This window comes from Agrobacterium sp. SUL3 (assembly GCF_001263295.1).
Lineage (GTDB): Bacteria > Pseudomonadota > Alphaproteobacteria > Rhizobiales > Rhizobiaceae > Agrobacterium > Agrobacterium tomkonis.
Window position 1 is genome coordinate 1 of record NZ_KQ414502.1, and the last position, 55501, is coordinate 55501.

Below are 55501 nucleotides of genomic sequence, written 5' to 3' on the forward strand. Positions count from 1 at the left end.
AGCCCCATCACAGATGGGGGTCCCGTTTGGATGCCGATCACCCCATTTGCGGGGTCCTTATTCCATGCTTAATCACAGCTCGATGTAGTTGCACAGGCCGACCGCCACCGAGCGGAAGGCTTCGCGCTTGTTGCCGAGTTCCTCGGATCAGCGAAGCTGTCTGCCGCGAATGGCTGGTTCCGGAAGGCCGCGTTCGACCTGCATCAAGCCACCGAACGACTCTACAATATCGCCTTGTTGGTGCTCCTAGGGCGCACCCCACACACCCATAACATCGTCGACCTGCGGAAGCTTGCCGAGTCTGCGAGTGAGCAGCTTCGCGTCGTGTGGCCGACTGAGACCAAAGAAGATCGCAGGTGCTTTGAGCTGCTTCGTGCTGCCTATAACAAGTCCAGATATAACCGGCACTATCGGGTCGCTGCCAGCGAAGCTGCTTGGATGATCGAGCAGGTCGAGTATTTGTCCGACCTCGTCAACGACGCGTGTGACAGGTGGATCGACGGATTAAACAGTTCCCGGGACCAACTCGTGAAGATCCCTACGACAGACGGGGCAGATGATCGGCGTTAGGGAACCAGCGAGGCTGTCGACCGAGACAATTTCAGGGGTGAGCAGACCGCGGTCGATAGCGAACGCCCGCAAATTCACAACGCGGGAGATGTGAACATGCGGAGACGAAACTTTCGGACACCCTTTACGAGACAGCGATTGTCGCAGGCAGAAGTGGAATTCCAGGCACCGCAGGAGGCGATCAATTGCGACCAGCGCAAACTCCTTACCGCCGTCACCGCTCTGCCCGAGCCTATGAGGGACGTTTTCTTACTCAACAGGATTTCAGGGCTTTCATACGCTGAGATCGCACATCACCTCGACCTTGATATCATTATGGTGGAGAGCAGGCTTAGCGAAGCGCTCATTGCACTAGACCAAGCTGTCTTCTCCGAAGCCTCTGGCTAGGTGCATCACGGACTAGGATGGTGCGGCTGCAATCTGTCGATGGCGAGCCGCGCTTCAATCGCTAGCGGTCGCCTCTGCGCCAGCAGCGGTCATTACCGACTTGGTTGAAAGGCGATATTCCGCTCTTCACACAGACCCCGGTTTTCAGTCGAACACCGTAGGCCTTGTCGGCGTGATCGCGGATCGCTGCTGGCCTCTCGGCGATACTGACCGCGGCAGGCGCAGACCGACATGAACGTGATGCCCGGCGAGGGCGAGAACGGCGAAGACCTCGTAGGCATAGGGCGCTGTGGTCGGGCAGAGGCCGCCTGCCCTATCTCGGTGGGAGCGGTGTCGCCTTGGCAAGGTTAGCAACCAGCTCGGGACGCGTTTGATGGTCGTGCGCGTGCCATGCGGGCTGACCCGGACCGCTACGCCAGGACTCGCTAAGCGGGCTGTTGTCCGCCGTGTCGAAGCCGAACTGGTCGTACAGTCGCGTGACCAGCGCCACCGCTTCGGGATAGTCGCTCGACACCGACAGCGCGTGCCGCCCCGGCGTGCCAGCGGGCCGCGCCGACAGCAACAGGCGCGGCGCCTGGATATGCGTGAACGCCTTCGCGACCTTGGACGTTGGCAGCTGGTCCTGCCGCAGTTCGTGCTCGGTCTTCGCGCCGGTATCGACGAGGGCATAGCGCCCGTCGCGCCACGGCATATAGTTGTTGGTGTCGAGCACGATCTTGTTCGCCAGTTGCGCCACGGGCATGTCGTTGACCAGCTTGAGCGGGACCGCGATCACGACGAACTCTCCCGCCTCCGCCGCACCGGCAGCGGTCGCGGCGCGGGCAGACGGCCCGAGCTCCGCGACCAGCCCGGCCAGGGTTTCGGGCCCGCGCGAGTTGGCGATGACCACCCGATAGCCGTTGGCGATGGCGGCGCGGGCAATCTGGCTGCCGACCTCGCCTGCGCCGATGATGCCGATGGTGGTCATCGGCGTTCGCGCCGCCGGATCAGGCACCGAACGCGCCGTCGATGGTGTGCATGGCGCCCGTAACGAACCCCGCCTCCTGGCCGGCGAGCCACGCCACCATGCCCGCGACTTCCTCCGGCCGGCCGTGGCGCTTGATCGCCATGAAGCCGTGCAGCAGCTCCTTCATGGGTCCGTCCGCCGGATTGGCGTCGGTGTCGATCGGGCCGGGCTGCACCACGTTAATCGTGATCCCGCGGGACCCGAAGTCGCGTGCCAGCCCGCGCTCCATCCCTTGCAGCGCAGACTTGCTGAGCGCGTAGGAGGACATGCCGGGAACGGGCATCCGGTCGCCGTTCACCGATCCGATGACGATGATCCGGCCGCCCTGGGGCATCTGGCGCGCGGCCTCGACCGAGGCATGATAGGGCGCGTGGATATTGATCCGGAACAGCCGGTCGATTGCGTCCGGATCCTGCTCCAGCGCATCGCCGAAAACACCGATTCCGGCATTGACGACCAGCACGTCGAGCGCGCCACTGTCCTTCACGCGCGCGATCACCGCGTCGCGATCCGCGCTGTCCGTCTCGACAGCAGTGCTGCCCGTTTCGGCCGCCAGCGCGTGGGCCGCGTCACGCGAGCCGGAATAGGTAAAGGTCACATTCGCGCCATCGGCCACAAAACGCCGAACGATCGCCGCGCCGATCCCCCGACTGCCACCCAGCACGAGAACGGATTTCGCCTCAAACGCACCCATCGGACTCTCCTTGATCAATAACTTACGACCCGCTACATAAACGGTTCGAAACATTCGTCAAGGTATTTGTAGTGGCTCAAACAAAAATACGCCGTGCACGAGGCAGACCGCGCCTGTTCGACCCGGACGAAGCGGTCGCGACCGCCCAGCGGCTGTTCCATTCGCGTGGCTACGATTCCGTCAGCATCGCGCACCTGACCCAGGCGATCGGGATAAACCCGCCGAGCTTTTATGCCGCCTTCGGCAGCAAGGCCGAGCTCTACAGCCGCATTCTCGATCGCTATGCCGGCACCGGCGCGATCCCGCTGTTCGATCTGCTGAAAGCCGATCTCCCGGTCGCGGAATGCCTCGTCGCGGTGCTGGAAGCGGCGGCGCGGCGCTATGCCGCCGATCCGGACGCGGCGGGATGCCTCGTTATCGAGGGGGTGCGCTGCACCGACCGCGAGGCACGCGAGGCGGCCGGAACGTTCCTTGCGGCGGCGGAGGGGGCGATCCATCGCTTCGTCGCCGCGCGCCATCCCGATCAGGCCGAGCGCGTGACCGACTATATGAGCACCGTCATGGCCGGCCTGTCCGCCAGCGCTCGCAACGGGCACGATCTCGATCGCCTGCTCGCCGCCGCCCGGCTCGCCGGGGCTGGTCTTGAGCAGGTGGTTCGCGGTTAATCTGCAAACTCGGCAAATGATCAGGACGTTATCGACCGGAAAGGTTGGTCGCGAACACCGCGTCGCGCTGCCGCTTCAGCGTTTGCGTGCCATCCGACTTGGACACCTGGATATGGCCGATGGGCAATGCGCACTCCTCCAGAAAAGACTGAAAGCTCCCGGGCACTGCGGCTTATCGTGCGGACGCGAAGCTGACATGCTGAAGGTCCGAAACGAGTCAAAAGCGGCCAATGGCCGGGATCGAACATTCCGTGGTGCGGGTGGCCGGGGTCGAACCGGCACTCCTCTCGGAACTGGATTTTGAGTAACGCCTGCCCGATTGCCCATGAGCCCATAGAGACAACTCCGAATATCGACAGGAGCTGCCCGCGCGTGGATGGCAATGCGTGGGCGTTGAGCCAACTCTCCGTTGCGAGGATCATGCCCGCGTAGGCGAAGCCGGTAATCAGGCGAAGCGGCATCCAGGCGATCGGCTCCACGAACGCCACATGGAGAAGGGCGGTCATCGAGGCAATCGCCGCGAAGCCGGCGAAGGTTCTGACATGTCCCACGGAGACGATGATCGGTGGCAACACGAGCGCGCCGATCGTGAAACCCGCGAAGTAGAAGGACATCATCGCGCTGATCGCGCCGGTCGAGAACCCCTCATGGCCGGCTCTCACGATCAGGAGCGTGCTCAGCAGGCCATTGCCCAGCAGCAGAGCGGCGACGCTCAGCAGCAGCGCCGCCACCGGCGCGAGAACGAGGCCGCGCTTGCCCGCCGACCTCATGGTATCCATCGCCGGGCTCATTCTCGGGCCTGACGTGAGGGTTGATACTCTGCCGCACTGATGAACTGGTCGAATGCTTCGCACCAGATGACGACCGTGTTGTAGTCGCGGACATCGATGCCGGCAGGCACCTCGACGATGAAGCCGTTGAACGTCTTCACGTCGCCCACGCGGACTGATCTGTCCTTGATCAGGAGAAAGGCCTCCTTCGTGTCGACGAAACGTGGTGCGAGGTAGAGCTTGTAGTCGGGACCAGGGGCGAGGCGCCCGATATGGGCGATACGGTCGCGCGAGACCCGGATCTCGCCTTCCCCCCAGTGAAGCAGGTCGCTGCCTTTGAGATCGCGGGCCAGACGCCCTGCGTAGAGCGTCTCGGCTGAGATGGTCCGCAAGGCCGCCGCGTCCGGGGCCTGGGGAGCGGTCAGGATCGGCAGCGTGTAGACACCGCCCGCGAAGCCCATGGCGAGCATCGCGAGATGGGTGGCAATCAGGATGACCCAGCGCCGCATCGGGGGAACCTTGTAACCAACGGCTTTCATCAGTGTCTCCAGCTTTCTGTATCCTGAAGTCTTGATCGATCAGACCGAAAATTATTTCGAACTATACTCAGGATTTAAAGATTTCGCGTGGTCAGACTATGACGGTATGGGCGCAACATATCCAATAGCGGCACGACATAGTTTCCATACCTCTGAGCCGGATTCAGAAGATTATCGATAGTAGCGGTTTATTGCGGCTCGGCGGGTGAGATCCGGATTGAGGCGATAAGCGCCCAAGCGGTTGAGGATTCGACCTCTCAGCGGTAGCATTGGCAGGGGCGATCTCGCCCCCGAGCTCACACTACCGCTGGCAAGCCACGGCGTCCGGTCGAAATCCGCCAACGGAGATGCGCCTGTAGTGCCGCTGTAAGGCTATCAAAATTATAGCCACAGGGTATTGGGAAATCATGCCGGCCTGACGCTATAGTCTACACGCAATAACCACGACTCAAAATGATCCAACACTTTTCTATGCTAATAGAGCATCCGGTATCTGAGTTTGAGTGAATTGGCTCGTTCGGCGGTTGTGCGTGCAAAGGTCTTTTTTACAGAGTTCCGAGCTGAATCCGGTTCTGGTCTGTCGTGACAAGCAAGGAGGTTTCGCTATGGTCACCAGAGGTTTCACCGGCCGCGGTTCAGGCGGCGACCAGTCCGATCGGATTCCGCCAGGTCAGCATCTCGTGGAGAATTTCCCTGTTCTGACGGCCGGGCCAACGCCGAGCGTGGAGCCCTCCGATTGGAAATTCACCGTCAAGATCGGTCCGAAGCCCGTCAAAGTGTGGAACTGGAGCGAGTTCAACGCCCTACCCAAGACCAAGATGACCCGAGACATTCACTGCGTCACGTCCTGGTCCAAGCTGGATACCGCGTGGGAGGGCGTACTCGTAGAAGACATCCTTGTAGATGCAGGGCTCGATCGGCCCACCGATTTCGTTTTGGCGCACTGCTACGATAATTACTCGACAAACGTCCCGCTGGCGGATCTTCTCTCCGGGAAAGCGATGGTCGCCCTCAACTATGCGGGCAAACCGCTTCCCCGCGATCATGGAGGGCCGGCGCGTCTTCTGGTTCCGCACCTTTACTTCTGGAAGTCCGCCAAATGGGTGAACGCGCTGCAATTCACAACGCGTGACGAGGCCGGATTTTGGGAGCTGCGCGGCTATCACATCTACGGCGATCCGTGGCGCGAGCAACGATACACCAATGACTGAAAACGGCGCGCAAATCGCGTGGCAGCCATGCGTAATCGATGAAATCGTTCATCAAACCCCGAGTATCAAGAGCTTCTTCCTGCGGTTGAGCAAACCGTTCGCGCACATCGCAGGGCAGCACGTCGATGTCCGGCTGACCGCGCCCGATGGCTACAGTGCGATGCGCAGTTACTCGATCGCGTCTTCGGCAATCTCGTCTCCGACCGTCGAACTCGCTATCGAGCGCCTGCCGGATGGCGAAGTTTCGCCGTTCTTTCACGATGTCGCAGCGATCGGCGACGAAATCGAGCTTCGTGGTCCGCTCGGCGGCCATTTCCTATGGCCTGAACCTGCCATAGACCCAGTGCTGCTGATCGGGGCAGGCTCGGGCCTCGTGCCGTTGATGGCAATGATCCGGCAGCGCCGCGCGCTGGCCCAGGTCGTGCCGACAGCGCTGCTCCTGTCCGCACGAACCGCTGAGGACGTTCTCTTCTCAAAAGAGCTTCATTCCATCGAAGTCAGCGATCCGGCATTCGTCCTGGCGCTGGCAATTACGCGAGAGAAACCGATCCGCCCATCGGACTTTGCGCGACGGATCGACGGCGCGATGGTCCAGGAAATCCTGGCTCGGCTTCCCCGAAAGCCCACACAAGTCTTTGTTTGCGGGTCCAACGGATTCGTCAACATCGCGACCGAGGGCGCGCTGCTGGCCGGCCTAGACCCCTCCATTGTCAAAACCGAGCGCTACGGCGGCTAGCGGCGCAAGCTACTTCGCGTCCCGCCGATCGTGGACGTGCAGCCCACGGATTAATTTTGGAGATCATCATGAGCCGCTTTGCCGAACCCGTCTTCGTTGCCGCCGGCCTTCGGACGCCTTTCGGCCGCGGTGGAGGCGCGTTGGCTGCCTACGATGCCATCTCTCTGTCCGTGCCTGTCGTGCAGGCGATGGCGGCGCAGGCGGAGCCTGATCTCCTCGTCTGGGGAACCGTGATCCCAAACCTGGGCTGGAGCAACATTGCTCGCGAAACCTGGCTTGACGCCAAGCTAACTCCGAGTGTTCCGGCATTTTCCGTCGTCCTAGCATGCTCTACCAGCATGACGGCGACCTTCGCCGCGGCAGGGATGCTGGGCGGAGGAACGGACCTCACGATGGTCGGCGGGTCCGAAGTCATGAGCCGCCCGTCAATCGCCCTGACGGCCGAGGCATCGAAGCGGCTCACCGACCTCTTTGCGCAGGATGCGATGGCCGCGCTTGCCGCCCTCCAGTCTCTTACCCCACGCGACTACGTGCTTCCCACGAAGGGCTGGGCCAATCGGATCACCGGCAGGACGATGGGTGATCATATGGAAGAGACCGCTAAGGCTTGGCGAGTCTCGCGCGAGGCGCAGGATGATTGGGCGCTCAAGAGCCACCAGCGGGCAGTCGCTGGTTGGGAACGTGGCTTCTTCGACGATCTCGTGATTTCGCTGCCAGAGCTGGCGCGCGATGCGAACCCGCGCGCCGATACGTCGCCCGAACGGCTGGCCGCACTCAAGCCCGCCTTCGATCGCGACAGCGGGAGGGGAACCCTGACCGCTGGCAACAGCTCACCGATTACGGATGGAGCCGCCGGGTGTTGGATTGCCACCGAAGCCGGTGTGGCGAGACTCCCGGAGGGCACCCCCTACGCCCGGCTCGTCGACTACGAGATCTCTGCCGTCGATCTCCACACCGAGGGCCTGCTGATGGCGCCCTCCTATGGCATTCCGCGCCTGCTCGCGCGGCATCAACTCAGCTTCTCCGACATCGCACTCTGGGAAATCCACGAAGCCTTCGCAGCCCAGGTCCTGGCGAACGTCGCGGCCATCACCGATCGGGAGTGGGTGCGCGCGACAGCCGGTGTCCAGGCGGCTATGGGCGATTTCGACTGGGACCGCGTCAATCCCAATGGAGGCTCGGTCGCCCTGGGCCATCCGTTCGGCGCTACAGGCGCGCGCGACCTCAGCCAGGCGGTGAAGGAACTTTGGGCCATGCCGCCCGGATCGCGCGCAATCGTCAGCATCTGCGCCGACGGCGGTCAAGGCACAGTCGCCCTCCTCGAACGCGGCTGACGGTAGATCAACGCCATGACAGCGATCCGCTTCCAACTGTCGGAGACGCGATATGACAACTGATGTGCTGCTGTACAGCACGAATTGGTGCCCGTTCTGCCGCCGGGCGAAGACGCTCCTCAAGGAGAAGGGCGTGCAATGGAAGGAACTCGATATCGAGGCGGATCCGGTTCACCGGCAGGCCATGACGGAAGCGTCGGGTCGAAACACCGTGCCGCAGATCTTCATCAACGGCACGCATGTCGGTGGCTCCGACGAGCTTTTCGAGCTCGATGTCAGAGGCGAACTCGACAAACTCCTCGGGCGCACGCCGCGCGCCAACTGAGGGGGCGCGGCCCGGGCAGACACCCCATGACCCCGCGCCGGTTTTTGAACGGGAAAGGAGAGTCCGTTGGTCTCAGCTATCTGGAATGACGCCACCATCGCCACAAGCAACGAGACGGTCGTCGTCGAGGGAAACCACTACTTCCCACCGTCGGCGGTCGATTTTGGCCTGCTTGAGATGAGCCCGCACACGTCCGTCTGTCCGATCAAGGGCACCGCGCGCTACTTCCATGTTCGTGTGGGCGATGCGCTCAACGCGAACGCGGCCTGGACCTATCCCGATCCGACGCCGGAAGCCGAGGGCATTCGGGATCACGTCGCTTTCTGGAAGGGCGTGGACGTTGCATAGCAGACCGGTCAGGCGGCGGCTTCGCTGATGGCCCTGTGCAAGCGCCGGCATCTAAAATCTTCCGCCCATCCCGAAACGGCTCGGCTGAAGGACACTGCCCCGGGCCGTTCGGCGCCAACAGCGTCGAATCCTTGCGTCTCTGCCGGATCAAGACGGGTGGATTGAGATGGAGCATGCCGGGTTCGATGCCGCTTTCGCCAAGCTTGCGGAGGGATACAGCGAAGGCGCCTACGAAGGCCGGCGTTTCGGCCTGACTGTCCGGCGATCCGGGGATGGGCGCCGCAACAGCCTGTTCGCCAGGGAGTTGGCCGGGACCGACATTGTCAGCTTCAACCTCTACCGCGTTACGTCAGACAAAACCTTGCTGAAGCCGTGCGAGATGTCCGCCGAAAAGGTCGTGGCGTTCGTGCTGGATTTCAGACCGGCCCCCTGACGGGCAGGTGGCGGTCCCGGCCGACCGGTCCGCGTGCGACGCCCGCTCCCTACGACTGCGCAGGTCGCTCAAAGGTATCGAAACTATAGCCGCTGGTCATTGGACTTCGTCTGGCGATGAATTCATCTTCTATGCATCGCCATCCGTGGGGAAATCGGTGCTGGCTCCCGTGTAAGCCAGATTGAGAAAGTCTAAGCGATGACGAATAACAATTCCGCCACCCTTCCGACACCTTCTGATCTTGACGAATGCGCAGCGATGACTGTCGCCGACGCTCTGAAGATTATTCTCGCGAACAGCTTCGCGATCTACCTGTAGACAAAAAATTTCCACTGGCACGTCTCCGGACCCTACTTCAGGGACTATCATCTGCTTCTTGATGAGCAGGCCGCAGAGATCCTCGCCGCCACCGATGCGATCGCCGAGCGCGCGCGAAAGACGGGTAACACCACTATTCGATCGATCGGCGATATCGCGCGCCACCAGACCATCAAGGACAATGATGCTGAGTTCGTGACGCCGCAGGACATGCTGGGCGAGCTCCGCGCCGACAATCTCCACATGGTCGAGTCATTTCGCCGCGCAAAGGACGTCGCGGACAAGGCGAAGGATAATGCGACGTCCGGCCTTATCGATGCCTGGACGGACGAGGCTGAGCGCCGTGCGTGGTTCCTCTTCGAAATCAGCCGCTAGCACTGCGCAGGGCAAACCTACGTCAGGAATGACGTCTGGGCGTGGGAGGTGATGATGGCGAAGGCCGGCTTTGGAGGGGGATGCCATTGGTGCACAGAAGGAGTGTTCCAGGCGTTGCGCGGCGTCGCCCAGGTCGACCAGGGCTTTGTCCAGTCGGACGCGCCGGCAGATACCTGGTCAGAAGGGGTGATCGTCACCTTCGATCCATCGGTTGTTCCGTTGGCGACGCTGTCCGAGGTGCATCTCAGAACGCATTCCGCTGCCAGGGCCCGCTCACCTCGCAGCAAGTACCGCAGCGCGATCTACATCTTTGAAGAGAGCCAGCGGCCGGAGGCCGAACTGGCGATCGACCGCTTCACCGACGCGTCGGGCAAGCCGGTGCACACCCTGGTCCTCCCGTTTAAAGGTTTCAGGGCGTCGGACGAGCGTTACCAGAACTACTATCGAACCGACCCGAGCAGGCCCTTCTGCCGCCGCTACATCGATCCCAAGCTGGATCATATCCGACGGCACTTTTCGGAACTGGCGCTCCCTGAAGCGAAGCCGACTGTCGGGGAGATCGACATGAAGTCGGAGCCGGGGCCTGTCAGGGCTTCACGAACCGATAGGCGAAGCGATCGGTTTTGCCCTTGATCGAGGGATCGAACACCTTGATCGAGTGCGGATCGTCCTCGTTCGCGAGTATGGTGCTTACCGCGTCCAGCACGAAGCCGGCCGCCTCGACCTCCTCGCGGACGGACGCGGGATCGATCCGATGCAGCGACTGGGCGTCGCTCGTGCCCGACCCAGCGGCGGCGGCGTGGTCGACGATGACGTAGGACCCACCCGGCTTAAGCCGCTCGTAGACGGCTCGATTGAAGTTGGCCGCCGTCGCGCCCTTGTCCTGGATCAGCGCGGTGTGGAGATCGTGGTAAAACAGGTGCAGCCACAGGACATCCGCGGGCTGCGTGGCCTTCGGCATCGCCACGAGGTCCGCCGAGACGGCCTCGACGTTCTCTCGGCCCGGCTCCTTCGCAAGCGTCCGCATGCTGCCGACCGGATCGTTCTTGAAGTGGGCGACTTCGGCCGGCACGAAGCTGTAGACCCGTCCTTCGGGTCCCACGACGTCGGAGAAGAGGCGGGTCCAGTCGCCGTCGCCTGGGTAAACGTCGATGACGGTGCAGCCCGCATCGACGCGTGCGAACCGGATTAATTCGGATAGCTTGGATTGGTCGTACATCGGGCTCTCCTTTACGTTTGAGCAGTCGACGAGGGCGCGCGGGGTGCGAGAGGCGATGCAAGGCTGATCCACCGTATGTTCCGATGCGATGGCCGCAGATGGTCAGCGCTATGCCGGCCCGGACGCGTCCACCTGCGCGGCCCGAGCCAGTGCCTGCGTATCGACATATTCCCGGATGCTGGTCAGCCTGCCGTTTCGGACCGTGATGGCGAAGATCCAGTCATCCTCGAACGTTCTGTTCGTGGCCTTGATCTTCCCCCTGGCGAAACCGACGACCAGGACTCGATCTCCCTGCGCCACGAACTCTCGCGGTTCTGTGGACGTTTCTATCGACTTGGATGAGGTCTCAAGCAAATCCGCCAGCCCCGCATGTCCGCGGTGTATGCCGGCCAGCGGCCAGTCTTCGCCCGGGATGATCCACTCGATGTCTTCGGCGACTAGTGCCAGCAGTGCCTTCCTGTCGCCGCGGCCGATCGCGGCGAAGAAGTCCTTCACGGTCTGAACGTTCTTCTCAATGCTCATGGGAATTTCTCCATTTCGCACGGACCGCATCGCGCTCGATCCGATCCGTGCATCGTGCCCCTGCCGGTGGGTACGTCCTGTTCGTCAGCCGAACTTGACCAGGTCCTTGAAGATCAGATGACCCCAGCTATTTCCGTGCGCCTGGACGAGCAGCCCGCCTTCCGAAAGCCCGCCAAGCTTGATCGGTGCGAAGCCGAGATTTTCCGCGAGCGTACCGATTTGCGATGCAGCATTGTCGTCGTCGCTCGCCAGGAATACGACTCTTCTGCCACCATGTACGGCCGGGGACTGGTCGAGGACGGCCGCAACCAGATGGTTGAAGCCCTTGACCACTTTTGCTCCAGTGAAGGCCCGCGCGACGACCCTTGCGGACGGCTGTCCGCCCAGTTCCTCATCAGGCACGCCGTAGGCATTGGTCACGTCGACGATGATCTTCCCCTGCCAGGAGGGGAGCGCTTTCGCGACATCCGGGTGCGACTGGAAACGAACGGCCAAAAAGATACGTCCGCCTTGACCGCCTCCGCGAGCGTCGTGGGGGTGATCCCGGGTCCGATCGCCGTCGCTGCCGACGCGAAGCTTTGCGGGTCGCGCGTGGTGGCCACGGATACGGCGATGCCCTTGCGAGCAAACGCCTTGGCGAGGGTTTGGCCGATCTCGCCGAAGCCGATGATTGCGTAGTTCATATCATTCTCCTTTGATTTTCGGTGCTGTCAGAGCCTGTAGCCGCCGCTCGCCTCGATCGTCTGGCCGGTTACCCAATGGCCGTCATCGGACGCCAGGAACGCCACGACGGCGGCGATTTCCGAAGGCTCGCCGAAGCGTCCCAGCGCGATTTGGGCCTCGATTGCCTTTACGAGTTCGGGATTTTCTCGGAAGGCAGCATTCGCGTCTGTCCGCGTGAATCCCGGCGCGACGGCGTTCGCGGTTATTCCGCGCGGTCCCAGCTCGGACGCGAGCGCATGGGTCAGATTGTTGATGGCCGCTTTGGCCATCGAGTAGATCGGCGCGGCTGTCACCGGCTTCGTGGCGGCGGCGGAAGAGATGTTGATGATGCGTCCGCCATCGGCGAGACGACTCAGGGCGGCCTGAACGATGAAGAAGGGCGCCCGGGCGTAGACCGCAATCAGAGTGTCCCAACTGTCCGGCGTCGCGTCGTTGAAGCCGACCCAGCCGGCATTGCCAGCGTTGTTGACCAGAATGTCGAGGGCCTTGCTTCCGTTCCGCTTGGTGAACTCGTCGTCGAGTCTCTCGAACAAGGCCGGGACGGTCGCCGGGTCAACGAGGTCCGCCTGGATCGCGAACGCAGTCCCTCCAGCTTTCTGGATGGCCACGACCGCCTCGTCTGCGCCGGATTTGCTGGCGTTGTAGTTCAGCGCGACCGTCGCACCGTCCTTTGCAAGACGTTCGGCGATGGCGCGGCCAATGCCCCGTGATGCCCCGGTAACGAGAGCTGTTTTGCCCTTTAGTGATTGTGTCATTTTATTTTCCTCCTCAGAGTTGGGCCAGGCCGCCGTCGACGGCGACCTCGCTGGCGGTCATGAAGCTGCTGTCCGACGATGCGAGGAAGGCTGCCGCCGCCCCTAGTTCTGCCGGAGCGCCCATGCGCTGAAACGCAGTCATTGAGCCGTAGGCCTTCAGGCCGTCCTTACCGAGCGCCTCGGTCGCGAGTTCGGTCGCAATGGCCCCGGGCGACAGGACGTTTACCCGGATGCCGGTGCCCTTGAGATCCTCTGCCCAGGTCCGGGCTAGGTTGCGCACGGCCGCCTTGCTTGCGCTGTAGGCGGTGAACGCCGGGGCGCCCGTGGTGCCGGCGCTCGATCCGGTCAGGATGATCGAGCCGCCTTCGCCCATCAGCGGCAACGCCTTCTGGACCGTGAAGATCGTACCCTTCACATTGACGTCGAAGGTTTCGTCAATGTGCTTGGCGGTAATCGCGCCGAGCTTAAGCTGGCTGCCCACCCCGGCATTGGCGAAGACGATGTCGAGGATTCCGCGCTCGGCCTTGACCGCCGCGTAGAGCCGGTCGAGGTCGGCCTCATCGGAGACCGAGCCCGCCACCGCGCGGGCATTGGGCCCAAGCTCGGCTACAGCGGCGTCGAGCGCTTCCTGCCGGCGGCCGAATAGGAAGACGAAGGCGCCTTCCTCGATGAAGCGCTTCGCTGCGGCGCGGCCGATGCCAGTAGCGCCGCCGGTGATCACGGCGGTCTTTCCATTCAGTCTGTTCATGTCATGCATCCTTCGTTTCGCCGTGTCGGGTCTATGGCTGTGCGGGGAGGTTCCCCCAGACCCACAACATGGGTTCGCCGGAGGTAGGCGGTGAGTGCGGAATCGCGCACATCGGTGGTGCGAAAACGATCCGGCTAGCCCATAAAGCGCCACGACGATCGCGCGCCCTCTAGCTTACTGTGTTAGAATGAACTTCGGAAGCCGCGCCACGCGGCGCGGAAATGCACCATGATCGACTGGGATGACGTTCGCTACTTTCTTGCCGCCGCGCGCGGAGGCTCAGTGCGCGCCGCCGCCAAGCACCTGGGGGTGAACCACGCGACGGTGTTGCGACGCATCGCCCAGCTTGAGGGACGCCTGGGGGCGCAGATGTTCGAAAAGCTGCCTTCGGGCTACCGGTTGACGGAAGCGGGCGAGGAGGTCCTCGAACTCGCGGAGCAGATGGAAGCGTCGTCGAACCGGCTGGAGACGCGCGTCTTCGGTCGTGACCAGAGCGCGCGCGGGCTTTTGCGGGTGACGCTTCCACCGTTCGTCGCCACACACCTGCTCATGCCGGATCTCGCCGACTTCGCGCGTATGCATCCTGACATCGAGATGGAGATCTCGTCGTCCGGCGAGCTTGCAAACCTGACCAACCGAGAGGCCGACGTCGCGATCCGGATTGTCGCCGACCGCAAGACCCTGCCGCTCAATCTTCACGGCCTGAAGGGACCAGAGCTGTTCAGCGGCGTCTACATGTCTCGCGATCGACTAGCCGCGTGGCGTGCGGGCGCGCCGGATCCCATGCGGTGGATCGTCATAGACAATCATGGACTCCCGGTCTGGGCGCGCGAGGGAGAGGTTCACACCACGGGAGTTCCGTTCAGGACGCCGGACGCCGAGACGCAGATCGTAGCCGCGCAGCAAGGGATCGGGATGACGAAACTGCCGTGCTTCGTCGGCGATGCCGACGCTCTATTGGTGAGAGTGCCGGGCACCGACCTGCCCATGCACGGGACGCTCTGGCTTCTCACACAGGGGGAGACGCGCAAGACGAAGCGCGTGCGGCTCTTCACTGAGTTCGTATCCCGCAGGCTCGCCGCCTACGCGCCGCTTCTCGCGGGGCTCATATCGCACGATTGATACCCGGCAGGTCTCCGTCGAACGCGAACGACCCACCGCCGCCGGTCCGCCGCGATAGCCTGCTGAGTTTGACCTGATTTAAGAATGGTGCGGGTGGTCGGAATCGAACCGACACTCCTTTCGGAACCGGATTTTGAATCCGGCGCGTCTACCAGTTCCACCACACCCGCACATTTGCCGCCGATTCTAGCCGACGCTCTCTGCACCTATACTGCACCTAGAGCGAAAACCGAATATCGCCAGCCACTTTTCCTTCCTTCTCAAACCCCTGAAAACACGACGTTTTCAATTCATCGTGTTTTTCTGTGGATTGGTAGACAAACCACTTTTTGAGTGCGGCGCGTCTACCAATTCCGCCATTGGGGCAACGGTGGTAATGCCACGGCGTCTATCACGGCCGGGGCCATGCGTGCAACCCCAAAGCTGATTTATCCTTCTTATTTGCGCGTGTTTATGGCGGCTATTGCCTGGCTGTTCTGGCCCGGTAGTGAAGGGATGGTGAGGGTTCGTGGGTCCCGTATCGACACACCTGCAGTTGCAGGATTAACGTAATATTAGATACCTCTAACAAATTAGAATATACGCAATTACTAATTGAATTATGATGCCAGTGTGGAATTTCCACGCGGGGCGGGAATAGCCAGAACTCATAGGGAGGAAATTATGAGGGCGCTTTCTCGCAATTTATTACTGTCTGCCTGTCTCATCTTACCCATCAACGCGCATGCGCTGGATATCGGGATCGGCGGCGAAAACGGGGTGAATGCCAGTGTCGGCGGCAATGGCAGCGGTGGGCTCGGTGTCGATGCTTCCGTTGGCGGCAGCAATGGTGTCAATGCCAGTGCCGACGTTGGCGGTAGAAGCAGCGGCGGTTTGGGCGCGGATGTCAATGCGTCTGTCGGCGGCAGCAACGGGGTCAATGCGGATGTCAACGCATCCGTCGGCGGTTCCAGCGGCGTCAGCGCCGGTGTGGACGCTTCGGTTGGCGGCTCCAACGGCATCAATGCCAATGTCGGGGCCAATGTCGGCGGATCGAGCGGTCTTGGCCTTGGGGTCGGCGTCGGTATCGGCGGTTCGGGTTCCACCGGCACGCCGGGAAATCCAGGGAATCCTGGAATCCCGGGAAATCCGTCCAATCCCGGTAACCCGGGCACGATGTCACCCGGCGCGATGCGCAACGCCATCCAGGCCTATAACGATATGTCGCGAACCGAGCGGATCAGGCTCGCCCGCCGTTGTGCCGATATTCTGGGCGGCGGATATGATGCGGCGTTGACGCAATTGTGCAAGATGATCAGAACGGCGTCACGCTGACGCAAGTCTTGCCACGACGGTAATCCGAAGGACGTCCCGGCGTCCTTCGCGATTAATTACCCTTGCGTCCGAAGGAGAGGATTTTCTGGCGCAGGCTGCGGGCGAGGTTGCGGGTGTTGCGGTACATATCCACCTGCGTGGAAACCTGCCGCACGTCCCGGTCGCTGTTGTGTGTCAACCCGACAACCAATGTGCCCATTTCCTGCCGTTCCTGCCAGAAGCGGCTCATGATCGGATGATCGGGCACCGCACAGCTGTCGCTTCGCAGAATATTGGCATCGTCCAGATGCCAGTCAGTCAGTTTCTGCACCAGCAACTTGCCGGGCGAAAACTGCGCATAGTTCTCGTCAAAGGCTGTCTTCCACGTATAGGCCTCGCCAGCCGTCATGAAAACGATCATGGATGCGATCGCCGCGCCGTCGAGATCGATGGTGTGGATGCGCACGGCATCGGCTTCGGCCAGATTGGTGATCGCTTCGCGGGCGAAGGCGGCGCGGTAACGGTCGTTCACCAGCGCGGTGCGTTTGCGCCCTTTCCAGCCGCTTGCCTCCAGCGCCAGGAATTCCTCCATACGATATCGTACGTCCTTCGGCTGGCGGGTCACAGTGTAGGAGATGGCCCCAAGTTTTTCGAGCTGTCGCCATTGCCGGCGCATTTCCCGCAAATGGTGCGGCGCGAGCGAGCTGCGCAGATAGGCTTCGCCATCCAGAAGGCTTTCCAGCATCGGCCGCTGATAATTGCCAGTCGTCGTCACCGGCAGGTTGCGGCTGAGGGCGATCGCCCTGAACATGCGGGCGAAAGGTCCTTCAAGCCGCACATCCGGCAGCACGAGAACATTCGGCAGCCGCATTTCCCGGTCGGAAAGCGCGTCGAAAAGATTGTCGAGCGTTTCCGCAGCCCCCTCGGTATCGACCAACGGCGTGCCGAGCGGGCCGAAGGGATTGGCCCAGACGCGCAGAATGGAAGGCCCGATGGAGAAACCGGGCTTTTCAACGGTAAAGGGCATCAGAAAGCGCATGCGGCTTCGGGCGCCGTTTTCGTCGCGAATGAGGGCGAAGCGCACGGACTTGTCGTCGATACGCGGCATGGCCGGTGCCAGAAGCCGGCCGGTGAAGAAGACATTCGCTTCCATGACACGGTTGGACAGGAAGTCGAGTTCTTCCTGCATGTCGTAACCGAGCTGGCCCGGATAGATGCAGAATTCGCGGCCGTCGCGCCCAACGCGCCGGCTGCTGTCTGCCACGGGACGGTCACGCTCCGCCGACGCCATGAGCGCCGCGATGCGCGGGTCCTGAAAATCCGGATTCTTTGGGTCGCTGGACATGCTTATCGTTACACCGCCTTCCCAGTGTCTTGACCCGCCCGGGGATCGTTGAAGGCAAAAAGGACGATCCCGAGTGTGTGGCGAATGGCAATATGCAATAGCACAGCTTCTATGCACATGGCTATTGCGACCGCTGCCGCAGCCCCTGCCAGACCATAGACCGGAATGAGCGCCATGTTGAGTGCAATGTTGCAACCAAAGATAATAATATAAAGCGCGACGCACAATTTTTGTTTGCCGGCCATATTCAGCAAGGTTTCGCCCGGGCCGATCAGCGCTTTTGCCAGGAAGCCCGCAAAGAGGAAGAACATCAGCTGATAACCCTGAACGAAGCCGGGGCCGAACAATGACAGCAGGAATGGGCCGGCCAGAAGCACAACGCTGCCGACGGCAAGCGACGGCCAGAAGGCCCAGCGTGCCGCCTGGCTGGCAAAACCCGCAAGCCCCTGCCGGTCATTGGCGGAAATCAGGGCAGCCAGGCGTGGGGCTGCAGCCGCCTGCACGGAGAAAAACACGAATTGCATCAACACGATGGTTTTTGCCGCTGCGAAATAAATGCCGACCTGATCCGGCGGCAGATAGAGGCCGACGATCACCACGTCGGAATTGGTCATCAGGAAGCCGATACCGTCAATCAGGAACACGGGAAAGGCAAACCGCATCCAGTGGCTGAAATGGATCCGCCGGGCGGCGCTGCGGAAATTCCGGTTGAGCCGTCGGTTGAGGAAAGCGAAATGGAACAGCGTGGTGACATAGGTGGCGAGAAGCGCGGTGAGCATGGCCGTTGTCGCAGTTTTTTCTGCACCAAGCCCGATCGCCACCAGCATGAACAGCAATATCAGCACCGGGCGAACGATATAGGTGGGGCTGAGGGCCGAGATCGCCCAGCCATTGGCGCGCGCAGTGCCGTTCAGCACATCACCAAGCGCCACCATCGGCAGGGTGAAAAGCGCCAGTGCAACGGGAATGAGGTAATAGGCGGCGATACGCTCACCAAAGAAATACAGGAAAACAAAGCCGCAAAGCGCCAGCGTGCTGGCCGAAAGCATGGCGAAAATGCGTGCCGTTGAGGTCAGCCCCATGATCTTGTCATGGGCGTCCTCAAGACGATAGCCAGGTAAAAAGCGGATAACGGTGGTGTGGAAACCGAGGCAGGAGAGATTGCCGAACAGGATCACCAGAACCCACACAAAGGCGAAGAGGCCGTATTCGAACTCACCCATCAGGCGCGCCAGGATGATCTGGGAGATGAAGGCGATGCCGGCGCTGACGATGCGCACCGCAAAGGCAACCAGCGCCATGCGCTGAGCGCGGGAAACATCATCGCGTGCGGAAACGAGGACGGCGATTTTCGCTCCCAGCGGCGAGAGCTTCGCGCGCAGGCCTGCGGGTAAGGCTTTTTCGGCCGTGTTGAGGATAGCCATGATCCACACGCCATCATTTCCAGTTAAATAGGCAGCCGGATTGTAACCGCCTTATCCTTAACGAAGGGTTTGGGAGGTGGCGGCGCCTGTCCCGATGTCGTTTGCCGCCCGCGGCTTGCGGGTGCCGTTGAGAAGAAAAAGCGCAAGCGGACTGCGGCGTATCACCTGATGCAGCAGATAGGCCGTAGCGGTCGTCGCCGCGACGATGATTGTAAATTCGAGGAGGGGCGGCAGCGAGATCAGGATGAAAAGCGTGCCGAAAGCGTAAATCAGCGGGTGATGAAACAGGTAGATGGTGAAAGAGGCATCCGTCATCCGTCCGGCAATCCGGCTTGGCCTGTCGAAATAACGGCAGGCGAGGTCAATCAGCAGGCGGCTTGCCGCCACCGCCGCAATCGCCGAAACCAGCACGAGCATGGTCGAACTGGAAAAGGGATTTTGCAGCCGCAGCGTCACGGCTGTTGCGATGGCGCCGAAGGCGATAATACCGGTGAGGGCCCCCGTTTGGCGAAAGCGGTGAAAGAGAACCCGGTCGCGGTTCAACAGCGCCCCGATGAGAAAGAACGGTAGATAGCGCGCGTAGGGATCGGAGGCCCGTTCGTAGAGGCTAAACAGGCTATTTCCGGTTTTCCCCGCAAGCAGGCCTGAGCCATAGACCATCAGCTCCCACAGAACAGGCAAGGCGCAGAGCGCGACAAAAAACAGGGTCGGATAACCTGCCCGCGCCCTGCCGAACCAGTCTCTGGCATATGCCAGTGGCGGGCGTTCCGCGAGGAACAACAGGCCGGCAAGCAGGGCGGAATAGGCAACGAGGGCGGGCAGAAACCACAGATGCATGATCCATTGTTCGCTTGGGCGCAACAGACCCGGCAGGCTCTGCATCAGCCGATCGGCGGGGATATCACCCTTGGCGATGCCAGCCAGCTGCAGCAGGAAAAGTTGCAGCGGTCCCAGTATCAGCACGGCCACGATGAACGGCAGCCCAAGGCGCAGGAAACGCTGCCTGAGCCACGGCGCTTTGCCCTTCTTGCCGATGACCATGGCGGAAAAATAACCGGCCACCAGAAAAAACGCCGGCATGCGGAAGGTGACGAGCGCCGCGCCAAGTGCCGTCAGGACCGGGCTGGTCTCAAAATCCTTGATATCCCAGGGCAGGGCGTGGCTGTAGAGCAGGGAGGCGTGATAGGGAATGCCGAGCAGCATGAGGAGAGCCCGCAAGGGATCCCAATAATGCTCATAATCTGACTTGCCCGGTTGCATTTTCCCCTCGCGTCGCAAACGCGATCACGCGTGATCAGCGGTAGCCGCCACGACTATTAGTGGAAAACGCTAATAAACTCTTCATGCACCGGATGGCGTGGGCGGCGCTTTTTTCTTGGGCAAAAGGTCGAGCACGAGCGCGCAGCCCAAAATGATGATGCCCGCGCCCAAAAGCTGGGGAAGCGACAATGGCTCGTCCAGTACCAGAGCGCCGATAAGAACTGCCACGACGGTTACGGCAAATTCAACGCTGATGGTCTTCGTCGCGCCGATTCTGGAGACCAGCCGGAAATAGGTGATGTAGGTCAGGCCGCTCATGACCACCGCCTGTATCAAAAGGTAGCCGTAATCGATGAGAACCGGCGTTCCGGGCAATGGCACGGCCAGAAGAAGCGGCAGGGTCATCAGGCCGCCCGCCAGAAAGGAGCCGATGGTGATTTCCCAGGAGCCAACGCCTTTCAGGTAGCGGCTGGCATAATTGCTGCCATAGGCGGCGCAGATGCAGGCGGCGACAGCGGCGGCGCAGCCGATGATGAAACCGGTTGTGACGGGAACAGCGGGAAAACCAACGAGCAGGATGATGCCGGCAAAGCCGATGACAAGGCCGGCGACACCCTGTCGCGTCAGCCGCTCAAGCCCCCATATTTGCGAGATGAGCATGGAAAAAAGCGGGATTGTCGCCACCAGAATGGCAGCCATGGCGGTGCCGACCAGCGGTGTCGCATAAGAAAGGCCGATCAGCTGCCCGGCAACCGTTGTCGCTCCAACAACGGTGAAGGCACGCCAGCTGGCGGAAAATGCGAGTTTGCGGCGCGCGGCTCGCGCGATGAGAAAGAGGGTGGCGGCGGTGACAAGCGAGCGAAGCGTGACGGCACCGATCCAGCCGAAGGCCGCAACGACATGCAGAAGCAGCAGGAAAGACATTCCCCATGCGAGCGCGAGAAAAATATAGGCGGCGAGATCGCGAGGGGCCATGGAGCATTTCCGTCAAAAGTGCTTAGCGGTTTTACGTCCGGAAAATGCGCAAAAAACAAATATCGTGAGCCCGTCCGACGCTTCCACCTGGACCGGATACGCTGATGAAAGCGTTTTCTGGAAGATGGTCAGGCTCCCATATTGGAAATCGCTGATATCCGTCAACAGCAATGAACGGGCGTAAAGAAAATCGTCCGTAACACGGGGTTACGGACGATCGCTATCAAAAACGGGGCTGCGGTTTACGCCTGTTCGTAAACACCGTGGCAATGTTTGTATTTCTTGCCCGATCCACAGGGGCACATTTCATTGCGCCCGATACGGCCCCAGCTGGCGGGGTTGTTGGGATCACGCTCCTCGGCAGGTACCAAAGCGACGGGTGCGCTATACGACATCTCGTCTTCGCCGGTGACGGGGTCGAGATGATGGGCGGTCATTTCCGGCAGTTCCGGCTGCTGAGGTTCCTGCTGCACCAGTTCCACGCGCATCAGCTGGGCGGTAACGCCTTCGCGCAGATTGGCAAGCAGTGCCTGGAACAGCTCGAAAGCTTCCGCCTTGTATTCCTGCAACGGATCGCGCTGGGCGTAACCACGGAAACCGACGACGGAGCGAAGGTGGTCGAGGTTGACGATATGTTCGCGCCACAGATGGTCGATCGTCTGGAGAATGACCGAGCGTTCGACATAGGTCATGATTTCAGGGCCGAAACGTTCCGCGCGTTCGGCGGCATATTTGTCGGCCGCCTCGGTGACGCGCTGGAGAATGTCGTCCTCGGCGATGCCTTCTTCCTTGGCCCATTCCTCCACCGGCAGGTCGAGGTTCAGGAACTGGGCGATACCGGCCTTCAGGCCAGCGATGTCCCACTGTTCGGCATAGGCATTTTCCGGAACATGCTTGGCGACGAGCGTCTCGATGACCTCGTTGCGCATGTCGGCTGCGGTTTCGCCGATATTGTCGGCTTCCATCAGTTCGAGGCGCTGCTCGAAGATCACCTTGCGCTGGTCGTTCAGCACATCGTCATATTTCAGAAGGTTCTTGCGGGTCTCGAAGTTGCGGGCTTCGACCTTCTTCTGGGCGCGTTCAAGCGCCTTGTTGATCCACGGATGGACGATTGCCTCGCCTTCCTTGAGGCCGAGCTTCTGCAGCATCGAGTCCATGCGCTCGGAGCCGAAGATGCGCATCAGGTCATCCTGGAGCGACAGATAGAATTTCGAGCGGCCCGGGTCACCCTGACGGCCGGAACGACCGCGCAGCTGGTTGTCGATACGGCGGCTTTCGTGGCGCTCGGTGGCGATGACGTAAAGACCGCCGGCAGCGAGGGCCTTTTCCTTCAGCACCCTGATTTCGGCGCGGATCGCTTCTTCCTTCGCGTCAAGCTCAGGGCCCGGCTCCATGCCTTCCAGTTCGCGCTCAAGGCGCATGTCGACGTTGCCGCCGAGCTGGATGTCGGTACCGCGGCCAGCCATGTTGGTGGCGATGGTGACGGCGCCGGGAACGCCGGCCTGCGAAACGATATAGGCTTCCTGCTCGTGGTAACGGGCGTTCAGAACCTGGAAATCGGTAAAGCCGGACTGGCGCAGCATATGGGCCAGAAGCTCGGATTTTTCGATCGATGTCGTGCCGACCAGAACCGGCTGGCCACGCTCATGCGCCGCCTTGATCTCGGTGATGATCGCGAGGAATTTCTCCTCGCCGGTGCGGTAAACCTCGTCGTCCTCGTCGATACGCTGGATCGGCAGGTTGGTCGGCACTTCGATGACATCGAGGCCGTAGATGTTGCCGAACTCTTCCGCTTCCGTCGAAGCCGTACCGGTCATGCCAGCGAGCTTTGCGTACATGCGGAAATAATTCTGGAAGGTGACGGAGGAAAGCGTCTGGTTTTCCGGCTGAATCTGCACCTTTTCCTTGGCTTCCAGAGCCTGGTGCTGACCTTCGGAATAACGGCGGCCCGGCATCATGCGGCCGGTAAACTCGTCGATGATGACGATTTCGTCGTTGCGGACGATGTAGTCCTTGTCGCGGGTGAAGAGCTTGTGGGCCTTCAGCGCATTGTTGATGTGGTGAACGATGGCGACGTTTTCGATGTCGTAAAGCGATTCGCCCTTCAGAAGACCCGCCTGCCGCAGCAGGTTCTCGAGCTTTTCGGTGCCGTCTTCGGAGAAGTTGGCCGAGCGCTGCTTTTCATCGATTTCGTAGTCTTCCGGCGACAGAAGCGGAATGAAGGCGTCGATGGTGTTGTAGAGGTCGGAGCGGTCGTCCAGCGGGCCGGAGATGATGAGCGGCGTGCGCGCCTCATCGACGAGGATCGAGTCGACTTCATCGACGATCGCATAGTTGTGGCTACGCTGCACCATCTGGGCGCGGTCGTATTTCATGTTATCGCGCAGATAATCGAAGCCGAGCTCGTTATTCGTCGCGTAGGTGATGTCGCAGGCATAGGCCTCGCGGCGCTGGTCGTCGTCCAGACCGTGCACGATGACGCCGGTCGTCAGCCCGAGGAAGCCGTAGAGCCTGCTCATCGTGGCCGCGTCGCGCTTGGCGAGATAGTCGTTGACGGTGACGACATGCACGCCCTTGCCGGCGAGTGCGTTGAGGTAGACCGCAAGGGTCGCCACCAGCGTCTTGCCTTCACCGGTCTTCATTTCGGCGATGGCGCCGCCATGAAGGATCATGGCGCCGGTCAGCTGCACGTCGAAGGGGCGCATGTGCAGAACACGGCGCGACGCCTCACGGGCGACAGCGAAAGCCGGGATCAGAAGATCGTCCAGCGATTTGCCGTCGGCAAGCTGCTGGCGAAACTCCGCCGTCTTTGCCGCCAGCGCCTCATCGGACAAAGCCTTGGTGGCCTCTTCCAGCGCATTGATGGCTGCGATCTTGCTTTTATAGGAGCGGACGCGGCGTTCATTTGCCGAACCGAACAACTTGCGGGCTATTCCGCCGAGACTGACCATCTTACTGGCCCTTTCTGAAATTCCGTTTTCGCGGGCGCTTTTCTCCGTCACGCTGATTTCAGCAACAAATGACGGACTTCGCCCTTCAACGTATCTGGACGCGAGGTTGCGTGACAGATAAGAGGGGGGGCAAATGATGTCAACGGTTCTGCCCGTTACAGAATGGCCACAATCCGGTGTTTGGAAGTTTTTTCAGAGCCGGAAACCATGTCTGGAGCCGGCATTGTCCCCGAAAGGTTCAAAATGTTGCGCTATAATAAAATTGCGGCTGCGGTGATTGTGGCCACGCTCGGCCTCCAGCTTCCGGCTTTTGCACAGGAAGACAAGGTTGTCGCCAAGGTCGGCGATCTGGAAATCCACCAGTCCGAACTCGACCTCGCCATGGGCAACCTCGATCCGCAGCTCGCGCAGCTTCCCGACGAGCAGAAGAAGGTTGCAGCCCTTTCCGGCGCGATCGACGTCAAGCTTCTCGTGAAGAACGCCAGCGCAGAAGGCCTCGAAAAGACCGAGGACTTCAAGAAGCGCATGGAATTCATTCAGGACCGTGAGCTGCACAATGCCTATTTCCGCAAGCATGTGGTCGATGCCGTTACCGCTGACGAAGTGAAGGCGCGCTACGACAAGGAAGTCGCAGCCCTGCCGCAGGAAGAAGAAATCAAGGCTGCCCACATCCTCGTCGCCAGCGAAGACGACGCCAAGGACATCATCAAGCAGCTTGATTCGGGCAAGGATTTCGCCGCACTCGCCAAGGAAAAGTCGACCGATTCCAACAAGGATGACGGTGGCGATCTCGGCTGGTTCGGCAAGGGTCGCATGGTGCCGGAATTCGAAGAAGCCGCTTTCGGCCTCGAAAAGGGCGCCTACACCAAGACCCCGGTGAAGACGCAGTTCGGCTTCCACGTCATCAAGCTGGAAGACAAGCGCATCGCCCCGCCGCCGGCTTTCGAGCAGGTCGAGCCGCAGGTTCGTCAGCTTGTCATGCGTGACAAGTATGTTGCCCTCATCGAGAAGGCAAAGGCTGACCAGAAGATCGAAATCATGGATGAGACGCTGAAGAAGGGCTACGACGAAGCCACGAAGGAACAGCAGGCTCAGCAGCCGCAGCAGTAATAAATACCCACGTTACGGGGCGGCTTTGAGGCCGCCCCGTTTCATCTCCGGCACTTCCATACCTCCCATTTCCAGAATTTCAGGCGCTTCCCATGTCCGTTGCCGTTTCCCCGCTCGCTCCGAAATCCTATCCCGACATGCCTGCGCTGCGCGGCGTTCGCATGGCGACGGCCGCTGCTGGCATCAAGTACAAGAACCGCACCGACGTTCTGCTGATGGTGTTCGACAAGCCGGCAAGTGTGGCCGGCGTTTTCACCAAATCGAAATGCCCCTCGGCCCCGGTCGATTTCTGCCGCGCCAATCTCGGCGGCGGCGCAGCACGTGCCGTGGTGGTCAATTCCGGCAATGCCAATGCCTTCACCGGCATCAAGGGCAAGGCCGCAACCGAGCTGACGGCGAAATCCGCCGCCGCTGCCGTCGGCTGCTCTGAAGGTGAAGTGTTTCTGGCTTCGACCGGCGTGATCGGCGAACCGCTGGACGCCTCAAAATTTGCGGGTGTTCTCGGCGACATGAACGTTAGGGCGGAAGCCGATTTCTGGCAGGAAGCTGCCAAGGCGATCATGACGACCGACACCTATCCCAAGGTCGCGACCCGCACAGCCGAGATCGGCGGCGTGATCGTGACGATCAATGGCATTTCCAAGGGGGCGGGCATGATTGCCCCCGATATGGCGACGATGCTCTCATTTGTGGTGACGGATGCCGATATTGAGCCTGCCGCGCTGCAATCCCTGCTTTCGGCCGGTGTCGGCCCGACCTTTAATTCCGTGACCGTCGATAGCGACACGTCCACGTCAGACACGCTGATGCTGTTTGCTACCGGTGCGGCGGCTGAGGACGGCCAGGTGAAGGTGACGAGCGCCGATGATGAGCGCCTCTCCTCCTTCCGCACCGCCCTCAATGATCTCCTGAAGGATCTGGCGCTGCAGGTGGTGCGTGACGGTGAGGGCGCACGCAAGATGGTGGAAGTCACCGTCACCGGCGCGGAAAACGATGCCGCCGCCAAAAAGATCGCCCTTTCCATCGCCAATTCACCGCTGGTGAAAACGGCCGTTGCAGGTGAAGACGCAAATTGGGGTCGTGTCGTCATGGCCGTTGGCAAATCAGGCGAAATGGCTGATCGAGACCGTCTCGCCATCTGGTTCGGCGGCGTGCGCGTGGCCGTGAATGGCGAGCGCGACCCGGATTATTCGGAAGTGGAGACCACCGCCGTGATGCGGCTGGAAGACATTCCGGTGAAGGTGGATATCGGTCTCGGCCAGGGTACGGCCACGGTCTGGACCTGCGACCTGACCAAGGAATATGTTGCGATCAACGGCGACTACCGGAGCTGACCGTTGGAGCCGAAGAGAATGCAGGACAACAAGGCCGTCAATCTGCCGCTGGTTCGCCGTCTGGAAGCCGTCAGCTTCCGGGCATGGCCTGCCTCGTCGGTAATTTATGACGGCAGCTGGCAAATCCGCCTGACGGGTTCGCATCCCTCCAAGCGCATCAACTGCGTAGTGCCGCTGGATCCCTCCGACTATGGCAACAGCGCGGTGCGGCTGGAAAAGGCGCGCAAACGTTTTGAGGATTTCGGGCGCCCGCTGGTGGTACGCGAAACGACGCTGATGCCGCCGCAACTGAAGGACTTTCTGGTCAAGGACGGCTGGTCCGTGTTCGAGGAAGTCAAGGTGATGACGGCTGATCTTTCCGGCATGGAGCTTCCGGAGACGCTCGTCAGCCTGCCGAGCCACGATATTGGCCGCTTTGTGGAAGCCAGTCTCAAGGTCAGCGATGGCGATGTGGCCCTGCGTCCGGCGATTGCCGAGATCGTCAGTTCCATCAAGCCGACGCTCGGCCTGTTCATCAACGAAGAAGTTGAAGGCCGCCCGCTTGCGACTGTTATTTGCGTGCAGGATAACGATCTTGCCGGCATCATCTCCCTCGATGTCGACAAGTCGCAACGACAAAAGGGTCTCGGCACGCAGATTTTAGCCTCGGCGCTGCGCTGGGCCAGGATCAGCGGCGCGAAAAGCGCATGGTTGCAGGTGGTTTCCACCAATGCTGCCGCGATTGCGCTCTATGAAAAATTCGGTTTCACCGAGGCTTATCGTTACCGCTATTGGCACAAGGGTGCAGAAGAATGAGTGAGGCGGGCAAAAAAATCCTGCTGGTCGCTGCCTGCGCGCTTCTCGATCAGGACGGCCGTATCCTTCTGGCGCAGCGTCCGGAAGGCAAATCGCTGGCCGGCCTTTGGGAATTTCCCGGTGGCAAGGTGGAGCACGGCGAGACGCCGGAAGAGACCCTTGTTCGCGAGCTCGACGAAGAACTGGGTATCAAGACCAAGGTCGCTTGCCTCGCACCGCTGACCTTCGCCAGCCATACTTATGAGACCTTTCACCTGCTGATGCCGCTCTATGTGTGCCGCCGTTATGAAGGCATCCCGCATGGGCGGGAAGGGCAGGCGCTTAAATGGGTAAAGCCGCAAGCCTTGCGTGACTACCCCATGCCGCCGGCCGACGAGCCGCTTATCCCTTTCCTGCAGGATCTGCTTTAAGGCGACGCCTGCCGCTTTACGCGTAACAGCTTCGTGAAAACGCCCTTGTAACCCCGCTTTGCCGTGCCAAAACGGGCCTGCGTTAAGAGATCGTTCAGCACCCTCTGGCAGATTGTTAATCTAAAGAAGCGGTAAACTGCGCGAGACGAGGTTGGTCATGAACGAGGATTTCTGGAAGACGGTGGAAGGTCGTCACTCTTATTCCGATAAATCCCGTCGCACCGGCGTTCTTAATGTCGCGCTGCTTTTCGGCACAGCCGTTATCGCTCTCTCCCTGATCATCACCCCGATGCTTGCCGGAAAATCATCCACCCGTGTGGCTCAGTTTCCCGACAATTATGACATGATCAGCACCGGCTCGATCAAGAAAACCGATATGGGCAAGACCTATTCCATCCGCCGCAGCATAACCCAGCCGATGCCGGAAATGCCCTGCGTCGTGACCGGTTACAACAACGATAGCGGTTGCTGATCGTTTACTATCATCCGTAACCGATTCCTCACACTCGTCGCCTTAAGATATATTCGATTTCAATAAAGCATAGTGCCGGCCGGCGGGATAAACCGGATGGCGGATGGGGAATATCCTGTGCTGCGTTCTTTTATCAATTTCTGCAAAAACGAAGACGGGGCTACCGCAGTCGAATACGGTCTGATCGTCGCCGTGATTTCTGTCGGAATTATTGGCGGCGCAAGTGCCGTCAGCACCAGTATCAATGCCATATTCCAGTTCATAGCCGATACTTTTGCCGAGTTTTAACCCCTTTAGGCCGACCACTCAGGACAGTTTCACCTCGGTTGTCTTCAACGCATCGGCCAGACGAACCTTGGCGGAGCCGGGCTTCAGCGGTTTCTGCTGGCTCTCATGCGGCGCCCAGCCCGAAACATAAATGATGGAAAAAGTCGCCCTTATCCGTCCGTCCGGATCGGAATAACGTTCTGCGTAAAGCTCCGCCGCGCGCAGGAAGAACGCGCGGTTGAGCGGTTTTCTGCTGCGGCTTGCCAGGGGATTGGCCATGCCCATGGCGCGCAGGTCGCGCATCAGCGGGAAAATCGAATCGTACCGCACCGTATAGGTTTCCGAATCGGTGACCGGAAGCGCAAAGCCGGCGCGCTGCAGAAGCGCACCGACATCACGCACATCGGCGAAAGGAATGACACGTGGGCTGGCGCCCCCAGTCAGTTCCGCCTCCGCCGTCAGCAGCACGTCGCGCAGTTCATGCAAGGTGCCGCTGCCGGGAATGGCGCCTAAAAACAGGCCATCCGGCTTCAATGCCCGCCGGATCTGGATCAGCGCGCCGGGCGTATCATTGGTGAGATGCAGTGCAAGCGGCGAAACGACGAGATTGGCGGACGCCTCCTCAAGCGGCAGATGTTCCATTGAGGCTGCCTGCGGAATATTCCCATCCGTGGCAAAACAGCTCTCGGTCTCGATACGGCGGATTGCCTCCACCTTGCCCGTCTCGGCCAGGCGCTGCGCGGTGATGCCGGTCCCGCCATGCAGTTCGATCGCGGTCTCGAATTGGCGCTCGACAATGGCGAGCCTGTCGGCGAGTTCTTCAGCTGCCATATCGAGAAGAAACAGGGCCTTGTCGTCGCGCCGGTTCCATGCCCGGCGGCGGTTTTGTTCGATCAGGGCCTGGTCAAAGAGAATATCCATCGTCTTGCCTGCTCGGCCAATAGCGCCTTCGGGATCGGCGGGCCGTATCTTTGCTGTCATGCCCCCTTGGGGCATCGTTTTCCGGTCACTGGCCGGACCATATCGCTCTCGCAAAGGCACCTGTTCGGCGCTAAAGTCAACCTCATGGGTGCTGGTGACGATCTGTTTTCGGGGTTGCTGTCGAAGTCCGCCACCGTGCCGGCCGCTGCCCGTGGTCTGTTGCGCGCGGCCTTCCGCATGGTTTATCCGCCAACCTGCGCGGGCTGCAATCGCATGACCGGCGGCGAGGGGGCGTTGTGTCCCGATTGCTGGCGGGAGGTTGCCTTCATCGAACGGCCTTTCTGCGAGGTTTTGGGCATCCCCTTTTCGCGTGACCATGGCGAAGGGGTTGTCAGTGCGCAGGCAATTGCCGATCCGCCACCCTTTGATCGCCTGCGCGCCGTCGCCAGCCATGAGGGCACTGCCCGCAAGCTGGTGCATCGTCTGAAATATCAGGACCGCACCGATCTCGCCGGGTTGATGGCGCTGTGGATGCTGCGGGCAAGCGACGGAACGGTGGATGCCTGCGATTGCGTTGTGCCTGTGCCCTTACATCGTCATCGTTTCCTGCGCCGTCGCTTCAATCAGTCCGCTGAGCTGGCGCGGCATCTGGCGAGGGCGGCCGGCAAACCCCTGCTCGCCGGCACGCTGTTGCGCGTAAAGCCGACCGAGCGTCAGGTGGGGCTTTCCGCACTTGCCCGGCGGGATAATGTGCGCGGTGCTTTTTCGTTTGCGCCCGGCCGGGAAACCGATGTTCATGGCAAGCGCGTGGTGCTGGTGGACGACGTCTACACAACCGGAGCGACGGTGGGTGCGGCAAGCCGCGCCCTGCGCAAGGCAGGTGCCGCGGATGTGACAGTTTTGACCTTTGCAATGGCCATTTCCGGGCCTATATGAAGCCTGAATAACATGAGGAAACCGTGCGTCTGATCGCACGTTTGCGAGGCTTTGAAAGACATGGCACCGGTAACGATCTATACGCGGGATTTTTGTGGTTATTGCGCGCGCGCCAAGGCGCTGCTGGACAGCAAGGGCGTTGATTATGCGGAGTATAACGCCACCACGACACCGGAATACCGGCGGGAAATGATCGAGAAATCCGGCGGAACGACCTTTCCGCAAATCTTCATCAATGGCGAGCTTGTTGGTGGTTGCGACGATCTGCATGCCCTGGAGCGTGCCGGCAAACTGGACGCGATGCTGGCTGCCTGATCGGCCCGATCGACGGAGGATGTGATGAGTTTCAAGGCTGCCGCCATCCAGATGCGCTCCGGCGTTGATCCGGCGAAAAACGCCGCCGACATGGAACGGCTGGTGCGCGCCGCTGCGGCGGAAGGCGCTGTTTATGTGCAGACCCCGGAAATGACGGGTGCAATCCAGAAGGACAGACAGGCGCTTCGTGCCCAGCTGCGTGATGATGACGGTGACATCATCGTTGCGACCGCCTCGCGCCTTGCGCGCGAACTCGGTATTCATGTCCATGTCGGCTCGACGGCGATTGCCAGGCCAGATGGCAAGATCGCCAATCGCGGATTTTTCTTCGCGCCGGATGGTTCGCGCATCTGCAGCTATGACAAGATCCACATGTTCGATGTCGATCTCGACAATGGCGAAAGCTGGCGCGAAAGCGCTGCCTATGAGCCCGGTGAAGTGGCGCGTATCGCCGCACTTCCCTTGGCGAAATTCGGCTTTGCTATCTGCTATGACGTCCGTTTCCCGCAGCTTTTCCGCGCAGAAGCGCTGGCCGGCGCCGAAGTTCTGACGGTGCCCGCCGCCTTCACCCGCCAGACGGGGGAGGCCCATTGGGAAATCCTGCTGCGCGCCCGCGCCATTGAAAACGGCGCTTTCGTCATCGCTGCCGCGCAGGCCGGCGTGCATGAGGACGGGCGTGAAACGTTCGGCCATTCCATCATCATCGACCCTTGGGGCAAGGTTCTGGCCATGGCCGGCGGCGGCGGGGAAGAGATCATCTTCGCCGAGATCGATACGGCGCTGGTGGTGGCTGCGCGCGGAAAAATTCCCAATCTGCGCAATGCCCGCGAATTCGGGCTGGATACGGTTATTCCCCTGAAACCTGCAGGAGGTGAGGCGGCGTGATCCGTTATGCGCTGGCCTGTGAGAAGGGCCATGAGTTTGAAGGCTGGTTTGCCGGTAGCGACGATTTCGATAATCAGTTGCAGCGTGGCTTCCTGTCCTGCCCAGTCTGCAATTCCGTGCAGGTCTCCAAACTTCTGATGGCGCCTTCGGTCTCCACCGCCCGCAAGAAGGACGAACGCCAGACGCTCGCCATGGACACGGCGAAAAAGGAAGCGATTGCGAAAATCCGCGAGGCCGTCGCCAATATCCGCGCCAATGCGGAGGATGTCGGGGATAAATTCCCTGAGGAAGCCCGCAAAATCCATTATGGCGAGGCGGACGAGCGCGGCATCATCGGCAATGCCTCCGTGCAGGAAGCCAAGGCCCTGCTGGACGAGGGCATCGAAATCGCGCCGCTGCCGTCGTTACCTGACGACATAAACTGAGTTTGCGTATGCGGGTAGCAATCTATAATTTCGGAATACAGATTGCCGCCTACGATGATCCCGCCGTTGCGGGATTTGCCCGGCGCGAACCTTTGAATTTCATGTCCGCCGAACGCTCGGAGGGTTTCATCGGTCGGTCTGGTTACGAAGGCGAACCAGGACCCGCAAGCTGGGGCGTGCAGGTCTTCCCGCGTTTCCTGAAGGAAAACGGCGCTACAAGCGGTGTTTCATCCTTTTCGCTCTGGCGCGATCTCGAATCGCTGATGGCGTATTCCTACTCCGGCGTGCATGCGGAGGCTCTGAAGCACGGACGCAACTGGAATGCTCCACAGAAATGGCCGCCGCTTGTTCTATGGTGGGTGGATGCGGCGGATAATCCCCTCTGGACGGATGCCGTCAGAAGGTTCGAGCATCTGCACGACCACGGCCCGTCGCCACAGGCGTTCAATTTCAAACAGCCTTTCGCGGCGAACGGAACTCCGGTTGAAATCGACCGTGCCGAGGTCCGGAAGATCGCCGCAAGAAATGCTGCCGGGCAAAAGGAACTGCTGTCGGCGGTGCAGGCTATTCCAGTCTGAATGCCGACTTATACCGGCCGTTTCGCCAGCATCATATAGTTGACGTCCATATCCGGCGAGAGATTCCAGCGATCCTGCAGGACGTTGTAGAAGACGCCGGTGCGGTGGATGATATCCATGCCGCTTGCCACCATCGGCCGCTCAAGCTCCTCCGGGCGAACCAGCTTCTCATATTGGTGGGTGCCGCGTGGCAGCCAGCGCAGCACGTTCTCGGCGGCGAAGATGGCGAGTGCCCTGGCTTTCAGCGTGCGGTTGATCGTGGCGGCGAACATCAGCCCGCCGGGGCGCACCATTTTGGCGCAGGTGGTGACGAAGAAATCAACATTCGCCACGTGCTCCACCACCTCCATATTGAGGATGACGTCGAAGGTTTCGCCGGCCTCCTGCAATTGTTCGGCAGTTATGGCGCGGTAGTCGACGGTGACGCCGCTTTCATGCGCATGGGTGGAGGCAATGCCGATATTCTTCTCCGAGGGATCGGCACCTACCACGGTGGCGCCCATGCGCGCTACGGGTTCGGAAAGCAGGCCGCCGCCGCAGCCGATATCCAGCACGCGCAGCCCCTCCAGCGGGCGATGCGCCTTTGGGTCGCGGCCGAAATTCTCGCAGACGCGGTTGCGGATATATTCCAGCCGCACCGGATTGAACTTGTGCAGCGGGCGGAACTTGCCCGTCGGGCTCCACCATTCGGCAGCCATCGCGGAGAAACGATCCACTTCGCTCTGGTCGATGGTCGTCTGTGCGGTTTCGCTCATGGTTCTGCTCCATATTGCTGTTGCACTGAAGTCGGATGATTGCCCCCCGAAGTCAAGACCGACGGGTCATTCCGCCGGCAATTTATCGGGGGCGCAATGCCGCAGGTGGAACTGATTGGGCACCTCATTTGTTTCATGCTGCGTTCATGGAGAGACGCGTATTTTCCGATCGTGGCAGTATGCGGAACGCATACTCGTCCATCTAAGACGATGGATGCCGACAAGGGCAAAGCGGGCCTTTGCTTGAGGAGAAAGAAGTGAAGAGAAAACTGTTTGGCGCAATTGCGCTGGTGGCCATGCTTGCTGCGCCGGCACTTGCCGAAGCCGCGACACGCGGCTTTGCCACAGCGAACGTGAATATGCGCTCCGGCCCGAGCACGGCTTACCCGGCCGTCGTCGTGATCCCGAACGGCGCACCGCTCACGGTGCATGGTTGCCTGTCCGATACACCCTGGTGCGACGTTTCCTTTGTGGCCGGTCGCGGCTGGGTCGCCGGACGCTATATCGAAACCACCTATCGGCAGAACCGGGTCTATGTCGAGCCGCGCTACTACCGCGATCTCGGCGTGCCGATCATCACCTTCGAAGCCGGCCGCTATTGGGACCGCTATTATCGCGACCGCGATTTTTACCGCGAGCGTGATCGCTGGCGTCGCCCGTCCGGCGGTTACTGGAATGCCGCACCTCCGCCGCCGCGTGCGGACTGGGATCGCCCGCGTCCGCGCGACGAGTGGCGTGATGGCCGCCGGGATGACTGGCGCGACGGCCGCCGCGATGAGTCGCGTGATCCGCGCCAGGGCGGCGGACCGAATGACGGCCGCTGGGAACGTCGTTATGGCGACTGGAACCAGGGTGATCGCAATCAGGGTGACAGAAATCAGGGCGACAGGCCGCGCCGGGAGGACAATCGCCCCCGCGTTGAAGACGAAAACCGCGACCGCAACCGTGACCGTCAACCAAATGAGAGTGGGGGTCGGCTCCCTCCGGAACGTCGCCAGTGGGATGATCCACGCCGCGCGCCCGCTTCGGAAAATCTCCGGGGCGGCTGCCGGACCGGCGATCCGGGCTGCGACCCACGCTAAACAGACAAAGCCCGGCGAGATTTCGTCGGGCTTTTTCATTTGGTGCTTCAGATGACTACGTTGGGGGGCTTTATTTCGCAGCGACAGCCTTGCGAGCGCGGGCTTTGGGTTTCGCTGGGGCTTCTGCATCCGGTGCCGCCGCATCAGCGGAGACGGCTTTGGGAGCTGCCTTCTTGCGCTGCGCTGGTTTCGTCGCTTCCGATGTCTTCAGAAGTGAAAATTCATGTTTTGCCTGTTCCCAATGTTCCGCATCGCGGCCGTGGGGGTGGCCTTCCTTTTCCCAGAGTGTATAGGCGCGTTTGCTGATCCACTCGTTTTCCGAAACCTGCATGCTCGTCTCCCGTTGCTGTTTACAGCGCCTTTGAGAAGGCGACATTCCGCTTGGTCCGGCACACGCTCGACAGGAATCAATGCCGGCATTTCCAAGACCCATTACATGCCATGATCTTCCGGGCGTCAAGCAAACATGCTGCATTGCGAAAGCGGATTTCAGGCATTTTACGCCTGAGAAAGCGGTTTGGGCGAAAGACGTTCCCACACGACAAGATCAACGTTGCGTGATTGCGCCAAGGCCGCCAAGATGGGCGGATAACTGGCAGCGGAGGAGGCGAGATTGGAACTGAGAACCGAAGCGGAGGTGCAGGTCATCGTCGAGAAACGGCAAGGGGCCGGCATCATCAGCCTCAACCGTCCGAAAGCCATCAATAGCCTGACATTGCCGATGGTGCGTGCCCTGTTTCAAGCGCTTCAGCGTTTTGAGGACGATGCCGGCATTTCCTGCGTCGTGCTGACGGGGGAGGGCGAAAAAGGGCTCTGCGCCGGCGGCGATGTCCGCGTCATTCACGACCTCGGCAAGGCGGGCGACCCGCAGGTGCTTGATTTCTGGCGGGAAGAATTCCCGCTTAACTATCGGATCGCCCGTTTTGGCAAACCCTATGTGGCGTTCATGGATGGCATCGTCATGGGTGGCGGCGTCGGCATTTCTGCTCATGGCAGCCACCGCATCGTCACCGAGCGCACAAGGCTCGCCATGCCGGAAACGGGCATTGGTTATTTCCCTGATGTGGGCGGTTCCTGGCTTTTGCCGAAGGCGCCGGGCGAATGCGGCACGTGGCTCGGGCTAACCGGCAACGCCGTTACCGCTGCCGACGCGATCTATGCCGGGTTTGCCGATTATTTCGTCCCTTCGGACCGTCTCGAAGCTCTGATGCAGGATCTGTCGCAAACGACGGATGTCGAAGGCGTGGAGGCAGCGATAGCGGCCTATGCCATTGATGGGGGTGAAGGCGTGCTGGCTGCAAACCGGGATATCATCGATGCGACATTCCGTTTCGATACGGTCGAGGAAATTTTCGCAGCGCTCTCGACGCGGGATGATGCCTTTTCGCGAGAAACACTTGAGGTTCTGCAAAAACGCTCTCCCACCAGCCTGAAATTGACACTGAAGCTTCTGCGACTTGGCCGCGAAAGCGCGAGCCTGATCGAGTGCCTGGAACGGGAGTTTGCCGCCGGCACCGAGATGTTGCGCCAGCATGATTTTTACGAAGGCGTGCGTGCAGCCTTGGTCGACAAGGACCGCAACCCCCGCTGGCGACCTGCGCGGCTGGATGAAGTGCGGGAGGAGGATATTTCACGCTACCTAGTCGATCATTCCGGCAATCTGTTTCCCGAACATCGTCTCTAGGTAGACGCAAAAGAAATCCGGCTTGTCGCCATATATGAAATTATCGCCTTTAGAAATTCTGTTCTTTGGGCGAAATTTCCAATTCATGATCCCGTAAAGCACAGCTGTTTCTCGCCGCAGTTGCCTCCGCCCTCTATGTTGAGGACCATTCGATTTTCCGGGGGTATTCATGAAACGACTTCTCATTATCGGCACTGCCATTGCCGCCCTTTTTGCAGGCGCGGCGCAGGCGCAGTCTCCGACCACTATTCTTAACGCCTCCTACGATGTCGCCCGCGAGGTTTTTGCCGCTGAGAACGAGGCTTTCATCAAGCAGCACCCGGGCGTCATTGTCGATCAGTCGCATGCCGGCACCTCCAAACAGGCGCGCGCCATTGTTGAGGGTCTGGAAGCTGATGTCGTTACCTTCAACCAGGTGACCGACGTTGATTTTCTGGTGAAGCAGGGTTTTGTCTCCGCCGACTGGCAGAAGGATTTCCCGAACGACGCGTCGCCGTTCTATTCCTTTCCGTCCTTCCTCGTGCGGGCCGGCAATCCCAAGGGCATCAAGGATTGGGACGACCTCGCCCGTGACGACGTGAAGGTCGTTTTCCCCAATCCGAAAACCTCTGGCAACGCCCGGTACACCTATCTCGCCGCCACGGCTTACGCCAAGGAGAAGTTCAACGGCGACGAGAAGAAGGTCCAGGAATTCGTCAAGAAAATCTTCGACAACACCCCGGTTTTCGACACGGGCGGCCGTGCGGCCACCACCACTTTCGTCGAGCGTGAAATCGGCGACGTGCTGATCACTTTTGAGGCCGAGACCCGTGGCATTGCCAAGCAATATGGCAAGGACAAGGTTGAGGGCGTCGTGCCTTCCGTCAGCCTGCTGGCAGAATTCCCGGTGGCGGTGGTGGACAAGGTGGCCGACAAGCGCGGTTCGCGTGAACTGGCCAAGAGTTACCTTGATTTCCTCTATACGGAAGAAGGCCAGCGCATTGCGGCGCAGTTCGGCCACCGCGTGCACGACGAAAAAGTCGTCGGCGAATTCAAGGGTGACTTTCCGGCCATTCGCCTCGTCAACGTCAACGACGTGTTCGGCGGCTGGGATAAAATCCAGAAAGAGCATTTTGCATCCGGCGCGACGCTTGATACGCTTTACGGCAGCCGCTAATCACAACGAAACAGAACTTGAAAACGACCCGGCGGGAAACTGCCGGGTCGCTTCATGATGAAATGGGGGCGGGGGTTTGAAGCGGAATGTTCTGCCGGGGCTAAAATTGTCCCTTGGCGTTACCCTGACTTACGTTGCCATCATCGTGCTCCTGCCGCTCTCGGCGCTGGTGTTCAAGGCGGCAAGCCTTGGGCCGGCCGAATATTGGGCGATCATTTCTTCGCCGCGCGCCGTTGCCAGTTATCGCGTCACCGTGCTCTGCGCGCTGGCCGCCACGTTGTTCAATGTCATCTTCGGGCTGGCACTCGCCTGGGTGCTGACGCGTTACCGCTTTCCCGGCTGGCGTCTCGTTGATGCCATTGTCGATCTGCCCTTTGCGCTGCCCACCGCCGTTGCCGGCATTGCGTTGACGACGCTGTTTGCGGGCAATGGCTGGTTCGGTTCGCTGCTGGCGCCGCTCGGCATCAAGGTGGCCTATACGCCACTTGGCATCATGGTGGCGATGGCCTTTACCAGCCTGCCCTTCATCGTGCGCACCGTGCAGCCGGTGCTGGAAGATCTCGATCCGGCGCTGGAGGAAGCGGCGCAATCGCTTGGTGGTTCTGATCTGGAAATCTTCCGCAAGGTCATCCTGCCGCTTTTGACGCCCGCTCTTCTGGCCGGTCTGTCGCTTTCCTTCGCCCGCAGCCTCGGTGAATTCGGAGCGATCATCTTCATTGCCGGCAACCAGCCTTTTTCGACGGAGATCACCGCGCTGCTGATCTTCATCCGGCTTGAGGAATATGATTACCAGGCCGCCGCCGCCATCGCCTCCGTGCTGCTCATCACCGCTTTCGTAATGCTGGCCGTGACCAATTATCTGCAGACACGGGCGTTGCGCTACACGGTGAGGAGCTAGACATGAGCGCCTTTTCCCAACACCGTAAGCCGCCGCGCGTCGGAGATGCAAACTGGGTTCGCCGCAGCCTGATCGCCTTCGTGCTGGTCATCGGCGCTTTGCTGGTTGTCGCACCGCTGATCATCATCGGCGTCGAGGCTTTTTCGCAGGGCTGGAAGGTCTATTCAGCCACCATCACCCATCCCGATACCCGCCACGCCATCATGTTGACGGTGCTGACGGCGCTGATCGCCGTGCCCGTCAATACGGCCTTCGGCGTTGCGGCTGCCTGGGCCATCACCAAGTTCGATTTCCCCGGCCGGCGCTTCCTGCTGGTGCTGATCGAAATACCTTTTTCCATCTCGCCGATCGTTGCGGGCGTCGCCTATCTCTTCGTTTACGGATTGCAGGGCCTGTTCGGGCCGTTCCTCGATGCGCATGACATCAAGATACTCTTTGCGCTGCCCGGCATCGTCATCGCCTCCATGTTCGTCACCGCACCTTTCGTGGCGCGTGAACTCATTCCCTTGATGCAGGCGCAGGGACGCGATCTGGAAGAGGCGGCAACCTCGCTTGGCGCCTCCGGCTGGCGCACCTTCTTTTCGGTGACGCTCCCGAATATCAAATGGGCGCTGCTTTATGGCGTCGTTCTGTGCAATGCCCGCGTGATGGGTGAGTTCGGCGCGGTGTCGGTCGTTTCTGGCAACATTCGCGGCCAGACCAACACGCTGCCGCTGCATATCGAGCTGCTCTACCACGATTACCAGACGGCCGGCGCCTTCGCGTCAGCCTCCATCCTCGCCTTGCTTGCCGTCGTTACCATCATCGCCAAGGTGGCGCTGGAACGGCGTGGTGCCGGGCGCGGAGCCAAGAAGACCAACGGCGATGCCGCCATCGCCACGGAGACCTGATTCCCATGAAAATCCGCCTCGAAAACGTGGTGAAGACCTTCGATACGTTCCGCGCGGTGCGCGATGTTTCGCTGGATATCGAAAGCGGCGAGCTTCTGGCGCTGCTCGGGCCTTCCGGCTCCGGCAAGACGACGATTTTGCGCATGGTCGCCGGTCTCGAATATACCGATGGCGGCCGTATCTTCTTCGGAGATGAAGACGCCACCAATATTCCGGTGCGTGATCGCGGCGTCGGTTTCGTATTCCAGCACTATGCGTTGTTCCCGCATATGACGCTGCACGAAAACATTGCTTTCGGCATGAAGGTTTCGAAGGTCAAGCGCGACAAAGCGGCGATCGATGCCCGGGTCAGGGAGCTTCTGAGCCTGGTCAAGCTCGATGGTCTCGGCGAGCGTTTTCCGGCGCAGATTTCCGGCGGACAGCGCCAGCGTGTGGCTCTGGCGCGTGCGCTTTCGGTCGATCCGAAGGTGCTTCTGCTCGATGAGCCTTTCGGCGCGCTGGATGCCAATGTGCGCCGCGACCTGCGCCGCTGGCTGCGTGAAATTCACGATGCACTGGGCATCACCACAATTTTCGTGACGCATGATCAGGAAGAGGCGCTTGATCTCGCCGACCGCGTTGTCATTCTCAATCAGGGCGAGATCGTGCAGCAGGGCACGCCGAAAGAGGTGTGCCGCCAGCCCAATAGTTCTTTCGTCATGCGTTTTCTCGGCGATGCCAACCGGGTGTCCGGCGTGGCGCGCGGCGGCAAGGTTTATGTCGGTGAAAACGAACTGCCTTTCTCTTATGCGCAAGGGGACGGCGCGGTCGATATTTATGCCCGTCCCGGCGATCTCGAATGGGAAGACCTGCATGAAGGCATTCCTGCTTCGGTGGCGCGGGTTCTCGACCGGGCGGGCGAGCGCCGGGTGATCGCCAGCACCGATGGCGGCGATCTGCTGGAATTCGACGTGCCGCCGGAAAACGATGTTGCCGCCGGGGACCGTGGCTCCGTCATCATCCGTCGGGCAAAGATTTTCCCGGCGGCGTGAGAGACCCTCGACAGCCTTAGATCAGGAGCTCGAAAGAGGCCTCGGCTACCAGCCTGCCATTGACCATGAGATCGACCTTGTGGACACCGGCATAGTGCTTGCGGGTGGTAAAGTCGCGCATGGCGCGGCTGATCGACAGCGCGCATGTTTCGCCCGGCTGAAGTTCGATTTCCTTCCACTTGAAGACTTTCGCCGAGGCGTCGCCGCTCTTCTTGACGTAATGTACGGCGTAGTCGATCACCAGTTTCTGTGAGCTCTTTGCCGTGGAGGTGAAGGAGGCCGAAATCCGCACGGGATTGCCGAGAACGATCTTTTCCGGTGAGACCTGAAACGCGGCAAGCGCGATCTGCGCTTCCTCATGCGCGCCAAGATGGGAAAGTGCGGCTGCATCTCCCTTCTTGATCAGCGTACGCAGGGCTTGTCGCATGATCCAGCGCGTATGCGGATTGTCTTTCGGCCATGTATCGATCAGCGCCAGCACGAAGGCGGGATTGTCCTTGGTGATGTCATTCAGGTGATTGGCAACGGATTTGCGCACGTAAAGCGCCTCATCGGCTTTCATGGTCTCAAGGATCGCCGTGACCGGCGACGGATCGTCGATCAAGGGTTTGAGCTGGAAAGACCATGGCAGGCGGGGCCGGCAGCCTTCGCTCGCCAGCCGTCGCACATGCTCGTTCTCGTGCCGGGACCATGTTTCCATCACGGCAAGGGTGCGGGCCATGTCCCGTTGCAGAAAATGCCGGATGGCGAATTCAGAGGAGCCGAAACGGGTGAAATAGCTCAGTGCTTGCATGGAAAGATCGAAATCATCGAGGCCGTAAAGCGCCACATATTCCGGCAGTGAAATGGAGGCGAAACCGTTGCCGATTCCGGGGGCTGCGGCGGTCAGAATTTCGATATTGCGGGCATAGTCGCCGGGCAATGTGGCATGCAGGCTGGTCGCCACTTGCCGCATGCGCTGCATGATGCCAAGCGCCTCGAGATTTGTCGTTGCGAGCGTCATGAAGGCGGAAACGTCAAATGGCGGATGAATGGCCTTCGTCTGATCGGCGATATGCCGTAATTTTTCGCTGTTGAAGATTTCCTTCAATGCCGGTGCCGCCGTGTCGCTCATATCGCCCTCAAAGTTCACTTTTTGTTCTTTTAAGGCACGATGAAGCTGGAGGCAAGATAATGCTGAGCAACTTCCAGGGCGTGAGAAAGGATAAGCGAGTGCGGCTTGCCTCCTTCTCCCCGCCGGGGAGAAGGTCGCGGCAGCGGGTTGAGGGGGTGAGCACAGAGATGTGCGGAGAGCTTGCCCCCTCATCTGCCTCTTCGGGGCATCTTCTCCCCGATGGGGAGAAGAAATTTCGAGACCTAATCAGCTCATCTGGCTGATGAAGCGGGTCTCCAGATAGGCCTGGACCGCTTCCGAGCCGCCTTCCGTGCCATAACCGGAATCCTTGATGCCGCCGAAGGGGACTTCGGGAAGCGCAAGGCCGTTATGGTTGATGGTCAGCATGCCGGCCTCAACCTGATGACCGAGCGCATGCGCGGTCTTGACTGAACCGGTGAAGGCATAAGATGCAAGACCGAAAGGCAGGCGGTTCGCTTCGGCAACCGCATCGTCGAAGCTCGAGAAGCGGTTGATGATCGCGACCGGGCCGAAGGGCTCGTCATTCATGATCTTGGCGGTGGTCGGCACGTTGGCGAGAACCGTCGGTTCGAAGAAATTGCCTTTGTTACCGATGCGGCGGCCGCCGGTCTTCAATTCGCCGCCATGGGAAACCGCATCACTGATGAGGCCTTCCAGCGCCGGAATACGCCGCTCATTGGCGAGCGGACCCATGATGACACCGTCTTCCAGGCCGTTGCCGACCTTCACCGCCTTGGCGGCTTCCACGAAACCTTCAAGGAAACGGTCCGCCACGCCGTCCTGCACGAGGAAGCGGGTGGGAGCGACACAGACCTGACCGGCATTGCGGAACTTCGAAAGCGAAGTCACCTCAATCGCCTTTTCGATATCGGCGTCGTTAAAGATCATCACCGGCGCATGGCCGCCGAGTTCCATCGTGGCGCGCTTCATGTGCTTGCCGGCCAGCGCCGCGAGGTGCTTGCCGATCGGGGTGGAGCCGGTGAAGGAAATCTTGCGGATGATCGGATGCGGGATCAGATATTCCGAAATCTCCGATGGAACGCCGTAAACAAGGCCGATGACGCCAGCCGGTACGCCGGCATCCACGAAAGCGCGGATCAGCTCCGCCGGCGAGGCCGGGGTTTCTTCCGGCGCCTTGACGATGATGGAGCAGCCGGTGGCAAGCGCTGCGGAAAGCTTGCGGACGATCTGGTTGATCGGGAAGTTCCAGGGTGTAAAGGCCGCAACGGGACCGACTGGCAGCTTGATGGCAAGCTGCGAAACGCCGGTTGCACGCGCGGGAATGACCTGGCCATAGGTGCGGCGTGCTTCTTCGGCGAACCAGTCGATGGTATCGGCGGCCCCCATGATTTCGGTACCGGATTGCGCCAGCGGTTTGCCCTGCTCGCGGGTCATCACATAGGCGATCTTGTCCTTGCGCTCGCGCAGGATATCCGCGGCCTTGCGCATGATCTTCGAACGCTCGAAGGGTGAGGTGTCGCGCCACACCTTGAAGCCACGGTCAGCGGCGGCAAGTGCCAGATCGAGGTCTTCCTTCTCTGCGTGGGCGATCGCGCCGATGATCTCGTCGGTTGCCGGATCGGACACGGCGATCGTCTTGCCGGAAACGGCGTCTCGCCATTCGCCATCAATGAGAAGTTTGATGTCGGGATAGGTGTGCATAGGGGCTACCTTCATGATGCGGCCAATGCGGCAGGTGCCGTCAGGCCCGGAGACGTGAACAGAATTTTCCTGGCCGGACGATATCCGGCATCGCGGCTTTCGCTGCGCGGAACTTGTGTCTGGACATTTCCGGCGGGGATTCTGGAGTTGCCGGAAACGGAAACGACAGTCTTTATATTAAGTTCCGCGCGGTATGTTTCAACCGTCGGCTCTGGCAAAGACGATGATTTTTCTGTGACGTGGAACTTGTCTTTTGTCATTTATGTTTAGCATGCAAGCCGATGCCGGATTTTCGATCACAACCTCCGGTTCGCGCGAATCACACGTTTCTCTATGTGAGCAGGAAAGCTCCCGCCACAATTTGGCCTTCGTCCCGCCGGACGAATTTGATGAGACGGCATGAGTGGGGTTCGCTTGCGTCATAACAGTGCGCGAAACGTAAAAAAGTACAAATAAGACAGAAAAATTATCCAAAGGGTTTACTCAAAACCTAGAGAAAATACGGATAAAATCTCAGTGAGGATATAACATCCGTTCCTGATATATATTGCGGACGTCGGTTCCCTTGACCATTGCGGTTGGCGAAAACCTTCGACCTGAACGTTATCGATGGAGAAAAAGTATGAGTTTCGCCCGGGTACTTCTCAGTGCGTTCTTGTCGCTCGTGTGGCTTTCCTGTGCCCAAGCCGGGACGATTGCCAAACCGCAAGGCAAGCCGATATTAACCATATCTGGAAAGATCACCAATACGAACGCCGACGGTGCCGCGCAGTTCGATCGCGACATGCTGGAGGCGCTCGGCATGGTGACGGTGGAGACGACGACGCCATGGCACGATGGTCGCGTCCGTTTCGACGGTGTTTCGCTGGCAAAATTGATGGAGGTCGTCGGTGCGACAGGCACCAGCATCACGGCGGTCGCTCTCAATGATTATGTCAGCACGATACCGGTTGAGGATTTTAAGAAATTTAACGTTATTCTGGCGATCAAACTGGATGGCAACTACATGACGGTTCGAGAAAAGGGTCCGTTGTTCGTCATCTACCCCTATGACAGCGACCCGGAATTGCAGAAGCAGACCTATTATTCGCGGTCCGCGTGGCAAGTCGCCAAATTGATAGTGGAATAAAGGTGCCGTTTGCGAAAACTTGTGGCGGTGATCATCTGTTGCTTCGTCCTGGCAACGGGCTATATCGCTTTCGTCATTGCCGAGCGGCAAACCGCTCTGCAGAAGTTTGCCCGCTATAATGATTCGTGGGCTGTCAGCCAGACCGTGGCGGAATATCTTCGTCTTCAGAATAAGCTCGCCGTATTCGCGCTGAGCCCGGGCAAGCTCGACCGGGACGAACTGCAGCTGCGTCTGGACATCATGCTCAGCCGCCTGGAGCTTTTGAAGCAGGGCAATCTGGGGGCTTTCATCAATGAAAAACAGCAGTGGCGGGAACTCGTAGCCCAGCTTGACGCCGTTCTGGCGCGCCTGGAACAGCAGATGAGCAGTCTGGAACCGGCGGATGTTCCGGATCTGCTCTCGTCCATGAGCGCGCTCGATGCGCCGATGACGACACTGGCCTCGTCATCAGTGGCCTATGATGTCAATCTCATCGATACGGCCCATGAGGATGTGCGCAAGCTGCACATCGTCTATACCGCGTTGGCGGGTGGCCTCATCCTGTGCGGTATCGCGCTGGTCATATTGCTGCTTCGTCAGAACGACCTGCTGAACCGGGCGCAGAAGAGCATGCGCGGCCTGACGGACGATCTGCGCGCCGCAACGCTGGAGCTGCAGGCGAAAAATGTGCGGCTGGAGCATGACGCCTATCACGACGCGCTGACGGGGTTGCCCAACCGGTCCCTGTTCCGCCAGGAACTGATCGAGAGGTTGCGCCGATCCTTTGGCGGCACAGGAACGACAGCGATCCTTCTGCTTGATCTCGACGGATTCAAGGACGTCAACGATACGCTTGGCCACGATGCGGGAGACGCGTTGCTCCAGGCTGTGGCGCAGCGGCTTTCGGCGATCGGCGGAGATTACGACATGGTGTGCCGGCTGGGCGGCGACGAATTCGCCGTGGTGTCCGATGATCTTAACGAGGACACGGCTCGCCGCCTTGCCTCCAAGCTCATCGACCAGATCAGTCGCACCTACCAGCTTGGCGAGCAGGAAGTCAAAATCGGCACCTGCATCGGCATCGCCATATCGCATGGCACAGTCGATGCGGATGAATTGTTCAAGCGCGCGGATCTGGCGCTTTATGAGGCGAAAGCCATCGGCCCGGGCCGGGCGAGTGTTTTCAAGGTCCGTATGCAGAAGCAGCTGACCGAAAAGAAATCCTTCGAGGCCGATCTGCAGACCGCACTGCAGAACGATGAGATGGAAGTCTATTACCAGCCGCAGGTGGCGACTCAGACACGCAAGCTATGCGGTTTCGAGGCACTTCTGCGCTGGAAGCATCCTGTGCGGGGGGATGTGCCGCCCAGCGTGTTCATTCCCGTTGCGGAACGAACCGGCCTTATTCATTCGCTCGGGAAATGGGTGATGGAGACTGCCTGCCGTGAGGCGATGGGCTGGGACGAGGACATGAAAGTGGCGGTCAATCTGTCGCCGGTTCAGTTTCACAGCACCAACCTCATCCAGAACGTCATGGGCGCTCTTCAAAAAAGCGGTCTGGAGCCGAGCCGGCTTGAGCTTGAGATCACCGAATCGATCCTGCTGAACAAGAGCGACCAGACGATCAATACGCTGACCCGGCTGAAGGACGTCGGCATCAAGATCGCCATGGATGATTTTGGCACAGGTTATTCCTCGCTCGCGAATTTGCGCGGCGTACCCTTCGACAAGATCAAGATCGACCGCTCCTTCCTGCGCGATATTACCAGCGATCGCGACGCGCTGGCGATCGTCGAATTTGTGGTTGGGGTGGGACGCAGTCTGCGGATGACCACGATTGCCGAAGGCATCGAGACGGAAGAGCAATATGAATGCGTCAGACGTCTGGGTTGCGATCAGGTGCAGGGTTATCTGATCAGCAGGCCGTTGCCGGCCAAGGAACTGGTGTTCTGGAGTTCCGTCTGAAATCCTCGTTTTCGCACCATCGCAAGCGTATCGAAATTTTAACCGGATGCATTGGTTCCTGCTAAAACCGATACCGGTTGCCGCACCGATGCTGTAGAGCATTCCCGGTCGATACGGGATCGTTCCGGTGAAACGACCGGGTTTTGCGAAAAGGCTTGAGACATGGAAATACTGGACGTGCATGGAGTTGCCCTGCCTCTTTCTTCCGATGAGGTATCGCCCGTTATCTGGCAGGCGCTGACCGACGGCAGCTATGAGGCGAAAGAGGCCCGCAGCGTCCTGAAAGCCATCAAGCCCGGCGACCGCGTGTTGGAACTGGGGTCCGGAATCGGCATCATTACCTCCATCATCGCCGGCATAGACGATGTTTCGGTGTGGGCTTTCGAGGCCAACCCTTCGACGGCGGCGCTGGCAGAGCGGGTGCTCAAGGCCAATTGCCGTGGCAATGTCGTGTTTTCGCAGGGGCTTCTCACCGCCGATGCGCCGAGCACCTATCCTTTCTATGTCCGCAAGGATCTCTGGATGTCCTCCATGGACGAAAATCAGGGGCCTTATGAACAGCGTATCGAAATCTCTTCCGAAAATATCGACGAGTTCATCGCCAGCCACGGCATTACTGCCCTCGTGATGGATATTGAAGGTGCCGAACGCGACCTGCTTGGCAGGGCCAACCTTACCGGTGTGGAGCGGATATTCGTCGAGCTGCACGACCATCTTTATGGCCTCGCCGGGGTTCGCGATATCATGCAGGCGCTGACGGCCAAGGGCTATGCCTATGATCCACGCGGTTCCCGCGGGCCCTGCGTGCTGTTCTCCAACGATGACAGCCCCAGGGAATACGATCCCGACGTGGACTGAAAATAAGGGTCGCCCAAGAGGTGATTGAATTCACGGAACCGTCTGCCTATCCTCTCGTTCTCACTGCAGAGTGAGGGCGCGGAGCGGTTCGATGCGTGTGCAGCCAGGCGGATCGAAAAGATAATTTCATTAACAGCAATTCATTGCCAATTATTGTTGCAATTGTCGCAACCGTTGTCCTGCGTCATCATCCCTCCATCAAACCGGCGCACAACTGACGCCGCACCGGAAGATGCCAACGCAACCGAAGGAGAATGATCATGGGCTTTGTAAAGACGACAGACGGAACCGAAATCTTCTACAAGGACTGGGGCCCGAAGGATGCCCAGCCCATCATGTTTCATCACGGCTGGCCGCTCTCTTCCGATGACTGGGATGCGCAGATGCTGTTCTTTCTCTCCAAGGGTTTTCGCGTCGTCGCCCATGATCGTCGTGGCCATGGCCGGTCCGCCCAGGTTGCCGACGGTCACGACATGGATCACTACGCCGCCGACGCCTTTGCCGTCGTCGAGGCGCTCGATCTGAAGAACGCCGTACATATCGGCCACTCCACCGGCGGTGGCGAAGTGGCGCGTTATGTCGCCAAACATGGCGAACCCGCCGGCCGCGTTGCCAAGGCCGTGCTCGTTTCCGCTGTGCCGCCGCTGATGCTCAAGACCGCGGCCAACCCTGAAGGCCTGCCGATGGAGGTTTTTGACGGCTTCCGCTCGGCACTTGCCGCAAATCGCGCGCAATTCTTCCGCGATGTGCCGTCCGGCCCGTTCTACGGTTTCAACCGTGAGGGTGCGGCCGCTCAGGAAGGCGTGATCCAGAACTGGTGGCGGCAGGGCATGATGGGCGGTGCAAAGGCTCACTACGATGGCATCAAGGCTTTTTCGGAAACCGACCAGACCGAAGACTTGAAGGCGATCAGTGTTCCGACGCTGGTACTGCACGGCGAAGACGACCAGATCGTGCCGATTGCCGACTCCGCGCTGAAATCGGTAAAGCTGCTGAAAAACGGCACGCTGAAGACCTATCCCGGCTTCTCGCACGGCATGCTGACCATCAATGCCGATGTACTGAACGCCGATCTTCTGGCCTTCATCAAGGGTTGATCTTTGGGCGAAAGGGAATGCGGCTTCATTCGAGGCCGCGTTTCGTATTTTGGGTCAATCCAGACGCGCGAGCCAGTCGCTACGATATGAACCAAGCCCGGCAATGCTATCAGGAGCGAAATGACGCTCCCGGCCGGCAAGCGGCCTGATACCGGTGAGGAGTGCGGCGCCCGCGCTGGTGCCCGTGGAACCGCCGACGGCGATCACCTCCGTATTGGCAAAACCTGCCAGCGCCTTGAGATAAAGCGCATTGCTCGCAAATGGGCCTTCAACCAGCACCGGGCCTTTTCGCCCGATCAGCGAAAGACTGAACTCCGTCATAAGCGCGAGATAAAGTGATGCTGCCGCGTGCCGTTCCGCGACCGTGGCATTTTCGTCATTGATCCAGCGCGCCGTTTTGCCGGGGAAGGGGCCGGAACCGCCGACGACGCTGGGCAACAGCATCATGCCCTTGGCCAGCACACCACTAAGCGTGGCTTCGATCTCGTCGTCCGGCGCAGGCCCGAATTGCTGCGTCAGCATTTCATATTCCCTGCCGCCCATGAAGCGGGACGACGGAACGGGGCGCCCGAGAGCATCGACATTCAACAGCGTGTCACGGGCGGGGTCCAGCGCATCCACTGTGCCGCCGATGGCGAAATTCACCACCCATGTACCGGTGGAGACGACCGAAAAATCACCCTGCCGGCGCAACAGATGCGGCAGGAGGGATGCGTTGGAATCGTGGATGCCGCAATAGACGGACACATCCGGAGACAGACCGGCTTCCTGTGCCAGTGACGTGCGAACTGGCCCAAGCACATCGAAAGCGGAACGCACTGGCGCCATCAATTGCTCTATGCCGAGACGTTCGACCAGCGAGGAGAAGGTTTTCCGCCGAGGGTTCCAGAGGTCCGTGTGGCAACCAAGCGAAGTTGTTTCGGTGGCGTGAATGCCGGTCAGCCGCCCCGCCCAATATTGCGCATAGGTGACGATGCTGCGTACCCTGGCGAAGTCATCTGGAAAGGCCGCTTTCTGGAAATGGATTTGCGCGCCGAGGTTCAGCCCGGCGGGCAGTTGTGGCGAGCCGGTTTCTGAAAAATCGGGTCTGAGGCCAAGATAGGCCTCCTGAATAGCGGCGGGATAGCTGTGCTCATAATCCAGCACCGGCATGGCAAGATCGCCGTTGCCATCGAGAAGGGCTGCTGCTGCGCCATGGGTGGTGATGGAAATCGCGTCGAAACCTGGCTCACGGCCAAATAGGCGAAGCGAGGCGAGAATGAAGCTCCAGAGCATTTCCACATCGTAGTGCGGATAAATGCCGTCGCGAAGGACCGGGTTCGTCCGTCGGTCGCTGGCAATCTCTTCTCCAGTGCCGGTGTCGATAATGACGACCTTGGCATTGGTCTTGCCGATATCGATGACCGCGATGCGGCCGGGTATGATTGGATCGCTCATGGCAGATGGAACACCGGCACGAGGTCTTTCACGACTGGCGAATTGTCGGGATTGCTCTCCATGATATCGGCCATATGCGCCCACCATTTTTTCATCACGGGATTTTCGGGCAAGGATGCCATGCCGTGGTTCTTCGGGCGTGTCAGCACGCCGAACAGAATGTTGGTTTCCGGGTCGAGATGGATGGAATAATCGCTCACACCCGCTTCATGCAGCAGCGCCACAAGTTCCGGCCATATCTCGTCATGGCGTTTTTTGTATTCCGCCTGCTTGCCGGGAAAGAGTTTCATCTTGAAGGCGTGTTTTTCGAATTCCGGCATGGCTCAGCCTCTCATGGCTCTAAGGCGACGAACGACGATAGGGATGGCGATGGTGATGATCAAAAGCAGGCCGACGAAAATCGACATGACGATACCAGGCACATTCAGCAGCCCGAGACCGAATGTGACGAGGCCCATGACGAAGGCGGCGATGACGACGCCGGCAATGGTGCCGGAGCCGCCGAGAATGGAGACGCCGCCCAGCACCACCATGGTCACCACCTCAAGCTCCCAGCCCTGAGCAATCGACGGGCGGGTTGAGCCGAGCCGCGAGGTGAGGCAGACGGCGGCGATGCCGCTCATCAGGCCGGTGAGCAGGAAGAGGATGAACTTCACGCGCTCGACGGGGATGCCGGAAAAACGGGCCGCGAAGGGATTGGTGCCGATGACATAGACCTGCCGGCCGAAATTGGTGGCATGCAGCAGAATGGCGAAGAGGACGGCCATGACGATGAAAAGCACAAATTCGAAAGAGATGACGGAGATCACGTAACCCTGGCCGAAATAGGCGAAATCGGCCGGATATTTGCCATAGGCCTGATCGCCCAGCACCATATAGGAGATGCCGCGAAACAGGCTCATCGTGCCGATGGTGACGACGATGGATGGCAGTTTCAGTCCCGCAACGAGAAAGCCGTTGAAAGCCCCGCACAAAACTCCGGTGCCGATGCCGATGGCGACGAGGCCGGGCGTGCCGACACCCATCTGCACCGCCGCACCCATGGCGGTGGAGGCGAGCGCGATGATGGCGGCGACGGACAGATCGATTTCACCGGCAATGATCAGAAGCGCCATGGCAAAGGCGATGATCGCCTTTTCGGTGAAGTTGAAGGTTGCGTCGGAGAGGTTCCAGGCATTGAGGAAATAGGGCGAGGCGAGCGAATTGGCGATGAAGATGAGGATCGCAACGCCAAGCAGCAACACTTCCCAGCTGGCCATGACACGGCGCAGCGGCGTACCGAGCTTGTCGGGGATAACACGTGGGCTCTGTGCCGGTTGAGACATCGGGCTCATGCTGCGGCCTCCTTGGCCTGATCGGCTGCCGCCCGGTCACGCAGGATGATGCGGCCTTTTCGAGCTTCGGCGCGGGCGTTGAAAACGACGGCAAGCACGATCACCACGCCTGATATCGCCATCTGCGCGAAGGGTGAAATGCCGATGACGGGCAGGGCGTTCTTGATGACGCCGAGAAACAGAGCGCCGAGCACCGCACCCGCCACCGAGCCGATGCCGCCGGCAATGGAGATGCCGCCGATCACATTGGCCGCCACGCTGTCCAGTTCGAAACCGGCGGCGATATCCACATAGGCAACGGCATAACGCGAGACCCAGAGATAGCTGGCGAGACCAGCGAGCGCCCCCGAGAGTACGAACGCGAAGAAGCGCGTGCGGCCGACATCGATGCCCGCATAGACGGCAGCACCGGGATTGCCGCCTGACGCATAGGCTGAGCGACCGAAGGAGGTGCGGCTGAGCACCAGCCAGGCACCGGCGATGATGAGGATCGCCACCCATGAAAGAACCGGCATGCCGAGCACCACGGTGCGTGGCACATTGAGGAAAGTGGGCGAAAGCTGGTGCGCATTCACCCACCCGCCGCCCGAGAGCACGAAGGCCATGCCGCGATAGATGGTGAGTGTGCCGAGCGTGACGACGATGGGCGGAATGCCGAGCCACCAGACCAGTACGCCGTTAAGCGAGCCGAGAAACGCACCGATGCCGACCGCCATGACGATCAGAAGCGGCAGCGGAATGCCGGGAAATGCGGCATTGGTCATCGCCACCGCCATGCCGGTGAAGGCGAGATTGGCGGCAACCGAAAGATCGATGGATTTGGTGAGAATGACCGCCATCTGGCCAAGCGCCAGAATGATGAGGATCGAGGTATCGTTGAAGATGTTAACCAGATTGGCCGGTCGGCTGAAACCGGGCGCGCGCAGCGCAAAACCGGCGATCATGATGATGATAATGCCTGCCAGCAGCCATTCGCGATTTTTGAGGAAACGTTGCATGGTTTTGCCCCTCTCAGGCGTTGCCGGTGGCGGCGCGCACCAGCTTTTCCGGAGAAAAATCGGCGCGTTCGAACTGGCCCGCCATCAGGCCTTCACGCATGACGATGGCGCGGTCGGACATGCCGAGGATTTCGGGAAGTTCGGATGAAATCATGATGATGGAAAGCCCTTCGGCCGCAAGCTCGCTGATGAAGCCATGCACGGCGGCCTTGGAACCGATATCGATGCCCTTGGTGGGCTCGTCGAGAATGATGACCTTGGGCTGGGTGGCGAGCCACTTGCCGATCACCACCTTCTGCTGGTTGCCGCCCGAAAGCGTGCCGACTGGAACGGAGAGTGCAGCCGCCCGCAGATTGAGACGGGACGCATATTTGCGTGCCAGCGCGAATTCATTGGCGGCCGCCAGAAACCCCTTGCGCGAGGTGCGCGTGAGCGAAGGCAGCGACATGTTCTGATAGATCGGCATGTCCAGCGCCAGACCGTGGCGGCCACGTTCTTCAGGCACATAAACGATGCCGGCACGGATCGCGTCCTCAGGCGAACGGATGGTGAGCGGCTGGCCGTTCAGCGTTACTTCTCCCGAAGCCGGACGGGTGATACCGAACAGCGACTGGCAGAGTTCGGAGCGGCCGGCGCCGATCAACCCATAAAGGCCAAGAATTTCACCCTTGCGCAGTTCCAGCGAAATATCGCGAAATTCCGTCTGGTGCGAATAATCGCGGACCGACAAAACCGTTGGGCCCAGCGTGACGGGCTGCTTGGGGAAGGCGTTCGTCACGTCGCGGCCAACCATCAGGCGCACGATCTCGTCCTGTGGCGTGGCTGCCAGATTGCCGGCGCCAACCATCTTGCCGTCACGGAAAACAGCGTAGTTCTCGGCGATTTCATAGACTTCATCGAACTTGTGGCTGATGAAGAGGATCGCCTTGCCCTGCCGCTTGAGGTTTTCGACGATGCGGAAGAGATCATCGATCTCCTTGCGGGAAAGCGCGGCCGTCGGCTCGTCCATGATCACGATGCGTGCTTCGACCGACAACGCCCGGGCGATGGCCACCAGGTGGCGCTGGGCAATGGACAGGTCTTTCAGCCGGATGGACGGATCGATGGTGCTTTCGAGCTGTTCCAGCAGAACTCTGGCGCGCGTATTGATTGTCCTCCAGTCGATCAGGCCGAAACGGCCTTTTGGCGCATGGCCGAGGAAGATGTTCTCGCCGACCGAAAGCTCGTCAAACAGCACGGTTTCCTGATGAATGGCGGTGACGCCGGCATCGATGGCGTCCTGCGCGCCGTGGAAGGTCACGGCCGTGCCGTCCAGCAGGATTTCGCCTTCGTTCGGGCGGTAGATGCCGGTGAGGATTTTGACGAGCGTGGATTTGCCCGCGCCGTTCTCGCCGATCAGCGCGGTGACCTTGCCGGGGTAAAGCGCGATATCGACGCCATCCAGCGCCTTCACGCCGGGGAATATCTGGCTGATGCCGCGCATTTCGAGAATGGGCGTTGAATTTGAAGCGTCGGCAATGTCTAAAATTTTCGTTTCGATACGCATCATCCGTCTTACCGGTCAGTTTGATTGAAGCGACGAGGGGCACCCCCCTCTGCCCTGCCGGGCATCTCCCCCTCAAGGGGGGAGATCGATATGCGGCACCGTTGAGGCCATCACTAAAGTTGAGAGTGAGCGAGCGTTATCGTCCAGCCGATCTCCCCCCTTTAGGGGGAGATGCCCGGCAGGGCAGAAGGGGGTAGCCTCCGCACCGCCGGATATTGCTCAGATCAGAAAATCTTCGAGAACTGATCAATATTCTTCGCGTCATAAACGAACGGATCGGCCATGGCCGCTTCGCTGTTTTCACCGACCTTGATCTTGCCCATGCGGCCGGCTTCGATTTCCGAGCCCGGCTTGCCGTCGGCTTCACCCTTCACAAGGCGGTAGGCGATCTGGGTGGCGGAGTAACCGAGGTCGATCGGGTTCCAGATGGCGAATTCCTTGGTGGCGCCGGACTTGATGGCGCCGGCCATTTCCGACGGCAGGCCAAGGCCGGTCACGAAGACCTGACCGATCTTGCCGGCATCCTTCACGGCCTGCGAAGCGGCGAGAACGCCAACCGTCGTCGGCGCGACGATGACCTTCACATTCGGCTGCGAGGAGAGCAGGCCCTGCGCTTCACGGTAGCTCTTGTCGGCAAGGTCGTCACCGTAAACTGTCGTGACGAGGTTGAGGCCGGGGAAGTCCTTCAGCTGCTTCTTCATCTCGTCGATCCAGATATTCTGGTTCGTGGAGGTGGTGGTGGCCGAAAGAATGGCGAAGTCACCCTTGCCGCCTTCCAGATGCGATGCGGCGAGCTGCAGGCACATCTTGCCGATCAGCGCGTTGGACGAAGGGTTGAGCTGGAGAATGCGGCCTTCAGGCGCGACGCCGGAATCCCAGGAAATGACCTTGATGCCGCGCTGCGCCGCCTTTTTCAGTGCCGGAACAACCGCGTCGGGGTCGTTGGCGGAGATTGCGATGGCGTCGACACCCTGCGCGATCAGCGAATTGATGACTTCGATCTGGCCTTCCGCCGTGGTGCTGGTCGGGCCGGTATAGATGATCTCGACGCCGCCGAGATCCTTCGCGGCCTCCTGCGCACCCTTGTTGGCGGCTTCGAAAAAGCCGTTGCCGAGTGACTTGACCACCAGGGCGATCTTGACGTCTGCTGCCTCAGCAACGCTGCCAAGCCCCGCGACGGAGAGCGCCGCGCTGAGTGCTAAAACGCTGGTCAATGTTCTGCGTGTAAGTTTCATGTCCCTTTTCCTCCCATTTTGAACCTTGTTTTTCCCTCCAGCGCTCCTCAAGCGACTGAAGAAGAATTCTCCTCATCCGGCGGACCGGCGGTTTTTCCCGCCGCCACCGCGCCGGCGATCAGCAATTCGACGCCGGCATCTTCCACCATCCTTGCCGCCTCGTCCGAAATCCCGTCATCGGTGATGATGGTCGAGACGTTTTCGAGCGGGCATAAAATCAGGCTGGACCGTTTTCTGAATTTCGAGGAATCGACCATCACGATCAATTCTTCCGCCTGCCGCATCAGCTTCTGTTCGCTCTGGATGACCAGCGCGTCGGATTCCATGATGCCAAGCGCGCCCACGCCCTGCGCGCCGAGAAAAATCCGCCGCGCATAAAAATTGCGGATCGCGTCGTTCTCGAAGGGCGACAGGATAAGGCTCTGGTCGCGATAGATTGCGCCGCCCGGCACGCTGACATTGCATTTGGAATGCTTGACCAGATGCTCGGCAATCGCGAAGGAATTGGTCATCACCTGCAGGCGGCGCGCCGCCATGTAATGCACCATCTGGAATGTGGTCGTGCCGCCATTCAGGATAATGGCATCGCCATCATTGCAGAGATCGACCGCCTTGCGCGCAATTGCGCGTTTCTTGTCGATATTGACCGATTCGGACACGCGGAATGGCCGTGCGGCCAGATTTCCGAGCTGCGGCGGATGCACCGCTTCCGCCCCGCCACGCACACGCCGCAACTTGCCCTGAACGTGCAGGGACGCGATATCCCGGCGGATCGTCGCTTCCGACGCATCCGTGAGTTCAGCAATATCCTGCACCGTCACAACAGCTTTTTCCTGTGTGGCGCTCAAGATGATGCGATGGCGTTCGCGTTCGTGCATGGGGTCCTCCTGATTGTGATTATTCGCAATCTCTTTACGTTGTCAATCAAGAACGATCAAATTAATCAATATCGCGCTGCAACATGAAAATTTATGATCGTTTTTGATTGACATTGTGCTTTTGGATGCGCGATACCTGCCATCAAAGGAGGCGGGCCGAGATCGGCTCCGCGAATGCAGACAGATATTGGGAGGAAGACATGACGGGAACATCCCGCCTTCTCGAAAGCCGTTGGGACGACGCTTACGCCAAGAC

General features: G+C 60.2%; 58 protein-coding genes, 1 tRNA gene and 3 pseudogenes (1 of these 62 cut by a window edge). 35 read left to right on the forward strand and 27 right to left on the reverse strand.

Annotation, left to right across the window (positions count from 1 at the left end; all coding sequences use genetic code 11):
• Positions 1 to 147: 147 nt before the first annotated feature.
• Positions 148 to 570, forward strand: a pseudogene (locus AKG12_RS31280) (HEPN domain-containing protein); the annotation flags it as partial.
• Between the two features lie 138 nt (positions 571 to 708).
• Positions 709 to 957 carry an RNA polymerase sigma factor gene (locus tag AKG12_RS11130; protein WP_197283317.1) on the forward strand — a complete coding sequence of 83 codons (249 nt, stop codon included), beginning with the start codon at positions 709 to 711 and terminating at the stop codon, positions 955 to 957.
• Between the two features lie 313 nt (positions 958 to 1270).
• Here AKG12_RS11130 and AKG12_RS11135 read toward each other — a convergent pair whose 3' ends face one another.
• A complete protein-coding gene (locus tag AKG12_RS11135) occupies positions 1271 to 1924 on the reverse strand; it encodes an NADPH-dependent F420 reductase (protein ID WP_052818847.1) in 654 nt (217 codons plus the stop codon).
• Between the two features lie 19 nt (positions 1925 to 1943).
• Positions 1944 to 2657, reverse strand: coding sequence for an SDR family oxidoreductase (bdcA, locus tag AKG12_RS11140; RefSeq protein ID WP_052818848.1), 714 nt, complete (start codon positions 2655 to 2657; stop codon positions 1944 to 1946).
• A 71-nt stretch (positions 2658 to 2728) separates the two neighbouring features.
• Here bdcA and AKG12_RS11145 point away from each other — a divergent pair, with 71 nt between their 5' ends.
• A complete protein-coding gene (locus AKG12_RS11145) occupies positions 2729 to 3322 on the forward strand; it encodes a TetR/AcrR family transcriptional regulator (RefSeq protein ID WP_052818849.1) in 594 nt (197 codons plus the stop codon).
• Between the two features lie 20 nt (positions 3323 to 3342).
• Here AKG12_RS11145 and AKG12_RS31005 read toward each other — a convergent pair whose 3' ends face one another.
• A complete protein-coding gene (locus AKG12_RS31005; protein WP_245327302.1) occupies positions 3343 to 4101 on the reverse strand; it encodes an MFS transporter in 759 nt (252 codons plus the stop codon).
• 8 nt (positions 4102 to 4109) lie between these two features.
• Positions 4110 to 4631 carry a DM13 domain-containing protein gene (locus AKG12_RS11155; protein ID WP_350639735.1) on the reverse strand — a complete coding sequence of 174 codons (522 nt, stop codon included), beginning with the start codon at positions 4629 to 4631 and terminating at the stop codon, positions 4110 to 4112.
• 605 nt (positions 4632 to 5236) lie between these two features.
• Here AKG12_RS11155 and AKG12_RS11160 point away from each other — a divergent pair.
• The 8 genes and pseudogenes from AKG12_RS11160 (at position 5237) to AKG12_RS11195 (ending at position 10344) form a co-directional block, all read left to right on the forward strand.
• Positions 5237 to 5842, forward strand: coding sequence for a sulfite oxidase-like oxidoreductase (locus tag AKG12_RS11160; protein WP_052818850.1), 606 nt, complete (start codon positions 5237 to 5239; stop codon positions 5840 to 5842).
• A complete protein-coding gene (locus AKG12_RS11165) occupies positions 5835 to 6578 on the forward strand; it encodes a ferredoxin reductase (RefSeq protein WP_052818851.1) in 744 nt (247 codons plus the stop codon). Before AKG12_RS11160 ends, AKG12_RS11165 begins: the two co-directional genes overlap by 8 nt.
• Before the next feature lie 68 nt (positions 6579 to 6646).
• Positions 6647 to 7912 carry a thiolase family protein gene (locus AKG12_RS11170; protein WP_052818852.1) on the forward strand — a complete coding sequence of 422 codons (1266 nt, stop codon included), beginning with the start codon at positions 6647 to 6649 and terminating at the stop codon, positions 7910 to 7912.
• Positions 7913 to 7964: 52 nt separating this feature from the next.
• A complete protein-coding gene (gene grxC, locus AKG12_RS11175; RefSeq protein WP_052818853.1) occupies positions 7965 to 8237 on the forward strand; it encodes a glutaredoxin 3 in 273 nt (90 codons plus the stop codon).
• A 66-nt stretch (positions 8238 to 8303) separates the two neighbouring features.
• A complete protein-coding gene (locus AKG12_RS11180) occupies positions 8304 to 8585 on the forward strand; it encodes a DUF427 domain-containing protein (protein ID WP_052818854.1) in 282 nt (93 codons plus the stop codon).
• A 166-nt stretch (positions 8586 to 8751) separates the two neighbouring features.
• Entirely contained in the window at positions 8752 to 9018 is a 267-nt protein-coding gene (locus AKG12_RS11185) for a hypothetical protein (RefSeq protein ID WP_052818855.1), read from the forward strand.
• A 198-nt stretch (positions 9019 to 9216) separates the two neighbouring features.
• Positions 9217 to 9711, forward strand: a pseudogene (locus tag AKG12_RS11190) (Dps family protein).
• Between the two features lie 54 nt (positions 9712 to 9765).
• Positions 9766 to 10344, forward strand: a complete 579-nt coding sequence (locus AKG12_RS11195; RefSeq protein WP_218142126.1) for a peptide-methionine (S)-S-oxide reductase — start codon at positions 9766 to 9768, stop codon at positions 10342 to 10344.
• On the opposite strand, the gene AKG12_RS11200 is transcribed toward AKG12_RS11195, so the two are convergent.
• The 5 genes and pseudogenes from AKG12_RS11200 to AKG12_RS11220 form a co-directional block, all read right to left on the reverse strand.
• The gene (locus tag AKG12_RS11200) at positions 10298 to 10930 is read right to left on the reverse strand and encodes a class I SAM-dependent methyltransferase (RefSeq protein ID WP_052818857.1); all 633 of its coding nucleotides are present in this window, start codon (positions 10928 to 10930) and stop codon (positions 10298 to 10300) included. The two genes, AKG12_RS11195 and AKG12_RS11200, sit on opposite strands and share 47 nt — an antisense overlap.
• Positions 10931 to 11038: 108 nt before the next feature.
• Entirely contained in the window at positions 11039 to 11452 is a 414-nt protein-coding gene (locus tag AKG12_RS11205) for a nuclear transport factor 2 family protein (RefSeq protein WP_052818858.1), read from the reverse strand.
• 84 nt (positions 11453 to 11536) lie between these two features.
• Positions 11537 to 12135, reverse strand: a pseudogene (locus AKG12_RS11210) (NADPH-dependent F420 reductase).
• Between the two features lie 27 nt (positions 12136 to 12162).
• A complete protein-coding gene (locus tag AKG12_RS11215) occupies positions 12163 to 12930 on the reverse strand; it encodes an SDR family NAD(P)-dependent oxidoreductase (protein WP_052818859.1) in 768 nt (255 codons plus the stop codon).
• A gap of 13 nt (positions 12931 to 12943) precedes the next feature.
• Complete coding sequence (locus AKG12_RS11220) at positions 12944 to 13678, reverse strand: SDR family NAD(P)-dependent oxidoreductase (RefSeq protein ID WP_052819068.1); 735 nt, start codon at positions 13676 to 13678, stop codon at positions 12944 to 12946.
• A gap of 228 nt (positions 13679 to 13906) precedes the next feature.
• Between AKG12_RS11220 and AKG12_RS11225 the strand changes: the two genes are divergently transcribed.
• Complete coding sequence (locus AKG12_RS11225; RefSeq protein ID WP_052818860.1) at positions 13907 to 14800, forward strand: LysR family transcriptional regulator; 894 nt, start codon at positions 13907 to 13909, stop codon at positions 14798 to 14800.
• Positions 14801 to 14885: 85 nt separating this feature from the next.
• On the opposite strand, the gene AKG12_RS11230 is transcribed toward AKG12_RS11225, so the two are convergent.
• A tRNA-Leu gene (locus tag AKG12_RS11230) sits at positions 14886 to 14970 on the reverse strand.
• A 493-nt stretch (positions 14971 to 15463) separates the two neighbouring features.
• Here AKG12_RS11230 and uppQ point away from each other — a divergent pair.
• Entirely contained in the window at positions 15464 to 16114 is a 651-nt protein-coding gene (gene uppQ / locus AKG12_RS11235) for a polysaccharide biosynthesis GNAT family N-acetyltransferase UppQ (RefSeq protein WP_052818861.1), read from the forward strand.
• A 52-nt stretch (positions 16115 to 16166) separates the two neighbouring features.
• On the opposite strand, the gene AKG12_RS11240 is transcribed toward uppQ, so the two are convergent.
• From AKG12_RS11240 to secA, 5 genes are all read right to left on the reverse strand, one after another.
• Positions 16167 to 17438, reverse strand: a complete 1272-nt coding sequence (locus AKG12_RS11240) for a GNAT family N-acetyltransferase (protein WP_046801862.1) — start codon at positions 17436 to 17438, stop codon at positions 16167 to 16169.
• Positions 17439 to 17446: 8 nt separating this feature from the next.
• Entirely contained in the window at positions 17447 to 18862 is a 1416-nt protein-coding gene (uppV, locus tag AKG12_RS11245; protein ID WP_052818862.1) for a Wzx-type polysaccharide biosynthesis protein UppV, read from the reverse strand.
• Between the two features lie 57 nt (positions 18863 to 18919).
• Positions 18920 to 20122, reverse strand: a complete 1203-nt coding sequence (gene mdoC, locus AKG12_RS11250; protein ID WP_080842823.1) for a glucans biosynthesis protein MdoC — start codon at positions 20120 to 20122, stop codon at positions 18920 to 18922.
• A gap of 81 nt (positions 20123 to 20203) precedes the next feature.
• Positions 20204 to 21097 (reverse strand): DMT family transporter, encoded by an 894-nt coding sequence (locus AKG12_RS11255; RefSeq protein ID WP_052818863.1) that lies wholly within the window; start codon positions 21095 to 21097, stop codon positions 20204 to 20206.
• 242 nt (positions 21098 to 21339) lie between these two features.
• Positions 21340 to 24048 (reverse strand): preprotein translocase subunit SecA, encoded by a 2709-nt coding sequence (gene secA, locus AKG12_RS11265; RefSeq protein WP_052819070.1) that lies wholly within the window; start codon positions 24046 to 24048, stop codon positions 21340 to 21342.
• A gap of 243 nt (positions 24049 to 24291) precedes the next feature.
• On the opposite strand from secA, the gene AKG12_RS11270 reads away from it, so the two are divergent.
• The 6 genes from AKG12_RS11270 to AKG12_RS11295 all read left to right on the forward strand — a co-directional run bounded on the left by AKG12_RS11270 (position 24292) and on the right by AKG12_RS11295 (position 28457).
• Positions 24292 to 25158, forward strand: a complete 867-nt coding sequence (locus tag AKG12_RS11270) for a peptidylprolyl isomerase (protein ID WP_046801918.1) — start codon at positions 24292 to 24294, stop codon at positions 25156 to 25158.
• A 92-nt stretch (positions 25159 to 25250) separates the two neighbouring features.
• Positions 25251 to 26492: a bifunctional glutamate N-acetyltransferase/amino-acid acetyltransferase ArgJ gene (gene argJ / locus AKG12_RS11275; protein ID WP_046801867.1), complete on the forward strand. Its 1242-nt coding sequence runs from the start codon at positions 25251 to 25253 to the stop codon at positions 26490 to 26492.
• Positions 26493 to 26510: 18 nt separating this feature from the next.
• Positions 26511 to 27287, forward strand: coding sequence for a GNAT family N-acetyltransferase (locus AKG12_RS11280; RefSeq protein WP_046801868.1), 777 nt, complete (start codon positions 26511 to 26513; stop codon positions 27285 to 27287).
• The gene (mutT, locus tag AKG12_RS11285) at positions 27284 to 27697 is read left to right on the forward strand and encodes an 8-oxo-dGTP diphosphatase MutT (protein ID WP_046801869.1); all 414 of its coding nucleotides are present in this window, start codon (positions 27284 to 27286) and stop codon (positions 27695 to 27697) included. Before AKG12_RS11280 ends, mutT begins: the two co-directional genes overlap by 4 nt.
• A gap of 157 nt (positions 27698 to 27854) precedes the next feature.
• On the forward strand, positions 27855 to 28169 hold the full coding sequence (locus AKG12_RS11290) for a hypothetical protein (protein WP_046801870.1): 315 nt from the start codon (positions 27855 to 27857) through the stop codon (positions 28167 to 28169).
• Between the two features lie 96 nt (positions 28170 to 28265).
• Positions 28266 to 28457, forward strand: a complete 192-nt coding sequence (locus AKG12_RS11295; protein ID WP_052818865.1) for a Flp family type IVb pilin — start codon at positions 28266 to 28268, stop codon at positions 28455 to 28457.
• A gap of 18 nt (positions 28458 to 28475) precedes the next feature.
• On the opposite strand, the gene AKG12_RS11300 is transcribed toward AKG12_RS11295, so the two are convergent.
• Complete coding sequence (locus AKG12_RS11300; protein ID WP_052819071.1) at positions 28476 to 29357, reverse strand: methyltransferase domain-containing protein; 882 nt, start codon at positions 29355 to 29357, stop codon at positions 28476 to 28478.
• 144 nt (positions 29358 to 29501) lie between these two features.
• Between AKG12_RS11300 and AKG12_RS11305 the strand changes: the two genes are divergently transcribed.
• From AKG12_RS11305 to AKG12_RS11325, 5 genes are read left to right on the forward strand one after another with little or no spacing between them, the layout of a single operon-like run.
• A complete protein-coding gene (locus AKG12_RS11305; protein WP_052818866.1) occupies positions 29502 to 30293 on the forward strand; it encodes a ComF family protein in 792 nt (263 codons plus the stop codon).
• A 60-nt stretch (positions 30294 to 30353) separates the two neighbouring features.
• Positions 30354 to 30608: a glutaredoxin 3 gene (grxC, locus tag AKG12_RS11310; protein WP_052818867.1), complete on the forward strand. Its 255-nt coding sequence runs from the start codon at positions 30354 to 30356 to the stop codon at positions 30606 to 30608.
• Positions 30609 to 30632: 24 nt separating this feature from the next.
• Positions 30633 to 31493: a carbon-nitrogen hydrolase family protein gene (locus tag AKG12_RS11315; protein ID WP_052818868.1), complete on the forward strand. Its 861-nt coding sequence runs from the start codon at positions 30633 to 30635 to the stop codon at positions 31491 to 31493.
• Positions 31490 to 31918, forward strand: a complete 429-nt coding sequence (locus AKG12_RS11320) for a DUF1178 family protein (protein ID WP_046801875.1) — start codon at positions 31490 to 31492, stop codon at positions 31916 to 31918. Before AKG12_RS11315 ends, AKG12_RS11320 begins: the two co-directional genes overlap by 4 nt.
• Before the next feature lie 8 nt (positions 31919 to 31926).
• Complete coding sequence (locus AKG12_RS11325) at positions 31927 to 32496, forward strand: DUF3291 domain-containing protein (protein ID WP_052818869.1); 570 nt, start codon at positions 31927 to 31929, stop codon at positions 32494 to 32496.
• Positions 32497 to 32504: 8 nt separating this feature from the next.
• On the opposite strand, the gene ubiG is transcribed toward AKG12_RS11325, so the two are convergent.
• Positions 32505 to 33251 (reverse strand): bifunctional 2-polyprenyl-6-hydroxyphenol methylase/3-demethylubiquinol 3-O-methyltransferase UbiG, encoded by a 747-nt coding sequence (gene ubiG, locus AKG12_RS11330; protein WP_052818870.1) that lies wholly within the window; start codon positions 33249 to 33251, stop codon positions 32505 to 32507.
• Positions 33252 to 33508: 257 nt separating this feature from the next.
• Between ubiG and AKG12_RS11335 the strand changes: the two genes are divergently transcribed.
• The gene (locus AKG12_RS11335) at positions 33509 to 34333 is read left to right on the forward strand and encodes an SH3 domain-containing protein (protein WP_052819072.1); all 825 of its coding nucleotides are present in this window, start codon (positions 33509 to 33511) and stop codon (positions 34331 to 34333) included.
• Positions 34334 to 34403: 70 nt separating this feature from the next.
• On the opposite strand, the gene AKG12_RS30715 is transcribed toward AKG12_RS11335, so the two are convergent.
• Positions 34404 to 34664, reverse strand: a complete 261-nt coding sequence (locus tag AKG12_RS30715; protein WP_046801878.1) for a DUF2934 domain-containing protein — start codon at positions 34662 to 34664, stop codon at positions 34404 to 34406.
• Between the two features lie 282 nt (positions 34665 to 34946).
• Here AKG12_RS30715 and AKG12_RS11345 point away from each other — a divergent pair, with 282 nt between their 5' ends.
• The 5 genes from AKG12_RS11345 to AKG12_RS11365 all read left to right on the forward strand — a co-directional run bounded on the left by AKG12_RS11345 (position 34947) and on the right by AKG12_RS11365 (position 39992).
• Positions 34947 to 36017, forward strand: a complete 1071-nt coding sequence (locus AKG12_RS11345; RefSeq protein ID WP_052818871.1) for an enoyl-CoA hydratase/isomerase family protein — start codon at positions 34947 to 34949, stop codon at positions 36015 to 36017.
• A 169-nt stretch (positions 36018 to 36186) separates the two neighbouring features.
• On the forward strand, positions 36187 to 37173 hold the full coding sequence (gene cysP / locus AKG12_RS11350) for a thiosulfate ABC transporter substrate-binding protein CysP (protein ID WP_052818872.1): 987 nt from the start codon (positions 36187 to 36189) through the stop codon (positions 37171 to 37173).
• A gap of 76 nt (positions 37174 to 37249) precedes the next feature.
• Positions 37250 to 38071, forward strand: coding sequence for a sulfate ABC transporter permease subunit CysT (gene cysT / locus AKG12_RS11355; protein ID WP_046801881.1), 822 nt, complete (start codon positions 37250 to 37252; stop codon positions 38069 to 38071).
• Between the two features lie 2 nt (positions 38072 to 38073).
• Entirely contained in the window at positions 38074 to 38961 is an 888-nt protein-coding gene (gene cysW / locus AKG12_RS11360; protein WP_052818873.1) for a sulfate ABC transporter permease subunit CysW, read from the forward strand.
• Between the two features lie 5 nt (positions 38962 to 38966).
• Entirely contained in the window at positions 38967 to 39992 is a 1026-nt protein-coding gene (locus AKG12_RS11365; protein ID WP_046801883.1) for a sulfate/molybdate ABC transporter ATP-binding protein, read from the forward strand.
• Between the two features lie 16 nt (positions 39993 to 40008).
• On the opposite strand, the gene AKG12_RS11370 is transcribed toward AKG12_RS11365, so the two are convergent.
• Complete coding sequence (locus tag AKG12_RS11370; RefSeq protein WP_052818874.1) at positions 40009 to 41106, reverse strand: DNA alkylation repair protein; 1098 nt, start codon at positions 41104 to 41106, stop codon at positions 40009 to 40011.
• 246 nt (positions 41107 to 41352) lie between these two features.
• The gene (locus AKG12_RS11375; protein WP_052818875.1) at positions 41353 to 42789 is read right to left on the reverse strand and encodes an NAD-dependent succinate-semialdehyde dehydrogenase; all 1437 of its coding nucleotides are present in this window, start codon (positions 42787 to 42789) and stop codon (positions 41353 to 41355) included.
• Between the two features lie 622 nt (positions 42790 to 43411).
• Here AKG12_RS11375 and AKG12_RS11385 point away from each other — a divergent pair.
• From AKG12_RS11385 to AKG12_RS11400, 4 genes are all read left to right on the forward strand, one after another.
• Positions 43412 to 43918: a putative pterin-binding protein gene (locus AKG12_RS11385; RefSeq protein ID WP_046801887.1), complete on the forward strand. Its 507-nt coding sequence runs from the start codon at positions 43412 to 43414 to the stop codon at positions 43916 to 43918.
• A 21-nt stretch (positions 43919 to 43939) separates the two neighbouring features.
• The gene (locus tag AKG12_RS11390; RefSeq protein WP_225244203.1) at positions 43940 to 45862 is read left to right on the forward strand and encodes a putative bifunctional diguanylate cyclase/phosphodiesterase; all 1923 of its coding nucleotides are present in this window, start codon (positions 43940 to 43942) and stop codon (positions 45860 to 45862) included.
• 162 nt (positions 45863 to 46024) lie between these two features.
• Complete coding sequence (locus AKG12_RS11395; protein WP_052818878.1) at positions 46025 to 46720, forward strand: FkbM family methyltransferase; 696 nt, start codon at positions 46025 to 46027, stop codon at positions 46718 to 46720.
• A gap of 260 nt (positions 46721 to 46980) precedes the next feature.
• Positions 46981 to 47817 carry an alpha/beta fold hydrolase gene (locus AKG12_RS11400; protein WP_052818879.1) on the forward strand — a complete coding sequence of 279 codons (837 nt, stop codon included), beginning with the start codon at positions 46981 to 46983 and terminating at the stop codon, positions 47815 to 47817.
• Between the two features lie 54 nt (positions 47818 to 47871).
• On the opposite strand, the gene AKG12_RS11405 is transcribed toward AKG12_RS11400, so the two are convergent.
• The 7 genes from AKG12_RS11405 to AKG12_RS11435 all read right to left on the reverse strand — a co-directional run bounded on the left by AKG12_RS11405 (position 47872) and on the right by AKG12_RS11435 (position 55245).
• Entirely contained in the window at positions 47872 to 49254 is a 1383-nt protein-coding gene (locus AKG12_RS11405; RefSeq protein ID WP_052818880.1) for an FGGY-family carbohydrate kinase, read from the reverse strand.
• Positions 49251 to 49574, reverse strand: coding sequence for an L-rhamnose mutarotase (rhaM, locus tag AKG12_RS11410; protein ID WP_052818881.1), 324 nt, complete (start codon positions 49572 to 49574; stop codon positions 49251 to 49253). The genes AKG12_RS11405 and rhaM overlap by 4 nt, the downstream gene beginning before the upstream one ends.
• A 3-nt stretch (positions 49575 to 49577) precedes the next feature.
• Positions 49578 to 50588 (reverse strand): ABC transporter permease, encoded by a 1011-nt coding sequence (locus AKG12_RS11415; protein WP_046801892.1) that lies wholly within the window; start codon positions 50586 to 50588, stop codon positions 49578 to 49580.
• Positions 50585 to 51586, reverse strand: coding sequence for an ABC transporter permease (locus AKG12_RS11420; RefSeq protein WP_046801893.1), 1002 nt, complete (start codon positions 51584 to 51586; stop codon positions 50585 to 50587). The genes AKG12_RS11415 and AKG12_RS11420 overlap by 4 nt, the downstream gene beginning before the upstream one ends.
• 13 nt (positions 51587 to 51599) lie before the next feature.
• Positions 51600 to 53135 (reverse strand): sugar ABC transporter ATP-binding protein, encoded by a 1536-nt coding sequence (locus tag AKG12_RS11425; RefSeq protein ID WP_052818882.1) that lies wholly within the window; start codon positions 53133 to 53135, stop codon positions 51600 to 51602.
• 221 nt (positions 53136 to 53356) lie between these two features.
• Positions 53357 to 54367, reverse strand: coding sequence for a rhamnose ABC transporter substrate-binding protein (rhaS, locus tag AKG12_RS11430; RefSeq protein ID WP_052818883.1), 1011 nt, complete (start codon positions 54365 to 54367; stop codon positions 53357 to 53359).
• A 47-nt stretch (positions 54368 to 54414) separates the two neighbouring features.
• Complete coding sequence (locus AKG12_RS11435) at positions 54415 to 55245, reverse strand: DeoR/GlpR family DNA-binding transcription regulator (protein ID WP_052818884.1); 831 nt, start codon at positions 55243 to 55245, stop codon at positions 54415 to 54417.
• Between the two features lie 200 nt (positions 55246 to 55445).
• Between AKG12_RS11435 and AKG12_RS11440 the strand changes: the two genes are divergently transcribed.
• Positions 55446 to 55501 carry the 5' portion of a bifunctional rhamnulose-1-phosphate aldolase/short-chain dehydrogenase gene (locus tag AKG12_RS11440; protein ID WP_052818885.1) on the forward strand. The gene runs 2041 nt beyond the window's last position, so 56 of the gene's 2097 nt are visible here — the first part of the coding sequence; the start codon lies at positions 55446 to 55448; its stop codon lies off the right edge, out of view.

Bases quoted from the DNA above. Each gene is read 5' to 3' on its own strand.
- AKG12_RS11135 (WP_052818847.1), bottom strand. From the start codon at position 1,924: ATGACCACCATCGGCATCATCGGCGCAGGCGAGGTCGGCAGCCAGATT.
- bdcA (WP_052818848.1), bottom strand. From the start codon at position 2,657: ATGGGTGCGTTTGAGGCGAAATCCGTTCTCGTGCTGGGTGGCAGTCGG.
- AKG12_RS31005 (WP_245327302.1), bottom strand. From the start codon at position 4,101: ATGGATACCATGAGGTCGGCGGGCAAGCGCGGCCTCGTTCTCGCGCCG.
- AKG12_RS11155 (WP_350639735.1), bottom strand. From the start codon at position 4,631: ATGAAAGCCGTTGGTTACAAGGTTCCCCCGATGCGGCGCTGGGTCATC.
- AKG12_RS11160 (WP_052818850.1), top strand. From the start codon at position 5,237: ATGGTCACCAGAGGTTTCACCGGCCGCGGTTCAGGCGGCGACCAGTCC.
- AKG12_RS11165 (WP_052818851.1), top strand. From the start codon at position 5,835: ATGACTGAAAACGGCGCGCAAATCGCGTGGCAGCCATGCGTAATCGAT.
- AKG12_RS11170 (WP_052818852.1), top strand. From the start codon at position 6,647: ATGAGCCGCTTTGCCGAACCCGTCTTCGTTGCCGCCGGCCTTCGGACG.
- grxC (WP_052818853.1), top strand. From the start codon at position 7,965: ATGACAACTGATGTGCTGCTGTACAGCACGAATTGGTGCCCGTTCTGC.
- AKG12_RS11185 (WP_052818855.1), top strand. From the start codon at position 8,752: ATGGAGCATGCCGGGTTCGATGCCGCTTTCGCCAAGCTTGCGGAGGGA.
- AKG12_RS11195 (WP_218142126.1), top strand. From the start codon at position 9,766: ATGGCGAAGGCCGGCTTTGGAGGGGGATGCCATTGGTGCACAGAAGGA.
- AKG12_RS11200 (WP_052818857.1), bottom strand. From the start codon at position 10,930: ATGTACGACCAATCCAAGCTATCCGAATTAATCCGGTTCGCACGCGTC.
- AKG12_RS11205 (WP_052818858.1), bottom strand. From the start codon at position 11,452: ATGAGCATTGAGAAGAACGTTCAGACCGTGAAGGACTTCTTCGCCGCG.
- AKG12_RS11215 (WP_052818859.1), bottom strand. From the start codon at position 12,930: ATGACACAATCACTAAAGGGCAAAACAGCTCTCGTTACCGGGGCATCA.
- AKG12_RS11220 (WP_052819068.1), bottom strand. From the start codon at position 13,678: ATGAACAGACTGAATGGAAAGACCGCCGTGATCACCGGCGGCGCTACT.
- AKG12_RS11225 (WP_052818860.1), top strand. From the start codon at position 13,907: ATGATCGACTGGGATGACGTTCGCTACTTTCTTGCCGCCGCGCGCGGA.
- uppQ (WP_052818861.1), top strand. From the start codon at position 15,464: ATGAGGGCGCTTTCTCGCAATTTATTACTGTCTGCCTGTCTCATCTTA.
- AKG12_RS11240 (WP_046801862.1), bottom strand. From the start codon at position 17,438: ATGTCCAGCGACCCAAAGAATCCGGATTTTCAGGACCCGCGCATCGCG.
- uppV (WP_052818862.1), bottom strand. From the start codon at position 18,862: ATGGCTATCCTCAACACGGCCGAAAAAGCCTTACCCGCAGGCCTGCGC.
- mdoC (WP_080842823.1), bottom strand. From the start codon at position 20,122: ATGCAACCGGGCAAGTCAGATTATGAGCATTATTGGGATCCCTTGCGG.
- AKG12_RS11255 (WP_052818863.1), bottom strand. From the start codon at position 21,097: ATGGCCCCTCGCGATCTCGCCGCCTATATTTTTCTCGCGCTCGCATGG.
- secA (WP_052819070.1), bottom strand. From the start codon at position 24,048: ATGGTCAGTCTCGGCGGAATAGCCCGCAAGTTGTTCGGTTCGGCAAAT.
- AKG12_RS11270 (WP_046801918.1), top strand. From the start codon at position 24,292: ATGTTGCGCTATAATAAAATTGCGGCTGCGGTGATTGTGGCCACGCTC.
- argJ (WP_046801867.1), top strand. From the start codon at position 25,251: ATGTCCGTTGCCGTTTCCCCGCTCGCTCCGAAATCCTATCCCGACATG.
- AKG12_RS11280 (WP_046801868.1), top strand. From the start codon at position 26,511: ATGCAGGACAACAAGGCCGTCAATCTGCCGCTGGTTCGCCGTCTGGAA.
- mutT (WP_046801869.1), top strand. From the start codon at position 27,284: ATGAGTGAGGCGGGCAAAAAAATCCTGCTGGTCGCTGCCTGCGCGCTT.
- AKG12_RS11290 (WP_046801870.1), top strand. From the start codon at position 27,855: ATGAACGAGGATTTCTGGAAGACGGTGGAAGGTCGTCACTCTTATTCC.
- AKG12_RS11295 (WP_052818865.1), top strand. From the start codon at position 28,266: ATGGCGGATGGGGAATATCCTGTGCTGCGTTCTTTTATCAATTTCTGC.
- AKG12_RS11300 (WP_052819071.1), bottom strand. From the start codon at position 29,357: ATGGATATTCTCTTTGACCAGGCCCTGATCGAACAAAACCGCCGCCGG.
- AKG12_RS11305 (WP_052818866.1), top strand. From the start codon at position 29,502: ATGGGTGCTGGTGACGATCTGTTTTCGGGGTTGCTGTCGAAGTCCGCC.
- grxC (WP_052818867.1), top strand. From the start codon at position 30,354: ATGGCACCGGTAACGATCTATACGCGGGATTTTTGTGGTTATTGCGCG.
- AKG12_RS11315 (WP_052818868.1), top strand. From the start codon at position 30,633: ATGAGTTTCAAGGCTGCCGCCATCCAGATGCGCTCCGGCGTTGATCCG.
- AKG12_RS11325 (WP_052818869.1), top strand. From the start codon at position 31,927: ATGCGGGTAGCAATCTATAATTTCGGAATACAGATTGCCGCCTACGAT.
- ubiG (WP_052818870.1), bottom strand. From the start codon at position 33,251: ATGAGCGAAACCGCACAGACGACCATCGACCAGAGCGAAGTGGATCGT.
- AKG12_RS30715 (WP_046801878.1), bottom strand. From the start codon at position 34,664: ATGCAGGTTTCGGAAAACGAGTGGATCAGCAAACGCGCCTATACACTC.
- cysP (WP_052818872.1), top strand. From the start codon at position 36,187: ATGAAACGACTTCTCATTATCGGCACTGCCATTGCCGCCCTTTTTGCA.
- cysW (WP_052818873.1), top strand. From the start codon at position 38,074: ATGAGCGCCTTTTCCCAACACCGTAAGCCGCCGCGCGTCGGAGATGCA.
- AKG12_RS11365 (WP_046801883.1), top strand. From the start codon at position 38,967: ATGAAAATCCGCCTCGAAAACGTGGTGAAGACCTTCGATACGTTCCGC.
- AKG12_RS11370 (WP_052818874.1), bottom strand. From the start codon at position 41,106: ATGAGCGACACGGCGGCACCGGCATTGAAGGAAATCTTCAACAGCGAA.
- AKG12_RS11375 (WP_052818875.1), bottom strand. From the start codon at position 42,789: ATGCACACCTATCCCGACATCAAACTTCTCATTGATGGCGAATGGCGA.
- AKG12_RS11385 (WP_046801887.1), top strand. From the start codon at position 43,412: ATGAGTTTCGCCCGGGTACTTCTCAGTGCGTTCTTGTCGCTCGTGTGG.
- AKG12_RS11395 (WP_052818878.1), top strand. From the start codon at position 46,025: ATGGAAATACTGGACGTGCATGGAGTTGCCCTGCCTCTTTCTTCCGAT.
- AKG12_RS11400 (WP_052818879.1), top strand. From the start codon at position 46,981: ATGGGCTTTGTAAAGACGACAGACGGAACCGAAATCTTCTACAAGGAC.
- AKG12_RS11405 (WP_052818880.1), bottom strand. From the start codon at position 49,254: ATGAGCGATCCAATCATACCCGGCCGCATCGCGGTCATCGATATCGGC.
- rhaM (WP_052818881.1), bottom strand. From the start codon at position 49,574: ATGCCGGAATTCGAAAAACACGCCTTCAAGATGAAACTCTTTCCCGGC.
- AKG12_RS11415 (WP_046801892.1), bottom strand. From the start codon at position 50,588: ATGAGCCCGATGTCTCAACCGGCACAGAGCCCACGTGTTATCCCCGAC.
- AKG12_RS11420 (WP_046801893.1), bottom strand. From the start codon at position 51,586: ATGCAACGTTTCCTCAAAAATCGCGAATGGCTGCTGGCAGGCATTATC.
- AKG12_RS11425 (WP_052818882.1), bottom strand. From the start codon at position 53,135: ATGATGCGTATCGAAACGAAAATTTTAGACATTGCCGACGCTTCAAAT.
- rhaS (WP_052818883.1), bottom strand. From the start codon at position 54,367: ATGAAACTTACACGCAGAACATTGACCAGCGTTTTAGCACTCAGCGCG.
- AKG12_RS11435 (WP_052818884.1), bottom strand. From the start codon at position 55,245: ATGCACGAACGCGAACGCCATCGCATCATCTTGAGCGCCACACAGGAA.